This is a genomic window from Lactobacillus xujianguonis, assembly GCF_004009905.1.
Lineage (GTDB): Bacteria > Bacillota > Bacilli > Lactobacillales > Lactobacillaceae > Lactobacillus > Lactobacillus xujianguonis.
Genome location: NZ_ML136884.1, coordinates 1 through 56,210 on the forward strand (window position 1 = coordinate 1; position 56,210 = coordinate 56,210).

A 56,210-nucleotide genomic window follows, 5' to 3' on the forward strand; every position below is an offset into this window, starting at 1 on the left:
CAAGAACTTTTGCTCTAGCAGCTTTTCTTTAAGCAATTGATAAAGCGGCTCTAAGTAGTATTCTGTGGATTTAGTCTGCCAGTTAATAATATCTTGGCGCGTCACTGGCAGCCCCATTTTTTGCCAGTCGCTTTCTTGACGATAAGCTAGCAGTTTCAATTCATACTTTTGATAGAGAGTATGAGCAATGATTGAAGCTGAGCCGTAACTGTGAGCTAGCGGTGCTTTAGGTACCGGAGCCTTGACAATCTTGTCACTTTCATTGCTTAAGCTGCAGTGCTTACATTTATAAGCATGCTGGACATGATCCAGATGTTTGATTTGTGCTGGAATAAACAGCAGCTCTTGACGAACTGATCAAGAGCCAATTTCCTTCATTTCCTTTTGGCAGTCAGGACAAAGCAGATCTTTGCCAGTTAACTGGTGGTGAACTTTTTCGCTGGTAAAAGCTTCTAAGATATTAGCTCTCTTTGCTTTGTGTTTTCTTCTGTGATAAGTGATTTCTGCAGTTTCAACAGGGAAGATCCTCATCTTCGTCACTATTAGAATTCTCTTCATCAAATAAACTGATTTGTCCTGATAAAGGAGTTTGTTCTGATGATTTGCCGTAAAGCTTTTGTGTTAAATAGGCTACTTGTTCACGCAAAAGGGAGATCTCTTCATTTAAGTTATTAATTGTGGTCATTAAGCCTTGAATGATTTCATCTTTGGTTTCAGTCTTAGTCATTAGGATCTCCCTCTCGTTTTTGGATAATTTAAAGCATACCAGAAACGCACGCAAAATCAATAGAAATTGCGTGCGTGCGTTGTTTTTATTTTTGGCTCAATACAGAAGCCTTTCATTAGCCAGTCTACTTGTTCTGGTGATAAGGCTCTAACTTCGTCCTGATTGTTCGGCCAGCTCATCTTGCCATTTTCGAATCTCTTATATAAGAGCCAATAACCTTGACCATCCCAATATAAAGCTTTAAAGCGATCGCGACTGCCGCCACAGAAGATAAATACCTGACCGGCAAAGGGATCTAAATCAAATTTATCTTTAACTATGGCGGCCAAGCCATCGATTCCGCGCCTCATGTCAGTTCGACCACAAACAACATAGACCTGTCCTAGGTCATAGAGGTTAATCATGATAAAACCTTACTCAAAATCTTGTTCAGGATATCAGGATCAAGGGAACTATATAGAGTGAGCTCAAGATTATTCTTTTTTAAGCTGAGCATCAAGTTATTGCGTGGTGGACGTGTCTTTTTAGGCTTTTGTGGATGATCTAGAGCCACAATTGGCTGCTTCTTTTCAAGCATATTCTTTGCCTCCTTAAGTCTATGAGATAAGAATAGCCGAAAAATGGGAGCTAAGAAAGATACTTCAGTTTTTTACGCTTACTTTTCAAGTAAGTCCTTAGCATCTTCAATTGCTAATTTGTGAGTACCAAAACTTAATTTCATTTCATCTTTCAAAGCTTCTAACATTTTAATTACCTTCTTTTTTAATTCCTTATCATTTCTCTTTGCACTTATATAATAATACGATTTATTTGTTGTGTGAAGCTAAGAATCGTTGATATAACAGTGTTTTTAGATATCTATACGATTATATAAAATAACGCATTTTTCATTGCTATCATATTTATTTCTATCTTTATATACAATCAAAAGCTTCAAAGTATATAACATAAAGGTCAAAAAATCGATAAGATTTATACTTTGAATCGAACTTTGATCAAAAAAATGACAAAAAATTTTTTTAATTTTTTATTTTTCTATCTCTGTATAGAATATAAACGAAAAGGCAGTAAACAGCTTGTTATAGCTGTCTACTACCTTTTTACGTATTTCTAATTATATTTAATTAGTTGTTTTCTCTTGAGTATGACTTAACATCGACATCAATTTCGTTGATAAAGTCATCAAGACTCTTAGAAATTTCTTCATCAGTACCGTAACGACGTACGTTAACCTTGCCTGACTTCATTTCTTCATCACCTAATACCAAAGTGTAAGGTACCTTTTGAGTTTGTGATTCACGAATCTTGTAACCCATCTTTTCATTTCTGTCATCAACTTCTACTCTGAAGCCACGTTTAGCAAGTTCTACACGAACCTTTTCAGCGTATTCACCGTGAGCTTCATTGTTAACTGGAATAATTTCAGCTTGAACTGGAGCAAGCCAAGTTGGGAATGCACCCTTGTAAATTTCAGTTAAGTAAGCAATGAATCTTTCCATAGTACCAACAATACCACGGTGAATCATAACTGGACGGTGTTCTTCACCATCTTTACCGACATAAGTTAAGCCGAAACGATCTGGAAGCATGAAGTCAAGTTGGATAGTTGACATGGTTTCATCGTTACCCAAAGCAGTCTTAGTTTGAATATCAAGCTTTGGACCGTAGAAGGCAGCTTCACCTTCAGCTTCAACGTAGTCAAGGCCAAGGTCATCCATGGCACCCTTAAGCATCTTTTGTGACTTTTCCCACATTTCGTCATTTGCGAAGTACTTGTCAGTGTTCTTAGGGTCACGGTATGAAAGTCTGAAGTAGTAATCAGTAATATCGAAGTCCTTGTAAACGTCCATGATCAACTTCAAGATCTTGGCAAATTCAGTTTGAACTTGGTCAAGTGCTACGAAAGTGTGACCGTCGTTCAAGGTCATTTCACGTACACGTTGAAGACCTGACAAGGCACCTGATTTTTCATATCTGTGCATCATCCCAAGTTCAGCAACCCGAAGTGGAAGATCACGGTATGAACGAATGTGGTGCTTGTAAATTTGAATGTGTGAAGGACAGTTCATTGGACGAAGTTCAAGCATTTCGCCATCACCCATGTCCATTGGTGGGAACATGTCATCACGGTAGTGTGCCCAGTGACCTGAAGTCTTGTAAGCATCAAGGTTCATCAATACTGGAGTGTAAACGTGTTGGTAACCATCGGCAACTTCACGGTCGATGATGTAACGTTCTACAACCCGGCGAATAGTAGCACCCTTTGGCATCCAGTAAGGAAGACCAGCACCAACCTTAGGATCAACGAAGAAGAGGTCAAGGTCACGACCGATAGTTCTGTGGTCGCGTTCCTTAATTTCTTGACGACGCTTAAGGTCAGCTTTCAAATCACTTTCCTTAAAGAAGGCAGTACCAAAGATTCTTTGAAGCATTGGGTTTGATGACTTACCTAACCAGTAAGCACCGGCTACTGACAAAAGCTTGAAGTGCTTAATCTTACCAGTGTTTGGAAGAAGTGCATCAAAACCAAAGTCAACAAAGTCGCCAAGCTTGTAGGCATCAACAACATCGCCTTCTTCTTTAGCAAGAAGAGCGGTCTTGTATGGATCATCTTTGTATTCATCTTCAAGATCAGACTTAGAAACGCGAACGTGTTCAATCTTTTCACCGTTCTTGATGATCTTTTGCATTGCCTTTTCAAGTTTTGGTAATTCACCAACCTTGATTTGATCATCTTTATCAGTGTCAACATAGAAGCCGCCTTCGTCAGCAACATGTTCACCTAAACGAAGAGCTGAATATTCACTCTTAGCAACTGCTTCGAAGACAAAAGCAGCACTAGCACGTAAAACGTCCAAGCCTTCTTCATCCTTGTCAGTTAAGATAGCAACTTCGCTATCTTCGTCAAGTTCATAATCAAGTGGTTCAACTTGACCATTAACCTTACCAGCAACTGCAGCTTTTCCAAGAGAAGTTGCAATCTTGTGCGCTAATTCAGCAATCGTTAAGCTTTCTTCAAAATCTTTCTTTGAGCCATCAGGCAAAGTGATTGAAAAACTCATAGTTTCCTCCAGAAAAAATATAATAAAAAATCCCAGTGCAATACTGCACTGGGACGTTAATTAGCGTGGTTCCACCCAAAATTCAGACTAGCGTACGTCTAGCCTCTCTTAGGACTGATAATGGTGTCCAACCTAAATAATCTATTTTGGGGAAGAAAGAGTTGGGGTTCACTTCGCTGAAAAGCTTCCAGAACTAGGCCCTTCTCTCTGAATGAAGTAAATCATGTCTCTTTCATTAACTGATATTATACGCCGTCCTAAATGCGAATCAAGCCCTAATTTGAAAAATTTCGCCGATCGGGGCCAGAAACGATCACTTCTTTTGCCAAGAACTTTACTCGTTGCATAAGCCGTGCTGCTTTGACGGGGTCAATAGCATTGCGCGTTTCTTCAAAGTGCTTTTGTAAATCTTTCATATCCATATTTGAAGAAAAGAAAGTTGGCAAAACATTGTCCATTCTAGCCTGCAAAATTACACCTAAGACGTCGTCTCTTGACCATTGACTTAAGCTTTCGGCACCAATGTCATCTAAGATTAAAACATCACAAGTTGATACTTTTCTAATCTCATCTTGCAAACTGTTATCGTGAAAATGGCTTGTTAAACCAGCGATAAAAGTTGGAACATGCAAAAAGACAACTGTCTTCCCCAAAGCAGCAACTTGGTTAGCCAGACCAGCTAACATGTAAGTCTTACCTACGCCAAATCCACCTGAAAGATAGATTCCTTTTTGATGGGGATTTTTAGGATACTCTTTGAGAAATTTTTCAATTAAACCAAAGGCTTCTGAACGATTATCGTTAATATCAATTTCACTTAACTTCACATCGTGTAAAGCTTCTGGCAAATCAATTAACTGTAAATGTTGTTTAGCTGAGCGGTCACGATCTTGTTCAACTTTAGCTGCGGTAGGTGCATAACGCACATCAATCGCATTAGTATTGATAAATAATTCTGGCTGATAACCGGCCATGACTTTATCAGGATTGCGCTTTTGCAGGTAAAATTCATACAGGTTAGACATGCTTTTCTTTATCATTTCGTTATTAATTTGATTGTGATGTGCCTGTAAAAACTTTTGAATTTCAGGATCTTTTACTATTTCATCACTGAGTCTAGTTTCAGTACCTAAATTTCTTTTTTTGACGATTTTTTTAATAACGTCTCCAATTTGTTGCATGATTTTTCACCTACTTCATCCCGCTTTGGTCTTCCAAATTCTTGAAGAAGTTCTTTAAATCTTCAGAATTGACGCTTTTATCAACTGTGGCCTTCTTCTTGCTCCAATCAGTACCTTTCTCAACCCGCTTCTGTGGTTGATACCGTTGCTTAGTCCGGTTAAGAGCTCGCTTATCCCATTCATCAATATGATCGATCGCATCTTTAGAAGTCGTCACCTTATGCTGCAACCAATCATTAGCAATCCGGTCGGCTAAGCGATTAGTGAGCACTGGACTATATTTCAAACAGGCATAGATCAAAACATTAATTAGATCTGATGGCAAGCCCCGTTGATTGCGTAAATTATAAATAATCCGCTTTTCATCAGCACTGGCATAGCCACCTTTTTCCTTCTTAATTTCATATAAAAATTGGGCTGGTGACTTGCTATTTGCCGCTTGCAGTAATTGCTGCTTTTCTTGTGACAATCCGCGCGGCATTTGCACATTATGCGGCCGATTCTGCTCAATTTCTTGCTGCAGATCACGTCGAGCATGAATTGCACGGTAATTTTCTGCAATTAAGCGCGCAATAGCCTTCATGTCCAATTGGTTTGAGCCATGCAAGCTGGGCAAACTTTCATCAACAAATTCTTGTTCATTCAAGCCATAGGTCTTCATCAAATTGCGAATCTGACTCTTATGCTGCTCAACTTCATTAGGATTAACCTGATACATGGTAAACTGCTGCTTTAAAAAGCCCCAGTTAATATGATCATCTTGATTAAGCTGGGCCCGGCCAACATCAGCTACTTGGTTTTCATTAGCAGCTTCTAAAACATCAGTTGAAGGACTAATTGCTTCATCATCTGGCAAACTGAAAACTTCTAAGAACGAAGCAGAAATGTCGCGGGCATTCTTAACTTGCTTTTGCGTCATCTTAGCCTTTTTAGCAAAATAATGGCTCAAGCGATGAAAGTCACTTTCACCAACTTTTTCTTTTAAAAGGCTAGCTAATAAAGCAGTTGAAAAGAACTCTTGGGCTGTCTGGACTTTTAACAAGCGAAAAACTAAAACCTTGGTCACTTCATTATCCACTAAGAAAGTCTGCACTAAGCCGACACCTTCCAGTTTATGCAAAGCCTGGAAAAAATCCTTCAAACTGCAGTCGAGTTGCTCTTGCAAAGCATAAATTCCACGTGCATCTGACAAAATTTCATACGGATCATAATCCTGAATCAAAGTTTGATAAAAAGCCACAGCAATGGCTCCAACTAGCGGTTGATACAGCTTAATCAGAATCTCTTGATCTTGTGGAAAAAGTTCAATCTGATTGGCGACCAAAAAAGGCTGCTTGGGATTGGCTGTCTCAAACATTAATTATTTTCCTTCCCGCGTTTAGCCATCATGTCTTCCATTGTCTTCATGAAGCTGGACATATCCTTAAATTCACGGTAAATAGAAGCAAAGCGAATATAAGCAACGTCATCAATGTTAGCTAAATCTTCCATGACAAAATCACCGATTTTCTTGGAGGTGATTTCACTGACGCCTAGCTTTCTCACTTTGTTTTCCACATCGTCAACTAAGTGTTCAAATTGCTCACTGGTAATTGGACGCTTTTGACCTGCGGCCATCACTCCGTGCAAAATCTTCTTACGATTGAATGGTTCACGGGTACCATCATTTTTAATTACTAATAGTGGCGCGGTTTCCACTCTTTCAAAAGTGGTAAAACGAAAGCCACAGTTTTCACATTCACGCCGCCGTCTGATAGCCCGGTTTTCATCACTTGGACGAGAATCGATTACCCGAGAGGCATTTTGATGACAATTTGGGCATTCCATAATTAAACCTCAGCTTCTATCTTCAACAAAACTTCTTCTAATTTACTCTTTAATTCTTCTATTGTACCAGTATTAAACACAACATAGTTAGCTTGAGCAATTTTTTTCGTTAATGGCATTTGACTATTAATTCGCGCCAAAGCTTGGTCTTGACTCAAATTATTGCGGGCCATCAAGCGTTTCAGTTGTAATTCTGCTGGCAAGGCAATCACTAAGACTTGGTCACAATACTCTTGCCCGCCACTTTCATAAAGAGTCGGCGCATCCACTACTATTAGTGGAACTTGGGCTTTTTTGGCAGCAGCGATTCTTTCTTGAATTTTGCGGTAAATCCACTTATGCGTTAGCTGATTCAAGCGCGCTAATTCTTGAGGATTATTGAATACTAGCTGTCCTAGTTTTTTTCGATCAATACTGTGATCTGCCTTTAAATAGGCTGGGCCAAAGACATCTTTGATCTCCTGCCATAAGACCTCACCCGGCTCCATCAACTGATGCGCCAGGAGGTCACAATCAATAATCGGAATTTGCTTTTTTTGAAAAAATTTATCAGCGGTGCTCTTACCAGTGGCGATCCCACCTGTTAATCCTAACACTAGTGTCATTAGTAACGTACCTGACAATGCGGACAAAAAGTAGTGCCACGCCCATTAACTTTAATCTTTTCAAACTTCGTGCCGCAGACTGGACAAGGCTCGCCCACATGCCCATAAACCTGCAATTTATTTTGAAAACCGCCAACTTCACCGTTAGCATCCAAATAAGTATGGACAGTCGTCCCGCGCAAACGAATGGCTTCGGCAATAATTTGATTAATATTGTCGTGCAGTTCGCGCACCTTAGCGGCTGGGATCTTCTTGGCTACACTTAAGGGATGAATTTTAGTCCGCCATAAAACTTCATCCACATAGATATTGCCTAAACCGGCCACAACTGTCTGATCAAGCAGCGTATTTTTAATATTCTTCTGCTTGCGGCTTAAGCCTTGCACTAAATAAGCAGCCGTAAATTCAGGACTATTTGGTTCATAACCTAATTTTCCAATTCCTGTTGTTTCGCGTTCGGTCCCGGTTAAAATTAGCTGCATCCGGCCAAATTTACGTACGTCATTATAGCGCAGCGCTGTCCCATCCGTAAAAATAAATTCCACATGGTCGTGCTTGTCTTTAGGTGCATCCGGTGTTGTTAAATGATATTTACCTTCCATGCGCAAATGGGACACAATCGTTAAATCATCGCTTAATCTAATCAGTAAATATTTGGCATAGCGGTCAATGTCGAGCACCTTTTTACCTGGTAATTCATTGACAAATTCTTGATGATCGGTAGCTACAATCTTGGGATACCATAACACAACTTTAGCAATTGTTTTTCCCTCAATTAAAGGAATCAAGGTTCTACGAACTGTTTCAACTTCTGGCAGTTCTGGCATCTAATCACCTACTTTGCATCATACCAATTATGGCCCCAACCAGAGTCAGCAACTAATGGTACATCCAATTGAACAGCTGATTGCATAACTTCAGGGACGATTTTCTTGATGGTTTCTAATTCATCCTTTGGCACATCAAAAATTAACTCGTCGTGCACTTGTAAGACCATCTTGGTCTTTAAATGCACTTCTTCCAGTTCCTTTTGCATATTAATCATCGCAATCTTAATGATATCAGCGGCTGAACCCTGAATTGGTGAGTTGATGGCAGTTCTTTCCGCAAAGCTGCGAACATTAAAGTTCTTGGCATGAATATCTGGCAAGTACCGTCTTCTGTGCATAATTGTTTCGGCATAGCCTTTTTCACGTGCTTCTTGCACAGCCTTATCCATATAATCTTTAATCTGTGGATATTGTTCAAAGTAATTGTCGATAAACTCTTTAGCCTGTTTACGTGAAATGCCTAAGTTCTTTGATAAACCATAATCAGAAATCCCATAGACAATTCCGAAGTTAACCGCCTTTGCATGCCGCCGCTGCAGCGGTGTCACTTGATCGGGAGAATCCAAATGGAAAATCTTCATGGCCGTATGGGAGTGAATATCGTAACCGGTCTTAAAGGCTTCTTGCATATGTTCATCCCCAGAAACATGAGCTAAAACTCTCAATTCCACCTGTGAATAATCACAAGAGAAGATATAGCCATCTGCTTCAGTCGGCACAAAGGCCTTTCTGATCTGCTTACCCTTGTCAGTTCTGGTAGGAATATTCTGCAAGTTAGGATCAACTGAAGATAAACGTCCGGTGGCGGTTAAAGTTTGTAAGTAACGGGTGTGCACCCTGCCATCTGGCTGAATTACATCTAATAGGCCCTTAACATAGGTTGATTGAATTTTAGCAATTTGCCGGTAATCCAAAATTTCATTAATAATTGGACTCTTAGTCTTCAATTGATCAAGAACTTCGACTGAAGTGGAATAACCCGTCTTGGTCTTCTTAACAGGTGGTAGACCTAACTTTTCAAACAAAATATGACCCAATTGCTTAGGCGAATTCAAGTTGAATTCTTCTCCCGCTTGACTATAGATCTTATCCTGTAATTCTTTGAGCCGGGTGGCAAAGTCATTTTGCAGTTCCATTAAGGTAGTTGGTAAAACCTTCATCCCTGCGATTTCCATCTTAGCTAAAACAAAGGCAACCGGAATTTCAATATCATCGTACAAACCATCTTGTTCATGGTCCTTTAACCGCTTTATCAGTTCCGGCTTAAGCTTTTCAATCACATTAACTTTCGCTGCTAAGTGCTTGAAGAATTCTTCATCTTCTGGCACCGCCATCTTCTTACCCTTGCCGTAAACTTCCAGATCAGTTTTAACGCTATATTCACCATAAAGGTGCGCAATTTCACCTAAATCGTTAGAGTTATTTTCATTATTAACCAAGTAAGAAGCTAACAACATATCATAGTCCAAGCCGCCAGCGGTAATTCCTAACCGGTGCAAACCAACATAGGTCCGCTTTAAGTCAAAGACATTCTTCTTGATAGTCTTATTTTCCAAAATTCCCTTTAAAGGCATTTCTTGCAATAAAGCAATGTCTTTAGCAACATAAACTTTTCGATCAACTTTAAGGGCAAAACCGACAAATGGTGCTAAGTGATAGTTGTCTCCTAGCATCCCTAAATAGAAGGTAATTTCTTTAGCTTTTAAATCAGCTAGTTCTTGGCTATTATCTTGAGTTAATTCGACATATTGATATTCTTCAGCCCCAGTTGTTTCATCTTGGGCAGCCGAATCTTGATTAAGTTCAGCTAAAAACTTCTTAAAACCTAACTTTTCATAAAGGGTGCGCAATTTTTCATAGTCAACATCGCGCTTAACTGTATCTTCTAAAGTTACAGTAACTGGGGAATCATGATCAATGGTGGCTAATTTTTTAGCTAAAAAGGCCTTATCCTTATCATTGATCAAGTTTTCCTTGAGTTTGGACTTCTTCATTTCATCCACATGCTCGTATAAGTTTTCCACAGAGCCATATTTTTGAATTAATCTTGAAGCAGTCTTAGGACCAACTTTGGTAACGCCAGGATAATTATCAGAGTTATCGCCCATCAAAGCCTTCATATCAATAAATTCGGTTGGCGTCACCCCGTTAACTTCCTTCATGTGCTCTGGAGTATAGTCTTCGGTATCGCCGACACCATTTTTGGTAATCATGACCGTCACCTTATCAGAAGCTAATTGAGTTAAGTCGCGATCTCCAGTAACAACGGTTACCTTGTAACCTGCATCTTCACCCATCTTAGCTAAAGTTCCGATAATATCATCGGCTTCGTAGTTCTTTAATTCATAACTAGTGATGCCAAGATCAGCCAATAATTCGCGAATCACTGGCAATTGTTCTAATAATTCGCTAGGCGTCTTTTGCCGGCCACCCTTATAATCTTGATACATCTTAGTTCTAAAGGTAACTTTACCAGCGTCAAAGGCAACCAAGACATTAGTTGGTTGCACCTTTTTCATAATGGCATCAAGCATATTTTTAAAAGTATAAATTGCATTCGTATGTAAGCCATCTGGACTAGTAAAACGATCGAGTTGACGATATAAAGCGTAAAAGGCACGAAAGGCCACTGAGTTACCGTCAATTAAAAGTAATTTCTTTTGTGCCATCTTTTTCCTCTTCTAAATAAAAAACTGTTAAATAAGTACGTCCCTATTTTAACAGTTTTTCGATTATTCTTTTATTAATTCAAACCTTAATTAATGAATTTTTACTGATCAAGTGGTGCCAAACCTAAATATTGAAACGGTGTCCGAGTTAAATAAGCAGCAATATAGCGTCGCATTTCAGCTGGAGAAAGCTCATCGTTATAGCGAATTAATTGCAAGGCAACACTAAGAATATTAGTGTCAAAAATTCCTAAAACCATTTCTGGTGGCAAACTTTGCTCTCGAGCTAAAATTTCACGATAATGAGGATTCAGTTCCTCCATTCTAATCGTAAACTCTTCATTAGCAGCAGCTACTAATTGATTGAAAAAATGGATATCACCGTTATCAGAAGTCAAGATCTCTAATTGTTTCTTGTATTTTAATAAAAACTTGATTGTATTAACAGAAATATTTTCTGCCACTTTTACCAATTCCGGCTGTGTCAAAATGTGGTCAATCCCACCAACTGCTTGTCGATCCTTTAAAAGAGCTGCTTTAAAAGCGGCCAAAACTTCATTTTCAACCGTTAATAAGAGGTCCCGGGTATCTTTATAATATTGATAAAAAGTTCGTGAACTAATCCCTGAAGTAATAATGACATCTTTAACTTTAACTTCGATAAATGGTGTTTTCTCCATACAGGCCAGGAGTGCCTTTTTTAAGTTATCTTGAGTAGTTTGTGTTCTAATATCCAAATAGGTAATCCTTTCATACTTGTATTCTGTAAAAAGTAAAAAAATATTTTACCTAGTATAAACGATATTTTGTTTTTTATCAAATTGTGCAAGTTCATATATTTTTGTACGTAAACTTTTTACAATAATCAATGTAGATGATAAATGATACAGATACAAAGGAGGAAGGATAATATGATGCTGACCGCAAATGAAGATTACCCTTCTAAAAATCTACACACGACTTTCTCACTTTTTAACCTCAAGGATGAAAAAGAACGTGAAGTGTATGGCTTTCTGCAAGAATTTCAAAAAATGACTTTAAACGAAAAAATTCTCCATCCCTTCAATGCTCTTGCTCATCTAGATCAATTGTATCTTAGCTTTATTTCAAGGCGCGGGAGACAGCTTGCAAAAGATTTGATCTTCAATCAGCAACTTAGTAAGAAAATCTTTGACTACCTTTTGCAGCTTACCCGCTCCTATTTAAAGCAAAATGGGGCCATAATTAACGAAGAAAAGATCTACCGCAATTGGCACTTGTTAACGAGTTTAAGCTTGCCAGTTATCAGCAAAGCAATCCCGTTTAAAGAAGAAATTGTGGAAAAACAGATTAATAATTTTCTCGAAAGCCCATTTTAAACACAAAAAAGATCTCTTCAGCTGACTACTGAAGGGATCTTTTTTTGCTTGATTTAGCTTTTAATTAGAGCAACTTTTCAAAAGCGTCTTCATATTTAGGAATGTCACCGGCACCCATGAAGACAATTACTGAATTACGATTCTTAGTTAAGTCAGCGATATTATCTAAATCAATGACTTCTGAACCAGGAATATTCTTGACTAAGTCTTCACTTGAAATATCACCATTAGCTTCACGAGCTGAAGCATAGATTGGCGTGATATAAGCCTTGTCAACATCACGCAAAATTTCTTCGAAGTCCTTTTGGTACTTCTTAGTTCTGGAGAAAGTATGTGGTTGGAAAACAACGACTAACTTTTTATCTGGGAACTTTTGCCGAGCAGCTTGAATGGTAGCCCGCATTTCGGTTGGGTGGTGAGCGTAATCATCAATAACTGCAATGTCGTCAAAATCTTTTTCACTAAAGCGACGCTTAGCACCTTTGAACGTTAATAAGCCATCTTTAATATCAGCCATTGGTACCTTTTCAGTATAAGCAACAGCAATAACAGCAGTGGAGTTTAAAATACTGTGATCACCGAATAAGTGAATTTCAAACTCACCTAAATCTTCACCATGAGCCAAAACATGGAATTTAGAACCAGTAGTTGATTTTTCAATTTGGGTAGCTTGGAAGTCGTCAGTATCATTAAAGCCGTAAGTGTACTTAGGAATATCTGTCTTAAGGCTTTGAAGACGCTTGTCATCTCCCCAAACAAAGAGGGCCTTCTTAGTTTGATCAGCAGCAGATTGAAAGGCGCTGGTGTAGTCAGCTTGATCCTTAAAGTAGTCTGGGTGGTCAAAGTCGATGTTAGTCATAATTTGGTAATCTGGGTGATATGCCAAGAAGTGACGACGATATTCATCAGCTTCATAAACAAAGAAGCGTGAACCTTCAACCCCTTTACCACGACCATCACCAATTAAGTATGAAGTTGGCGCAACTTCACCTAAAACGTGAGACAAAAGACTGGTAGTTGAAGTCTTACCGTGAGTCCCAGAAATGCCAATTGAAGTGTGCATTTGTACGATTTCTTCAACAGTATCTGGGTAAGACTGCCACTTAACGTCTTTATCAAGGCAGGCTTTAACTTCTGGGTTATCTTCTTTGAAGGCGTTACCCTTAACGATTACTTGTTCATCGTTACTCTTGATGTTAGCGGGATCGAAGTTTTTAACTTCAATGCCTGCCTTTTCAAGTGGAACTTGTGTGAAAGTGTACTTTTCAATATCACTACCGGCAACATTGTAGCCCAAGTCATGTAAAAGAAGAGCTAGGGATGCCATACCAGTACCTTTGATACCAATGAACCAAATTTGTTTATTCTTGTCTAACATTTATCTTCCCTCGAAACTTTAACGTTTTAATTCGTTAACTATTTTACCATTGTTTGTTATAAAAGAATTTTAAAAATAGAACTTGATGCCATCATTCACACTATATTGTATAAAATGTCCCATTGTTTTATAGTGAAAGCGTAGTCAATAGATATAGGAGGACCACTTTATGAAGAAAGTGAAATATATAAGTATAGTATCTGCTGCTCTTTTAGCAGTATCACCGGTCGTAGCTTCATCATTTAATTCAGCTGAAAGTCATGTCGAAGCTAAAACTGTTAGAAAGGCGAAAAAGACTAAGAAAAGAAAGTCTTCTAAACGTATTAAGAATCATTTCACCTATGCGAAAGCATTTGGCAAGCACAGTAAAGACCCAATGATTGAAAAATATCAAAAGTTCTTGCTGAAAAAGATGAATCAGCAATATCATAAAAATAAACAAGATAATTTAATGTACATTGCTAAAAAGAACACTAAACAGTATTATCTCGACGAAGTGGAAGAAAATGAAGATGCATTTGATGCTATCTCAGCAGATAAAATCAAAAAAGGAGATGAGGATACTTTAGGGCCTGAATTGTATGAGTTTAAAAAAGGTGATCTTTATGTTACTAAGGGTAGTAGCATTTTCAAGCCTGAAGGAACACGGATATATAGAGCTCCTAAAAATATGGATAATGATTATTTCTACGTAGATCGTAGCGGTGATTATGTCTATTATCTAAATGTTAAAGATGTCAAAGTAGCATTATACAAAGATTAGTTTGATTAAAAATCCTGCTAGTAATTTTACCCTGATATTTACTAACAGGATTTTATTGTGCCCAATACTTAGCTTTTTCTGGTTCTACTTGTTGTAATCTACAGTTTTCTAAATAATCATCAATTCCAGCTCTAAAATCTTTTTCAAGTTCTTTAAGGTTCCTACCTTCATAAGAAATAATTGTATTTTGTAAACCTAAAACATGGCCAAAAAAGAAATCCTGCTTCTCTTCAATATTTCCCTGATATCCTTTATACGTTAATGATTTCATTAAATGTCCCCCTACTCTTCATTATTATTCAAATTTTACTATATATTTAAGCTAACAAAAAACTCCCTAGTTTTTACAACTAAGGAGTTTCTTTATTTACTTTTATTTTTCTGTAGCAAAATCAGAGAACTTTAACAGAATCTTTTTGCCACCATGAGCAGGAATGAGGTAATATCTGGTCTTTTGATTACTCTTCCATCCCTCAGCAGGATAATATCCTGCTTTATGCGCCCATTTTTGATAGACAGCGACACCTAAATAATTCTTATCGTTATCATAAGCCTGGCGTGCTAAATTCAAGACTTGTTCCGCCTCGATTGGCGTTAAATTATTGACATCTTTTACTTTAACTTTTGCACCCTTTAAATTTTTCTTAGCAAAATCAACTTGCCACAAGGCTTCTTTTACAGCAGCTTTAGTTGCTGTTTTATCACTAGCAATCGTTTTTGCATTTTCTACTGCCTGATCATACAAACTACGATTTACCCAACTATCTAGACGATACTTGACCGAAGCCTTCACACTATCTACATCAGAAATTGCTGTAGTGAGGCCCTGCTTCTCGCTACTTGTTGCTAAGGCACTATCTGCCTGAGCTTCCGCCTTTGTATTGCTGGTCTTGAGCTTTTGGCCGCTAATATCTACATCACTTGCTTTGACATAAAGATTACTAATAGCTGTATTCTGCCGTTCATCTTCAGCTCCTGCTTGATAGACTAAAGAGTTTTGCACATGATAATACAATTCGGCTTGATTATCTTTTGCGTTCCAAAGATAAAGCTTCTGGTTAACCGCTAATTCATCTCCAGCAAATTTGTTTTCAACTTTTTCGCCATTTACATTATAAAAAACAGCTTGATTTGTTTTAAAGTACACAACACTATAGCGCAAATCATAGTAATCTTGACTTTCAAGATACTGCTTAGCTAAAGTTGGGCCGTTATCAATACACCAAACATAAGGAACATCTGGATTCGTCTCTTCATAAAGTCCGGTATCAATGTAGATCGGATTCTTACCAGCTTTGACACGATAATAGGAAGAAGTATAATCACCCATTCCAATTCTAACCATTTGGTCAGCTGTTACAATTTTACCTTTAATCGGACCTTTGGTATACAGAGTATTACCGTTAATGGCATTCACATTATTAGCTCTTAGATATTTGTTTTTGCCAATCTTAAAGTAATAATTACCCTTAATGCGATAATTTTTAATTGAACGAATATCATTATTATTTCCACTAGTTACGTAGAAATAGCGACTTGACTTCTTCTCAACTTTACCAACATATGGAACTAGTTGACCTGCTTTAATAACTTGGCGTTGACGTTGGCCGCGAGAATTATAAACTGCACTATTTTGAGAGATGAATAAGACGCCTTTGCCATTTACTTTAGCAATTTGATCACTTTGAACATAGGTATTCTTCCCGATCCTGTAATAAGTAAAAGGCTTGCGATAATACTCATCACGAACTCCTGACTTAATCTTAGTATTAGCAATTAAATAAGCCCGTTTGCCTCGAAAAGTCTTCAAACGCTTACCATTTTTATCATAGATATAAGAATTATGGGTAAGGACATAGGTGTTACCGTTCATCATATAAGCATTATCTTGCTTTAGATAGCCACCATGACCTAAATAGTAATAATTATCTTGATTAATTAAATATGGTGTTGCTGCACTTGCGTAGACTACCTTATCTCCCTTGGTTAAAATCGGTTGCCCATTGAATTTATATTTCTTAATTTTGATTCTTTTATTGGCGCTAATAAACTTACCCTTTTGTCTGACATAAGGCATTGTAGTTTTATCATAACCTTTGTGCAGGGTAATACTTTGGGCCTGAACCGTTTGGCTAGTTACTAAGCCCATTGAGATTGCCGCAAAAACGGCTGCTGCACCAGATAAAATTTGATGATTGAGCTTCATTTTTTGCTCTCCTTAGTTTTTACTTAATTAATTCTTGCTGGTTTCATTACACCTTTGATTAGTCAGTAGCAGCCTTCAAGCTAACAAAAAACTCCCTAGTTTCAACAACTAAGGAGTTTCTTTATTTGCTTAAATTATAAAGTGATTTCACCACTAGCGATTAATTCGTCGCACTTGGTTGGTTCAAATTCTGCCCCAACTTCAAAGCTATCAGGAACCACCATAATTCCACGCTTTTGTGGTGCGTGTGGCAAACCAAGTTCACGTGCTGAGCAAATCATACCGTATGAATCAACGCCGCGAAGGTCACCAGGCCAAATTTGGGCTCCGTTTGGCATCAAAGTACCTGGAAGAGCAACAACAACTTTTTGACCTTGAGCAATGTTAGGAGCACCACAAACGATTTGGTGTTCTTCACCGTTACCTACTTCAACAGTAGTTACGTGAAGGTGATCTGAATCTGGGTGCTTTTCACAGGTCTTAACGTAGCCATAAACAAGCGTTGGCTTGCCGTATGCTAACTTGTCATCAAAGCCAACTTCTGCCAGCTTCTTGTTAAGTGCAGCAAGTTCATCATCGCTCAAAGTAACCTTACCATTTGGCAATTTGTCATAATCAATTAACTTATCAACATTGAAAAAGTTGAATCCAATTAAGTTACCTTCTTTATCAGTAACTCGAGTTACATCATCTTTTTCTTCAAATTCACTTCTGCCGTTGTCTTGACCCAAGATAACGATCAAAGTATTTGGATAAGCTTCTTTGTTAATACTAGTGATCATTTCGTAAAATCTCCTTATTTAGTCAAGTGACCGCAAGAAATCCTCAACTTCTTGTTTAGTTTTGCGATCCTTATTTACTAGTCTACCAATTTCTTTGCCATCTTGGTAGACAACAAATGAAGGAATTCCCATAATCATTAATTTTTTTGCGACGTCCATTGAGCCATCACGGTCGATTTGGTAGAATTTTGCTTCTGAAAAATCTTTTTCAATTTCAGGCAAAAATGGATCTAAGAAACGGCAATCTGGGCACCAAGTTGCTGAAAATTCTAAGACAACGCGGCCTGATTTAGTAATTTCATTTAATTGGTCTTCTGTTAATTCTTTAATCTTTTCCATAATTTTATCCCTCATTTTCAACTTACTATTTACAAGTATTTTAATGATTAAAAATATATTTTACAAGTGCTATGCTTCAAAACTTGCATGCAATGCATAAATCGGATTACCCTTAGCTGCAAACTTATGCTCATACTCAGTTTCAATATTCTTTTCGATAATTTCTGGCTTTTCATGGTGTAAATCAACTGAAACAAAGTCAAAATGCATCCCGAAATTATTTAAGCTTTGCACAGAATATGCAAACAGACCTGCATTATCAGTCTTAAATTCAATATGACCTTCAGGCGTTAAAACTTGTTGATACTTAGCTAAGAAGCTCTTGTAAGTCAATCTGCGCTTTTCATGACGAGTCTTTGGCCAAGGGTCACTGAAGTTCAAGTAAATGACGTCAGTGCTGTTTTCTGGGAAAAAGCAGTTGATGTCAGCGGCATCCCCACGCAAGATTTGCAAATTATCTAAGCCCTTTTCCAGCTTTGTCCGCAAAATAATACCAGCAGCTGTAGTTTGCAATTCCAAAGCAACATAGTTTTTATCAGGATTATTTTCTGCCAAAGTGGTAATGAAATGTCCCTTACCAGAACCAACTTCAATTTCAATCGGATGATCATTACCAAAACGTGCTTGCCAATCAATCTGCTTTTCTGGATCAGGATTTTGCAAGACACTTTCTGGATGTTCGTTAACAAGCTTCACAGCCCAAGGTTTATTTCTTAATCTCATTCGTTTAATTCCTATCTTCTAATTTTTTGTTTCTTAACTCTTACTGGCAAATAGCCGTAATTGATAATCATGGTAAAAATAAACAAAACAGCAATACTTAGCCATAGATGGGCATCAATTGGCAAAACAATTAACCAAAAAATGCTGATTAAGAGCCATTGAATTATTAAACCCAAGTTTAGAACTTTAACTAAGTCTTTGCTCCGGTTATCACGAATAATGGGATAAACGCGGTACATAATGTTACTGTCAAATTCGGTGGCCATTGGCAATAATTGGTAAACCGTCAAAAAGATTACCAAGCAGGACAAGCCTAAAGCCCAGCGCCAATCTTGCACTAACCAAGAAATTAAGATGGCGAAAACCGTCATTCTTACCAGCAAGTTCAAGTATTCCGGATTTCTTAACAGTGATCTGCGGTATAAGAACAAGTTGGGGTTTTCCTTAGCAATTGATTTTGGCAACAGAAAATCAAGATACTTTCTGCGCTTGATCGTGACTTGCTTTTCAGCTACATCAGTAAACATACTGAAGATGCTGTAAACCCGGTCTTTTCTTGCCTTTTCACTTTCAACTGCATAGCGCCAGTCAAAGACACCCTTATCCTTTTTAGCGCCTAAATGCGTAATAACCATTAAAATAATGACTTCAATGGGATAAATATATGATCCTAAACTACCAATTAATAAGGCGGCCAAAGTAATCACTAAACTTAACCAATTAGGAGAATTGTAGTAAAAATACAAATTCTCTTTTTCAATTAAGATCATGACTGCTTTTAACAGGATTGTTCCAATCAAAATTAAAGCATATGACCAGCCCGGAATTCCTGCCTTAATCGTCGCAAACGGAAATAGAATCCCCCCTAACAGCACAATCAAGATCGTTGGCAAAACTAGACTGTACTTGATCATTGGTTTGAGGTATTCATCCATTTTTTCATCTTGGGTGAATAAAAATTGCATATCGGCAGCTTTTAACAAAGTTACTAAATGACCTGTCAATAGCGGCAGCCATAATAAAAAGCCCACTAATGGTTTGTAAAACCATAAATTATTGGGGATCACTTTCATGGCTTGCGCATACCAGAACATCAAAGCCCCGAATAAAAAGATCAAAGCTAAAATAAAAAAGTCATTGAAAACCAGCGTTAAATATTTAACTGATTGTTTGAGATTTTCGTTCAGTCGTTTTTTCGCTAACTCACGCATTGCCATTATCCTCTCTATTCAAAGCTAAATAGAGCTGGTCAAATGGATCATCTGGCTTTAAGCCATAATGCTGGCGAATTTCTTGCAAGCTGCCAATGACTTCGATTGTACCGCGGTTTAAAACAGCATAGTTTGAAATAGCCTGTTGAGCATCTGCTAAAACGTGTGTCGTCATTAGCACCATCTTGTCGTTAGCAATTGCTTGCTTAATTAAATCAATTAAGTTGGCCACCGCCAAAGGATCAAGACCAGTAAACGGTTCATCAATTACGAGCAAACTCGTATCGGCTAAAAAGGCGGACACGATCATCACCTTTTGCCGCATCCCTTTTGAGAAGTGAATTGGCAACCAATCCAGCTTGTCATCTAACCGAAACATCTTTAACAATTCATGCGCCCTGTCCCATGACTTATTGGCATCAAGTCCATAACTGAGCATGGTTAATTCCAAATGTTCCTTTAACGTTAGTTCTGGATATAAAACCGGTGTTTCTGGAATATAGGCTACTTGTCGTTTAAATTTAGTTGGCTGCATGGTTAAATTGACATCATTAAGCAAAATCTTGCCTTTTTGTGGTCGCAATAAACCCAAAATATGCTTAATGGTCGTTGACTTACCGGCACCATTTAAACCGATTAAGCCTAAGGCTTCACCTGGCTTAATTTCTAAATTTATGTCTTTGATCACTGGAACACCAGTATAGCCTCCAGTTAAATGTTCAATTTTTAATGTCATTTTTCGTTTCTTTCCTTAGTAAACTATCATGTTTTATAATATCATGGATGTAAGTAGAAACTAAAGTCTTACAAGTAAGAGGTAGATTATATGGAAAATTTAGAAAAAGATTGTTTATTCTGCAAAATTATCCGCGGTGAAGTTCCAAGCTACACTGTCTTTGAAAATGACGATGTTAAAGCCTTTTTAGACATTTCTCAAGTTAACCCTGGTCACACCTTGATGGTTCCTAAGAAGCACATCGTTAACTTATTCGACTACACCAAGGAAGATGCACAACGATACTTGCAATATATCCCAGAAATTGCCAATGCCATTAAGAAGGCCTTCCCTAACGTTACTGGTATGAACATCACCACCAACAATGGTAAATCAGCTAACCAAGTGGTAATGCACTCCCACATTCACTTCATTCCTCGTTTTGAAGGCGACGGCTTGAAGTTAATGACCCGCAATAATGCCGACAAATATGACGAAGAAAAATACCAAGAAGTCGCTGACAAGATCAAGGCACAATTTTAAGGAGAAAAAATGAAAAATTTCGGTTTAGGATTATTCCTTGGCGCTGCGGCTGGAGTTGCTCTTTCTTTAATTAAAGATGAACATGGTGTGCGACTTGGTCAACCTTTGAAGGAAAATATCGCAGGGATGCAAGACGCTGGTGAAAGCTTAGCTGATGGTATTGCTAAAGCTAAAAAAGCTAGCCAAGAATTAAGCGCCAACTTACCTGCTGCTGAAAGAGCAGTTAGTGATATTAGTGATGATGTTAAACATTATCAAAATCACATCGCTCCTAATCTTAAGGAAATTAACTATCGCAGCAAAAAAATTCAAAGAGAAGTCGAATCAACTGATCAAGAGCAAAAAAATAGTTAAGAAAGTTTGATTTTTTTATGAATAATCGAATTTTGAAAAAACTTATGCCCTAAATTATGTTATATTAGTTGACAGTTACTTAATTACTAAGGATGTGGAGAATTTATTTTTATGAAAAGTTATATTAAAAAAGCAGCTGCAGTAATCGCTGTAGCTGGTATTGCATTATCCGCAACCGCTTGTTCTAAGAGCGGCGATAAGACTGTTGCTTCTTACAAGGGTGGTAAGATCACCCAACAACAATACTATGATGAAATGAAGAAGTCACAAGCAGGTCAATCTACTTTGGCTAACATGATCATCAACCGTACTTTGGAAGAACAATACGGCAGTAAAGTTTCTCAAAAGAAGATCGACAAGCAATACAACAACTACAAGAAGCAATACGGTTCTCAATTTAGCGCTGTTTTGCAACAAAATGGGATGACCCCATCAACTTTCAAGCAAAACTTGAAGACTAACCTGCTTTCTGAAGCTGCTTTGAAGAGCGTTAAGAAGATTTCTAAGAAGCAAGAACAAAAGGTATGGAAGACCTACCAGCCTAAGGTTAAGGTACAACATATTTTAGTTGCTAAGAAATCTGATGCGCAAAAGATTATCAAGCAATTGAAGGCTGGCAAGAGCTTTGCAAGCTTAGCTAAGAAGTACTCACTTGATACTGCTACTAAGAACAAGGCTGGTAAGTTGCCATCATTTGACTCAACTGACACCACTTTAGATTCAGCATTCAAGACTGCTGCCTTCAAGCTTAAGACTGGTGAAGTTACTGAAACTCCAGTTAAGTCACAATCTGGTTACCACGTAATTAAGATGATTGATCACCCAGCTAAGGGTACTTTTGCTTCACACAAGAAGGCAATTGATGAGCAAATCTACGCTTCTATGGCTCAAAACCAAGAAACTATGAGAGACGTTATTGCTACTGTTTTGAAGAAGTCTGACGTTTCAATCAAGGATAAGGACTTGAAGAATGTCTTATCTGCATACGTTTCAACTAACAGCTTAAGTAAATAATTCCTGATTAAGGAAGAGAAATAGCTTGGAAATAATTTCCAAGCTATTTTTTTGTACACAAAAAACCACGTGCCCATTTTAAACACGCGATTCTTCTAAAAGATAAACCTAATTTTTGATGGATTTGTTGGAATGATAACTAAATCAAATCCTTCCTCCAAAAATAAGATGTTGCCACTGATCTATGGCTGCTTAGATCGCACGCCGTTATGTTTATCTGTATTTTCAACCTCAGTGGCAACGCTAAAATACTTGTCTCACTTACAATCTCACTTTTTATTTCGTAGAAATAAATACTAGCTTATAATATTAATACTTTTTCCTACTCCACTTCCATCGTAACATGGACTAGGAAATAAACAAGTGTGTCTTTATATAGGTCTTATCGATAAATAAGCACTTTATGTAAATGGAGGACCAAAAATGACCTTATTTCACCAAAATTGGCAAAATAAGGTCATTTTATTTATCTTTTATTCCAAATGCCGTGAATTATCTAAAGCCTGATCATCTTTTGGCCGGTAAAATCTCCGTCCATCTTGACTCATTATTGGCTCAGTAAATGTCCCCTTCTCAGTATGTTGCAGAGCATTAGTAATCGCATAAACTGCCGCATCCAAATCATCAATTCGGTGCAATAATTCGGCTTCCAATAATTGTGGCAATTTCGGTGAACCATATTCAAACTTACCATGGTGAGACAACACCATATGTCTCAGCAAAAGCAAATCTTCAGAATCAAGATCTAACTTCAATTCTTGCGCTGCTAGCATGATTTGCTCATCAATTAAAACCAAGTGCCCCACCATATTACCGGCTGGTGTATATTGGGTTGCTGCTGGCCCTGTTAATTCTAAGACCTTGCCCATATCATGCAAAATGCAACCTGCATACAGCAATGACCGATTAACTTGGGTGTAATTATCAGCTAATCCTTTCGCATCCCTCAGCATTGATAAAGTGTGAAAAGCTAACCCGCCGCGAACTGCATGGTGGTTACTCTTTCCTGCCGGATAATCAAAGAAACACTTGTCCCATTTCTTCAACAAGTATCTGACAATGCGGGTCCAAGTCGGATTCAAAATCTCAAAGACATACTTGTTGATCTCTTCTTTCATATCCGGAATCTTCTCTGGTGCCGATTTAACAAATTGGCTCAAATCATAGCCTTCATCAGGCCCCACTACTCTCATGGAGTAGATCTTAATCTGCGGGCGACCTTGATATTCTTCACGTTTGCCATTAACTTCCACAATTGAACCAGTACTGAAAGTGGCCGCATCTTGATTAGTTGCATCCCAGAAATTACCGCGAATCTCTCCAGAACTATCCGAAAACTGCAATACTAAGAACAATTTATCATTCTTCGTATGCCGCAATTGTGAATTCTTAATCATCAAGACTAAATCGAACTCTTCGCCATCGTTATAATCTAATAAGCGTTTAAGCATTTGGCGTTCCTTTCTCAAAAAACATCGGCTCAATCCCAATCTCATCAACTAAATTGCGTTGCGCCGTAAAAATCAACACTTGATTGTTGGCACTAATCTTTTGCAACAATTGCTTAATATAACCCACTCGTTGATCGTCAAAGTTAACAAAGGAATCATCGATCAAAATCGGTAAATTGATTTGATCTTTAATTTGTTCAACAAAAGCTAATTTCAAAGCAAAATATAATTGTTCTGCCGTTCCCCGTGACAGATACTTAACTTCCCGCTTCTTACCATCAAAGCGAGTCACCGTTAACTTCTTATCTAATTCTAAATCAACATAGCGCCCACCGGTTAATAATTGCAAATATTCTTTGGCCGCCTTTAGCATCTTTGGAAAACGTTCGTTAGAAGCTAAATCAAGGGCACGACCAATCCACTTGGAAGCTAATAAGTTAGCCAAATATTCTTGGCTGGCCTGCATTAAGCGTGTTTGCGTATTAGCTAAATCTTGCTTAGCGGCGAACACGTTACTTGAATCAGCTAAGTTAGTCAATTTGACTTGCACCTGGGCAGCTTCTTGCTGTAATTGATTGACTTTTTCTTGCTCAGTCGCAATCTTACTTGCCACTTGGGCTAATTTTTCCTTTAAACTAGCTGGATCAACTTGCTTTAACTGCGCCAAGTCATCATGCAAGTTATATTGCAAACTCGCAACTTGCGCTTGAAGTTTAGCTTGCGCTAAAGACCCTTGATAGCGTTGATCATATTCCGTCATGTCTTTAACTTGGTCTTTAGCCAAAACGGCTTTTAGTTTCAAGCCTAGTTCTTTTAATTCCTGCTGCCCTTGCTTTAAGTTAAAGGCTAAACTTGCCTTTCTTTCAGCAACTTGTTGACTCCGACTAATTCTGTCATCTAATTCGGTCATTGCTGCTAATAAGCTGTTAAAATCTGCTTTTAAGGGCTCATTCAGCGCTTCTTCTAATTTGGCGGCTAATTGACCACATTTAGTTTCAATTTGCGTCAGCTGCTCATTATTGGCTTCTAGAGCCTGCTGCTTCATTCGGTATTGACTAACTTGATTAATTAAATTATCAACTGACAAAGAAGCAGGATCCAAACCATACTTTTTCTGGAAACTTTGGTATTGTTGCTCTACTTGCTTTTGGGCTTTTTGCGCCTCTTGGACTACTTGGGCTTGATTCTTATTTTGGTAAAAACCATAACCAGCTACTGCAACACCAGCAATTAATAAAATTAGGCCTGTGATGCCGCTAGTGAACAATAAAATCAAGCCTACGACTGCAATGACGGCACCAATTAGTAAGAATAAATTATTATTGCTCTTAGTAGGAGCTGTAACTCCTGCTTTTTCAGGTAAAGCGCGATAGTCACTAGCTAAAGTTTGCAAATCAGCCTGACTAAGCTTTAGACCAGCAGCCAAATCCGGATTAAGAGTAAGCAGTTGTTGTTCTTCGTTTTTGAGCTGCTTTTCTTTTTGCAGGTCAGCTTGATATTCGCTCTGCCATTGTAAGAGTTCTGGCCGTTTTTGCAGTAATTGCTTTTCAGCTGTTAAATCTTCAGCACTTGCTAAACTGGCAGCTTGTTTTTCTAAATTAGCCAAATTAGCTTGCAAGTTCTTGCCTTGTGCCTGCAAGCTTTGCGCCTCTTGATAATTACTGCTAGTGAACTTCAACGGCTTAACTTCAGCCTCTAATTCTTGCAACTTGTGGTAACTTTGAAAACTCTTCTGTAAGTTTGCTAATTGGCTTTGTTCTTTTTGCTCAGCTGCTAACTGCTCTTGCACTTGTTTAAGGCTAGTTTGCTTGGCTGTTAACTCAGCTTCTAAACTTTCATAATCCTGATACTCATCTTCAGCTTCAGCAACCGCTTCACGTTTAGCACTGACTTTTTTTAACAGCTGATTAACCTGCGGCTTTTTCCCTGTCTTTTTAAACAGTTGTCCTGCTTCTTTAGCAAAATCATCCCGCAAAGCTAAAAGTTTGCCACTGTCAGCGGCACCCAAATAATAAATCCGCTCGAGTAAATCCGCTTGACTTAAGCTAGCAACCTGCCCCAACATTTCTTGGTTAAAAATAAAACTATCAGCATAAAAATTACCATCAATCTTTTGCAGTTGGTCATAAAACAAACTTTCTGGCACAACTTGGCCATCTTTTTTGACAGTTAAAATTCCCCGCTTAGTTTTATCGCCTTTGGCCCATAAACGTTCTAATTCAAATTCACTGCCATGTTCATCTTCAAAAAACAGCGAACCACCCATCGGTGAAACATGAGCCAAAGGTTTGTAATCTTCAAAAAAAGGTGACGAATTTGACCGCAGATAAAAGCCAAACATGACTTGTTTAATAAAAGCAACCGTTGTACTCTTACCCGCCTCATTTTCACCAAAGAAGACATTTAATTCCGGACTAGGCAGATTAAAAGTCAAATTCGAAAGCTGACCAAAATTGATAAACTTAATTTTCTTGAGTCTCATCGTCAATTCCTTTCAACTTAGCGGCTAATTTTACTTGGGCTAATTCCTTTACTGCCTGCAAAAATTCTGGTTGATCAGCGGCTTGCGCAGTCAATTCATCCTTTTTAGCCCAATCTTTGATAATCTGCTTAAACTCTTCTGGGGCAAAAATTTCATCAGCAGCTTGATTAAAGGCGGCTTGGTCATGATCATTTAATTGCAATTGTTCTTGCTCTTTAAAGCGCACATCAACTAATTGCGAATCAGCCGCTAACTGCAGAGAAAGATTTTGCCAAAAGTCGCTATCAGTAATTAAATCAGTTTCTTCTTCGGTTAAAAAGCGCGCCCCAAGTAATTGCAAACTAAAGTAAGTAGTCTGCTCTGCCGTCAAACTAGCTAAAATTTTGGCTTGTAAATCAGCTTTACTTAAACCTGCCGTCAATTCTAGTTGCACACTTTGCCAAATAATGGGACTAGTGGCATAAAAATCAATTTTTGTCTCACGACTAGCTTCGTTAACTTCACCTAAATAGCAACCTTTAGGGCCTAATTCATTAATATGGCGACCTTGAATATTACCGGGATAAACAATTAACGGCTCAGTACTTAAAGTTCGGCGAGCATGAATATGACCTAAAGCAAAGTAGTCATAATTTAACTCCTGCATTTCTTGCACGGTAAACGGTGCATAGACGTTTTGACTATTCGTACTAGTCTTTTCCTGGGCATGCATCATACCAAAGGTATAGTTAGCGCCCTTTTCAGGAAATTCTGGCAATTTATCACTGGTAATGTGATTGTTTAAGTATGAAAAGCCGACCACATCATAAGTAAAACCAGTTTTGGTCGTAAAAGTTACTTGCTCAACCTTTTCATCTGGTCCTAAGAGCTTAAAGTAAGGACTCGGGGTAACTAACAATTCTGAGCGCTTCATATGATCGTGATTACCAAAAATCATGACCACTTGAATCTGCGCATCGGTCAGGCGCTTGATTTCTTGGGCAAACAATAGCTGACTGTGGGGACTGGGATGATTGGAATCAAAAGTATCCCCAGCAATTAGCACGAGGTCAACTTGCTCACTTAAAGCTAAATCAACAATTCGCTTTAAAGATTGGTTAGCAGCATTATATATTTGGTTAAAGGCTTTAGATGGCAAAAAAGATAGCCCACGGAATGGACTATCTAAATGCGCATCAGCAAAATGAATAAATTTCATCTGACTAATTATTTTCTGAGATTCTTGTAAACATCGTTAATTGGAGCAGTAAAGGTCTTTTGTAAGTCATCAATTAACTTGTAAACACCTTGTTCTGCAGTCAATAACTTCACAATATTAGTGTCCTTTTGAACTTTGGCATTTAATGAAGTGTAGTCATTTTCAAGTTCATCAGTAATTGGAGCACCTGTTTGTTGAGCATTTATGATTCTGTTTTGGATATCGTCCATTTGTGCAAACAAATCACGACTAGTTGCATCCCCTTCAACACTCTTAACTGCTTCTTCCAAAGCAGCGTATTCAGGGGTCTTCTTCAAGTCTTCTGCTAATTGATTAGCTGAGTCATAAACGTTTACCATAAAAAATATTCTCCTCTATTTTAGTTGCCAAAAAGGCCTTTTAAGCTATTATACCATTCATTCAACTTTTCTCCGGCAGAACCGAGACCTTTTTCTAATTTATCGCCTAGACCATTAGTCCAGTCATTGCCAGAGCCATTTTGGTTGATAATTTGCGTTGGCGCTTTCTCTTTAAATTGCGTTTGCGCCGTGTAAGGTAAGATGCCTTCCATCTGTGCCTTATATAGCCGCGTTACCTGCGTTTCTGAAACTCCATGCATGAAGTGGTCCTGATTGGTCCGGTCAAAGCCCACCCAAGTTGCTAAGACAACATCAGGGGTATAACCAACAATCCACTGGTCTTTGGTACCAAAGCCATAGGAATTAGGAACTTCCGTTGAACCAGTCTTACCAGCCACGCGGTAACCATTAGGTTGAGCTGAACGCGCCGTCCCGTTAGTAAAGACACCTAACATCATCGTTGTCATTTCTTTTGCGGTACTTGAAGAAATGATCCGGTGCGTACCAGTATTATTATTTTGGGCTAAAACATTACCACTGGCATCAGTAATCTTCGTAATGAAGTAAGAGCTGTTAGGTAAATTGCCATCATTAGCAAAAGCACAGTAAGCTCTAGCCATCTGCCGAGGTGACACCCCGGTGGAAACCCCACCCAAAGCTAAAGCCAGGTTTTGATCTTTCTTTGGCACATTGATACCAAAGTTTTCCACCGATTGGACACCCTTGTTTACGCCAATTTTATCCAGTAACCAAACCGCTGGCACATTTTTACTTTCTGCCAAAGCTTGATACATCGGAATCGTGTTGGAGTATTCATTATCAACATTATGTGGTTCATAATGATTCTTACCGAATTTTTGTAATTTGTTAGAAAGCGGTGAATCATAGTGATAACCATTCTGCAAAGCTGGTGCATAAACAGCTAGTGGCTTCATGGAAGAACCTGGCTGACGCTTCATTTGCGTTGCCCGGTTATAACCACGAAAGACATGTTTACCACGCCCACCAACCACGCCGCGCACCGCACCAGTTTGAGGATCCATAGCAATACTTGCCCCTTGGACTTGCGTGCCATCAGCGGCATTATTAGGAAAGAGCCAACTGTATTCAAAATTAGTTTGTAAAGATTGTTGATAATTCTGATTCAGAGTGGTGTAGATCTTCAAGCCCTTGTTCATCACGTCTTCCTCTTTTAAGCCATAACGATTAATTGCTTCATCAACTACGGCATCAAAGAAGTAAGGATAACGATAGCCATCTTTGCTCTTGAAAGTATTTTGCAAAGTTAAGCCCTGCCTTGAAGCAGCTTTAGCCTCACTATTGGTTAATTTACCATTGTCTACCATCAACTTTAAGACCATATTTCTTCTTGCTAAAGCATTGGACATATGATCAATTGGGTTATAGAAACTAGGATTGCGCAGCATCCCTGCCAAGGTGGCAGCTTCACCTACCGTCACGTCACTGGCATTTTTACCAAAGTAGCGACGACTGGCGTCTTGCACGCCCCAGACCCCATTACCAAAATAGGCATTATTGAGGTACATCGTCAGGATGTCTTTTTTGGAATAGACGTGGTTAATTTCAATCGCAAAGAACAGCTCCTGCAATTTTCTTGAAAAAGTCTGTTGTTGCGTCAGCATTGAATTTTTAGCTAACTGCTGCGTTAAAGTTGAGCCCCCACCAGTAATCTGACCGCGGTGAATAATCAAGCTTAACCCAGCTCTAGCCATGCCCTTGATACTGAAGCCGGGATTTTTCCAAAAAGTTCGGTCTTCGGTTGAAATCACGGCATTCTTAATATTAGGGGAAATCTTATCATATTCAACAAAGCTCCCCTTTTGCGAATAAAGTGAGCCTGCCTTTTTCCCTTTATAATCATAAATCGTAGTGGTCGTCGAAAGGGCTGCTTTTAAATTCGAAATATTCGAAGTTTTAACTTTAATTGTATAATAAGTACATGTTAGCAACGTAATTGTCAACAAAATCAAAATAATCCAACGACCGATAAAAAAGCGGCGATCAATGCGGCGCCACCAACTAAGTTTAGGTGCGTCGCTCAGTGGATTATTTGAATGTGGTTGTCGAAAGTTTGGCATACACATAACTCCTTTTAAAACATCTAATATTTTATCACATGCCAAACGTATGATTTAGAATTTACTCAGATTTAAGAAAATATCAAGAATATGGATTACAACTTTAAGCTCATTTATTCCCAAGATTTGCCAGCAATGGCAATTAGTGATCTCTTAAGAAAATTACTAATTCCGCGCAAATGGCGGCATTATTTAAGAATTGAAAAAAATATCAAAATTAATGGTGAGTACCGCTATTTCAATGAAGCAGTACTTCCAGGAGATCAAATTGAAATCACGCTTGACCAAGTCGAAAGCCAGCAACAAGATTATCCGGCTAGTGCAAAATCACCAGATATTATCTATGAAGATGACAATTTATTAATTATCAATAAAAAGAAGGGCCAAAAAACTCACCCCAACTTAAAAGAAACTGATACGGCCTTAAACGACTGTGCCACTTACCTTGGTCAAGCACCTTACATTGTGCACCGTCTCGACATGTTAACTGGTGGCTTATTATTAATAGCTAAAAATCCCGCAGTCGTGCCAATTTTAAATCGTGAATTAACCAGTAAAATTTTTCATCGCGATTATTTAGCTAAAGTTGATCATGCCGATAACTTAAAAGACGCAGGAACGATTGATGGAGCAATTGGACAAGATCCTGCTGATCAAAGAAAGAGAATGATCACATCAAACGGATTACATGCCGTAACGCACTATCAAGTCTTACAGAGAAATGAAGATGGGACCGCGATTGTTAAATTGACCCTAGAAACTGGTCGAACGCATCAAATCCGGGTCCACTTAGCCTCTTTGGGCACCCCCATTGTAGGAGATCCTCTTTATAATCCAGAATTTGCCGGTGAAGAGCTAGCACTTGAGGCTTACGAAATCTCGTTAATTAAGCCCTTTTCTTTTGAAAAATTACGAGTTAAATTACCAGAAGACAAAATTGCTTTATAAAAAGCAAAAAATCGTTGATTGAATCCTAATAATTTCAATCAACGATTTTTTCGATCTTATTCTTTTTTCTGCGGCACAAAGAACAAAGCCAAGAATAAATTAATAATAATCAAAATGAGTAGCACCATAAAGGTCCATTTCGAGCCAATAGCCGTGCTATTACCAGCTGCTTGCTTTTGTGTGCTAAAGCAATTAAAGTTCCTGCTAAAGCTGTTCCCAAAGCACCAGAAAACTGCTGTAAAGTGTTAAAAATGGCATTACCCTCAGCATGGTTAGCTTTACCGATAGTTAACAAACCACTAGTCATCAAGCTACCAAAGCACATGCCGTAGCCACCATAGTAAAGGACATAAAGTAAGACGATTGCTAAGTTACTAAGCGGCGCTAACACATTCATTAAAATTAAACTTGCTAAACTAGCAATCACTCCAACAATAATTGGCAGCCGCGCTCCTCTTTTATCTAACAGCTTGCCAGCTACTGCCGCCATCACGGCATTAACGATCGCGCCAGGGAAGGTAATCCAACCAGCTAAAGAAACTGAGCCGTGATTCACCATTTGCACATAGATTGGGAAAATGAAGCCGAGTGCTAAGGTTGCAATTTTGGCAAAACAATAGGCAATTAGTTGCATGCTAAAGCGAAGATTTTTAAATAGTTGTGGCTTAATCAATGCCTGTTGATCAGACCAGAACATTTTCAACCAAATTAATAAACTAATAATTCCTAAGGCTAAAAAGCCTAGGACTGGCAGTGAGAAAAACTGATCTTTAGCAATTCTGGTAAACCCAATCATTAAGCAGACTAAACTAATTGCTAAGGTTAACCATTGGCCATATTTAAGGCGGACTTTTTTCAGTGGGTTGATCTGCTTGATCGAGTAACTACCTGTGAACAAACTGACTAGCATTAGTACTAGTGAAATAATAAAGATCCAGCGCCAATTCAGTGCGTCGGTAATTAAACCGCCAAAGACTGGTCCGAAGGCAACAGCGCAGGCCGTAATCATCGTTCCGATCCCCATCATGAAGCCTAATTTTTCCTTAGGAACTTCAGCTAAGATGATGTTGTACATTAACGGTAAACCAATCCCGGTACCAACGCCTTGCAGAGCTCTTCCGAGCAATAATAGGTCAAAGCGTGGTGAAAAGATATCGATAATTAAACCCAAAGTAAACAAAGAAACGCCCAGGATGAAGATCTTTTTGGTCGGAATTCTTAACCTGATCTGCGAGCTAATCGGCACAATGGTCGCAATGACTAACAAAACTAAGGTATTCACCCATTGTACTTGATCAGTTGTAATGGCAAATTCTCTGGTTAAGATGGGAAAAGTTACCGTTGTAGCAGTTTCATCCAAGATCCCAAGAAAGGACAGCATCCCTGCCGATAAAATCGCCAATACTAAGCGTGGCGTAATTTTTTTAGTCATGTTCTAACTTCTTTTCTATTTTTCCTTTACAGGCAAGCGGATGATGGTTTTTAAGTTTTCTCGCTTAGTCCGTTGTGGATTCGATAAGTAGATTTCGTGGTGTCGCCGCTTTTCTGAGAAGTCTAAAGCTAAATTGTTGGCCTTGATAAAGTCATGCATTTTAGCAATTGTGGCTGGTTCAGCGTCATAATCACCAAGATGCATAATTTGGACGCATTTACCTTCTGTCATTGTCAGTAACTTAACTGGAGCAAAATTTAACCCCTTCTTAGCTGCAGCTTCCTCTTTAGCCCAAACCAAAACTTCAAGAGTAACAAAATCGGGCATCCGAATACAAGAAATAAAATTAAACTTCTCCTTATGGGCATAATCGACTCCGGAAACACCAGCTTGCCACCAAAAGCCTTCCAGCGGCGGCACTACAAAGTCAAAATAATTTTGAATTCTGTGTGAGCCTATCTTACTCATCTTAATCGTGTAAGCCAGACTATACAACAATTGTAACTTCTGCTGGTAATCGCTATCGACCTGATTGGGATCCCCATGCCCTTGAACTGCCAAGAAAGTCATCGTTGGTACTTCAACAATCTCGGGCTTTTTGCCGGGACGGTAAAATTGCTTTTCTTCTTTTTTAAAATCGTAAGCCATGCTTGCCTCTATAATTGATGAAACTTAACTGTTTGATTTTTGAGGGAAATTTTTTTCACTTCAAAGCCGTACTCAGGTAATTCCTTCTTGTAACGTAAGAAAGAGTGAGCGAGGGGCACGTTGCCAAATTTTGCGATTTCATCAAAAGAGAGTTCAAAATCGCCACTCTTGTTGTTCTTAAGATATTGCCATAATTGATTGTATTTGCTCATGATCTATATCCTTTCTAATAAGCACTTTTATTCTGGCCAAAATAAATCATCCAGAGTCTTACCTAGTGCTTTACAAATTTTGATACACAAATTAACCGAAGGATTATAATTTCCTTTTTCAATTGCTGAAATAGTCTGTCTTGAAACATCTACTTTCTTAGCTAATTGTTCCTGTGACCAATCTTTACCAGCACGCGCAGCTTTCATTCTAAGGTTCTTCATTCTTGCTTCCTGCTTTCGCGCCACATCATTAACAAGCTTAAAGCACCAATAATCACTAAATAAGATCCCATCATTATCGTTGGAAAGATTCTATCATTCCAACCGCTAATGCCTAATAATATGCCAGCTATTAAAGCTAACCAACTAGATGATTTTTTGCTTTTTTCATTAAAAGCAAAATAGGCACCATGCAAGATATCATATACACTAACTACTAAAACACTCAAAAAAATAGTGGCAAGGTAAATAGTTGATTTATTAGCGGCATAAAAGCTAGTTTCTTGTAGGCAAAAAGCTACTAATGAAGTAATTAACAAAGTAAAATAGCCGTACTTATAGCCACGATTGCGAATTACATCTTGCCGTTCATCATATTTTTTAGTGTGAGAACTAATACCGGTAATGCCAATTATTACAACCAGTGCTATGCCAAATATAATTCCTAATGCCGTGAAATTCATTTCTTCTCACTCTTTTCTATTTCTTTATTTCATCCACATTGTAAAACTCAGCTCAGTCAATGTAAAGTTTACTTTACATTATTCTTGCATAAATATCATAACGTAAAAAAAGCATCCCATGCAAGGGATGCTATCTTACTTATTCACTTTGACTTACATAAACCTGATGACTACGAGGAAATTCACGTTTAAAAGCGGCATTTAGTGCATGTTTAGCCACATTGTCAGCAAGTGGGAAAACAGTTTCCGCATTCTAATAGCCTTGCTCGGTTAACTTCATTTGCTGGCCATTGACTTCAATAGTTAATGATCGATCTTTCTTTTTGGTTAATAGGACGACTTTTCTTTGCTCTTTACTTTTCAATAGTTGCTTCATTAATGATTTTGCTTGTTTAATTGGAATTTCACGCATGATTACTGTCCAACAATTCTTTGGCTCTTCTTAAAATTGGCAATTCTCTTGCCGTAATCAATTTTCCTAGTTTATCCTGAGTAGCTCTTTCATATGCTTTTTCGGCTTCTTGATAACTCAATTTGACAGTTGATAAATGAAACTTTTCTTGTTCGTCCTTAGTTAAATGCTTCTCGCCAAAAGACAAAGCTTGAACAAGATAATAGTTATTGAGGTTATGCCGATGAATGACATTATAATAGTCACTTACCACACCAATTTTGGTGATAATTTTTACTTGTGCACCTAATTCGTCTTTTAATTCACGTTTAAGGGCAGATTCTAAATCTTCTCCAGCTTCAACGCCACCACCAGAAATTTCGATCAAAGTAACTTTACCAAACTCATCATCACGCTGAGATGTAACAAAATAGAAATTCTTCTCCTTATCAAAGACAATGGCTCGTACAATCTTTCGATCATGATCAATGTAAGTTAATGGCCATACATGATCGGTTAATTCAAGTTTAAGTTCTTGCATCTTTGCATCCCTCAATTAAAGTGATTTTCTAATTTATATTCTTTAGCTCATCATACAAAAAATCATGCTACCACAAAGTAACATGATTTCCCACTTATTTCGTTTAGAGGTCTAGTATTCTTAATATTAATGAACCGTATTCCAAGATACCGGTACCGAAGTTAAACCACTCAAAATACTTCGTTTACTGCCATGAATAAAATCACTAACTGGTTTTGGAGCTTTAAAATGGTGAGTTTGAATATACTCAGTAATTTGGTAACTTAATCTACCGTAAATTGTTTGAACAGCCTCACCTTTTTCTGCTTTGTCAATTGCTTCATCAAAAATTTCAATCAACTCAGCATCATGTTCAACCTCAGGTGTAAATCTAACTTCTTCAAGCGCATTTTTAAATGCCATGATATCTGGTGAAAGTTCTTGGTTTTGTTTTTTGTTAAACATTGTTATCCTCATTGTACAAAGCAATAATAATTAATTTAGCGATTAATATTAACAACGTCTTTATTGTCTAACTCACACAGCTTTTTCAAATTATCTGACTGTGGACTATATTCGTAAAGCTCGCTGGGATCCAAAATCCATTGATTTATCTGCGTAAAGATATAATAATGACCATCTATTTTAAATAAAGTCAGCTCAGTAACATTCGTGTGAACTTTTCTTGTAAAACACTTAAGCATTTTCCAATAGTTATTATCATTAACTCTACGCTTATTTTGATCATACAATGGAACTTTTTTTACTAATTTAAAATGAACAGTTTGGTTTTTAATATACGTATCAAAAACGCGCTCAACTTTGCGAGCATCGAACTTGATCTTTTCAGCTTCTTTAAATTTATGTTTACCATGAATCTTTTTAATATTTCTATTGGCAAGCACATCATAATTCGAAATCTTTTTAGTCTTAGCTGCATTCTCCTCATCATGTTTTACGGTTTGAATCCGAGCAACAACACTGGTGTCACAGTGAGTTTTGATAAACCATGTAATGCCAATTCCTGCTTTTATAAGTACTAAAAGAGTACAAGCAATAATAAGTAATCGTTTTTTATTCATAATAAGAAACTATTCCCTAAGTATTTTCACGTATTCATATTCTAAAATCAAACTTATTAAATTTACCCCATTTTGCCAGCATATTTACCAAATTTTAGACAAAAAAATAAAGCCTAGCAAAATCGCTAGACTTTATCTTAATTAATAATCAAATGATTACTCTTCGTTTAATGATGAACGGTCGAATGAAGCATCTTTGATTTCTTCATCGATAGTCTTAGTACCTAACCAACCGATCATTTCCTTCATAGCTGCAGTGATTGCTTCAGTACCTGGCAATAACAACTTACGTGGGTCGTAACCCTTGTTAGCCTTGTCAAGGTCCTTGTTAGCTTCGATGTATTCACGAGTAGCTTTTTGGAATGCTAATTGGAATTCAGTGTTAATGTTAACCTTAGCGATACCAAGTGAAATAGCCTTCTTAACTTGGTCTTCAGGAATACCTGAACCACCGTGAAGTACAAGTGGAGTGTTAGGAACAGCTTCAGCAATTTCCTTCAAACGGTCGAAGTTCAAGCCTTTCCAGCCTTCTGGGTAAACACCGTGGATGTTACCAATACCACAAGCAAGCTTGTCAACACCAGCAGCAACGAACTTCTTAGCGTCTTCAACAGAAGCTAATTCACCGCCATCGGCACCTTGGTTTTCACCAATCTTACCGATTTCAGCTTCAACAGAAATACCACGTTCGTGAGCTAACTTAATGATTTCCTTAGTCTTAGCCAAGTTTTCTTCAGTTGAAAGCTTGTGACCATCAAACATAACTGATGAGTAACCAAGAGCAATACATTCCTTAGCTGATTCAAAGTCACCGTGGTCCAAGTTCAAGATAACTGGAACTGAGATGTTCATTGAATCCATTTGGTCAGCTACCATGTCCTTAACGAACTTGTAACCACCCATGTACTTAGCAGCACCAGTAGAAACTTGGATAAGTAATGGAGTTCTAGTTTCTTCGGCAGCACGTAATTCTGCACGAGTCCATTCCAAGTTGTTAGTGTTGTAGGCACCTACAGCGTAGTGGTGCTTACGAGCTTCTTTAAAGATTTCGTTACCGTTATCAAAATAAGCCATTAAAAATACCTCCTAAATATCTTACATGCATATTGTACCCTAATTATGGGATTATGAACAATCTTTCACAAAATGTAAGCGTTATTTTTTAATTTTCATTATTTTTCAACTACATTTCCTTAGGAGCATTGACACCCAAGAGTCTAAGTGCTTCAGTCAGAACAATTGAAGTTGCTTGAACTAAGGCCAGACGAGCGCCGATCTGATCATCCTTAGTTAAGATCTTCACGTTTGCATAGTATTTATTAAATTTCTTGGCTAAATCAAGCGCAAACTTAGCAATGACCGATGGTTCAAACTTGTCAGCACTTCTGGCAATAATTCTTGGGAAGTCTGCTAAGTCTTTAGCTACAGCAAAAGCCCATTCATCATCTAAGGCAAAGTCACTATCACTTGGCTTTTCCCCCATGGCAGCAGCTTTACGTAAGACACTTTGAGCACGAGCATTAGTGTATTGAACGTAAGGACCAGTATCCCCTTCAAAGCGCACAACTTCTTCGAGGTCAAAGTCAAAGTTGTCTAAACGGTCATTCTTTAAGTCATGGAAAATAACTGCACCAACACCAACATCATGAGCAACTTGATCTTGGTTTTCAAGCTCAGGGTTCTTTTCTTCGATTTGCTTCTTAGCAAGAGAAACGGCATCCTTCAATACTTGATCAAGGAAGACCACATTACCCTTTCTAGTGGATAACTTCTTTCCGCCTTGAGTAATTAAACCAAATGGTACGTGGTGAATTTCATCAGACCAATCATAACCCATCTTCTTGAGCACAGTCTTAAGTTCAACAAAGTGTTGTGCTTGTTCGTTACCGACAACGTAAAGCATCTTAACGAAGTTGTATTCCTTCATCCGCCATTCAGCAGCTGCCAAGTCACGGGTCAAGTAAATTGAAGTCCCATCGGATTTAACAATAATAGCTGGATTTTCATCAGGTCCCATGTCAACAACTTGGGCACCACGTGATTCATGAAGCAAACCTTTTTCCTTCAATTCGTCAATCACTGGTTGCATCTTGTCATTGAAGAAGGCTTCACCATTGTAAGAGTCAAAGCTGACGCCTAATTCCTTGTAGATGCGTTTGAAGTCTTCAAGTGAAACTTCACGGAACCATTTCCACAATTTAACTGCTTCTGGATCTCCATCTTCAAGCTTCTTGAACCATTCACGACCTTCATCATCAAGTTCAGGGTTTGTTTCAGCTTCCTTGTGGAAACGAACATAGTAATGGAAAAGATTCATGATTGGATCTTTCTTAACGTCTTCTTCATTACCCCAGTGCTTGTAAGCAGCAATCAACTTACCAAATTGGGTACCATAGTCACCAAGATAATTAATCTTAATTGGAGTATAACCTACTTTTTCCATCGTCTTAGCAATGGAATTACCAATTACAGTTGAACGAAGGTGGCCCATTGACATTGGCTTAGCAATGTTAGGAGAAGACATATCGATTGGAACATTTCCTTCACCCAATTTTTGATCACCGTAATGGTTCTTTTGGCTCAAAACATCCTTCAAAGTCAAAGAAACTAACTTTTCATGATCAATGGCAAAATTAACGTAAGGGCCAACTGCCTTAATACTTGCAAAGTCATCACTACTTAACTTTTCAGCAATGCCACTTGCATTTTCAGCTGGGTTCTTGTGCAAAGTTTTAGCCAAAATAAAACATGGAAAAGCATAGTCACCCATCTTGGCATTCTTAGGACGTTCAACTAAGGCAGCGATTTTTTCTTTTGGTAAATCAACTTGACTAGCAATTAAGTCAACTACTTCTTTTTTAAAGTCCATGGTATTTCCTTTCATAAAAAAAGTCTCTTCCTACATTACCTGTAGAAAGAGACGAGTTCTTACCCGCGGTACCACTCTAATTGATACAAAGTATCCGCTTATTTAATGATCGATTTTTAAAGATTAAACACGCCTTCATTATTCCCTGTTATCTATCTCACACCAACATAGACTCGCTAAGAACAGCAAATAATTACTACTTTTAATCTGTTGACGCAATTGATTATAGCAGGAAAAACACTTAATGGCTACTATTCATCTTCAATTATTACTTTAGTGCCGACAGGAACATTTTCCATCAGCCATCTAGAATCAGGCACACTTAAACGAATGCAGCCATGGGAGCCTTGGGTTTTGCCAAGCTTTTTAGCTTCTTTCATGTTGTAAGTGCCATCGGCCTTAGTTGGAACGGAGTGGAATAAATAAACATTAGCATCATCTGGATCCCAACTAACCCAATTATTGGCCCCTTCATTTAAACCTTGGTTAAAGAAACTATCGCCGCGACCTTCTTTAATTTCAAAAGTACCAGTTGGCGTATCAGATTTACCGTTCTTGTAAACTCCACCACTAGCAAGCATCGTATAAACTACGTGTCCGCGCTTAATCACATAAACGCGATTGCCTTTTAAAGAGACGCGTAAAACCAAGTCCTTGGCCTTGCCTAACTTAGGATATTTTTTCTTCTCACTCGTTTTATTCCAGCTGCCTGCCGGACGCAGGTCTTTTGGATCTGGATAGGGCCGGGCTGCTTCGGCAACACTAAGGTGTTTTTTCTTGGGCTTAACTTTGGTTTCTTGGGCTTGATCTTGATGAGAAGTGGTTGGATTACACATTTTTGCCAAACCAACTAATATTAAAATAAAAGCTATTACAGTTAAAATTACTGGAATTTTTTTCTTCATGCACTATCTCACCTATCGGTTTTCCACTAACTGTCAACCAATTGTGGATAACTAAAAATATCTTTTTTATCTGTTAAAATTTTAACATTTTTCAAGTGAAGTCGCATACTTTTTCATGATTTTAGGCAAACTTTGAGAAAGCGCAGTTGGCTTAACGACATAATTGTCCTCATACAACTGATCACCAGCATAAGAATGTAAATAGACAGCTGCAAGGATGGTCTTTAAATCCGGTCCAAATTGGGCAATCATCCCACCGACAATTCCAGCCAAAGTATCACCCATTCCACCAGTAGCCATTCCTGGATTACCAATTGGATTGATAAAGACACTTCCATCTTCACCATAAACGTGAGTATGATTCGATTTCAAAATTAAGGTGACATTGCCTTGAGGCACTAATTGCTTAAGCGCAGTTAAATTGGCTTGATCGGTTTGAAACGGAATTCGTAATTGACTGACTCTTTGCCATTCCATTTGATGTGGGGTTAAAACCAGATGACCGGCATTACTTGGTAAGAAATTTTTATCTTGGGCAACTAAATCAAGGGCACTGGCATCAAGAACCACGGTTTGTTTAGCTGTGACATTTTCTTTCAGGATCTTGAGTAGTTGCTGAGCCATCGTGCTCATCCCTAAACCTGGTCCGCAAACAATAACATCCATCTTTTTAATCAAAGCTGGTAAACCCTTATCATGCCAATCAATAAACATTGCTTCGGGATCCCGCGCATGTAACGCTGTCAGATTAACTGAATGCGTCGCCACTGCGGTTAAGCCGGCGCCCACATTAATGGCACCCTCAGTTGCCATAATAATTGCTCCACCATAATTATCACTACCACCGATTAATAAGATTCGGCCATAGTTACCCTTATGTGTGGCACTTTTTCTCGTTTTGATGACTTCACTTAAAATCTTTTCACTAATTTCTGTTGGCATTCTACTTTACCCCAGTGAGCCAGCGCCAAATTTTGACAAAAATGTTGATTTGTTCATTGCCACTTAAGGCTTTGGCTTGAGCTTGCATCCCTTTAGGCTGAGTTAATGAAACTAATTTTTCATTGCCAGACTTAAATTTGAATTCACTAACAGTTTGCCCCTTCTTAATTGGGGCATTAATTGTTTTCTTAGTCAAACTAGCGCTAACTGCTTGACCATCAACCGGATTCCAAATTGTCGTTGCTTGTTTTAAGCCAACGTTGGTTTCAAGATTTTTACCATCAGTTACGTGAATTGTACGGGCATGCTTGAAGGTTAAACCTTTTTGCAAGATTACTGGTTGATATTTGCTAAAGAGCCAGTGCATTAACTTTTTGGTTTGTTCAAAACGAGCTGGATCGGTACCATCACGGTGGCGTGCTCCCATTACCACAGTAATAATGCGGCCGCCGCGGTGATTAATCGTTCCGATAAAACAAGCCCCAGCTGCGTCGGTAGTTCCAGTCTTCAAACCGTCAACTTGTAAGCTAGGATCATATTGTGATAAGCCCTTAAGCATCCAATTGAAGTTAGCCATTTTAGTCTTAGAGTTGCCATCTTTAAAAGTTAAATGAGCAATCTTAGTGGTGTTTAAAACAAATGGGAAATCATCAAGTAATTTTTGACCAACGATCGCCATATCTTTAGCAGACATAGTATTTTCTGCATCTTTACTTACGCCTGGATAAGCATCTTTACCTAGACTACCATTAGGTAAGCCACAAGCAGTGTAAAGCTGAGCATCATTAATGCCCCACTTCTTTACCTGTTCGCGCATCAAATTGACAAAGTTTTTCTGTGAACCAGCAATGGTTTGACCAAGTAACATCGCTGCCCCATTTGCTGATTCAATTAAAGTTGCTTGATAAAGTTGCTTAATGGTATAAGAATGCCCCATCTTTAACGGCACATTGGAATAATCAGGATTATTAGCTACTTTAACGATCGCCTTAGTTGGTTGAACTTTTTGATCCCATGTTAACTTATGGTTTTTAATCGCGTTTAAAGTTAAATAAACTGTTACAAGCTTGGTCATTGAGGCAATTGGTAAAGTCTTTTCTGCGTCTTTGGCATATAAGACTTGACCAGTTTGACTATCAATAGCAATGGCTGACTTAACATTTAACTGTAATTGATCTTGCTTATAGGTGTTTAATGAACTGGCTTGAACTGGTGCGCTAAAACCAGTAGCAGCGGCAAGAGACACTGCAGCCAAAAGAACTGTTAATTTTCGTTTGAAATGAAATTGTTTTTTCATTGATAAAATACTTCCTTAAATGAATTATCGTTTAATTCTAAAGTTTTATGATTACATTTTACCAAATATTTGGTATGATTATTAGTGAGTTCCAGATAACTCTGCCCCGATGGCGGAATTGGCAGACGCGCAGCGTTCAGGTCGCTGTTCAGGTGACTGAGTGAAAGTTCGAATCTTTTTCGGGGCATTAGTTAAGGCTAGTCGGAAGACTAGTCTTTTTGTTGTCTCATCATATCTTTAGCAGTATAATTAAAATACGATATGAGGTGATTGATATGAAAAAGAGATTGACTAAATCACAAAATAAAATTGTTAGTGGCGTGTTAGGCGGAATTGCCAACTACTTTGACTGGGATCCAGCCATTGTGAGAATTGTTGGGGCAGCAATTATTATTTTCTCTGGTTTCTTCCCGGGATTAATACTTTACATTGTTGCCGCAATTGTGATGCCCGACGCTGATAGTCGCGACAACACAATGGATGGCAGTTTTAGAAAAGAATAATTATAAGAAAAAGGCTCAGCAATTTTGCTGAGTCCTTTTTAATGCGACAAAATATGTTTAATTATTATCCTTAATGCCTAAGTCCTTGTAAGCTTCTTTCTTAGTGCTTTCAAGTTGCTTACTTAAGTTTGAGTATTCATCTTGAGTTAAGACTTTAGCATTTGAATCGTCTAATGATACTTGGCTTGCAGCAACTACGACACGCTTATCATCCTTAGTAATTGCAAAATAACCGTCTGCCTTATTGCCACCATTAGAGAAAATACCTGGGATCTTGTAAATAACAGTTAATTCTGTACCAATAGGCATCTTTTGAATATCTTGTGAAGTCTTACCGTCGCTATTAACTTCAACGTAAGAAGCACCATCATTAGTCTTTGCTGAGTAGCTCTTCATTTGGTCAGTAATAGCATCAAGCTTTGATTGCCATTCATTTGCCTTAGCCTTCTTAGCTGCATTTTCAGCTTCGATCTTTCTAGCGTTCTTGTAAACAACTGACTTCTTGAATGAAGGTGCCTTTCTAGTTAACTTAGCATCCTTAGCCTTAACAGTTAAAGCTGAACCCTTAAGGCAGTAGTACTTAGTGCCCTTATAGTTGAAGTAGAAAGCAATACTGAAAGTCTTAGCTCTCATGTAAGCTTTCTTACCGTTAGTCTTATATCTAACAACCTTAGTTACCTTGGTTACATTCTTGTCGAATTTTGCAGTATAAGCTGGAGCATTAGCTCTTACAACTGCACGACCATATTTATAGGTCTTCTTGGCTTTCTTAGTGGCAGCTTGAACTGGTTGGTTATTAGCGTTAACTAATGCTGCACCGGTTCCGCCTAATAAACTTACTGCTAATAAAGCTGTAAATAATTTATTTTTCTTCATTTGCCCATCCTTCTTTTTTCAATTACATATTTGCCATTACCTAAATGATAACCCATTATAAGTTTTTGTACAAAAAATACATATTCACAGCTAGTGAAACATAATTACTATTTATACTTTTACGCCTCAATCGCTTTCATCTTTTGCTTTTCAGCAATTATAAATCTGTATTTTGTGTAACTACTATTCTTATGCTATGATAAGCTATTTTACACAGAAACTATAGTCCAAAAACATTAATCACATCATTAGTAAAAATTACTGAATTTTAACTTTTCTCTTTTATTTACGTTTTTCTGTATTTAGTGTACAATATGGGTGGTGGAAGAGATCACACCGTGATTAGCTTATTAGTAGCCAATCCTACTAATTATTATATTTGTATCTGTATTTTCACAAAGGCTGCTTAAGTTTGTATTGCTGAAAGCTTAAGCAGTTTTTTTGTTTGAACAGAATCTAATAAAAAAGTCCGAGAAAAAATATTTTTTCTCGGACTTTTTCGTTTATATATTACTTTCTAACGCGACGAACACCAATTGTAAAGATCTGTGTCATAAGCTTATTATTATCACAGCGTTGAATTACTCCGCGCTTATCAAAGGTATCAAAGACAACTTCATAACCAGCTTGTTTAATGACCTTCAATGGAATTTCAGTACTGTATAAGTCATTAATACTGTCACCTGGATCCCCAATTAATGGGCCAGATGAAGTTTATTGCATCCCATCATTATCTAAGTCGATAAAGTTAACAAAGGCAATTTGGTGCTTACCCACATTACTTTCGTATTCAGACACTGCAGTTTCTTGGTTAGCTTGACCAGCTGCTACTTGTTCTGGAGCTGGAGTTACAGCTGGAGCAGCCGGAGTTGTTTGCTGCGGTTCGGTTGGAACAGCATTATTATGCCGGCCAGTCTTCACTACCCAAACATTGTTGTCATCTTTTGCCTTGTAAACAACTCTTAAATCGGCACCTGGATCAGCTGGGGTAACTGTCATTTCATCATGAGTGTAGCCTTTAAGATCAGGCACAATTGCTTCAGTTACCACCTTAGTTGGATCATTCTTATCTGTCTTAAATTGTGGTTGAGGTGCTTCTGGAATCAGATTACCATTTTCATCAATTGGTACAATCCGGCCATTAGCTTGGTAAGTGACATTTTCTACTTGATCAACTTGGCGAACTGCCTCTGGCTTAACTTCACTAACATTAGTATGATACCCAGCAACCACTGGTACTTTAACTGCTTGATAATTATCTAAATCAGTTGTCCAAGGAGTATCATATTCACCTTCTGGAACAATTTGCCCCGTGCCTTTGAAGTTAACCACAAAAGCAGCCGTCTTTTCATACTTGTCAGCTGGCACACCGTCAAGTGGATGTTCACTATTGACTGCAACTTTTGTATTCTTCAAAGTAATGACAAAAACTGGCACATAACCATCCAAGTTACTGAAGAACTTAATATCACTCTTACTAAATGGATTATCAACTAACACATAACCTATTTTAGTTAATTCAGCAATTTTCTTACTTGGATCATAATCAACTGGAGCATTTGGCTCACCAGTTAACTCTACTTGGTCAACAACTGCATTTTGATCAGCAACATCAACAAACATTACTTTAGCAGTCTGTTTCTTAATTGATGGCTTGCGGTTAACTTCATAGTTAATTGTAAAAGTTTGATCTTCTGAATCAGCAGTAACTGCTTGACCCCCAACTACGGTTTGATCTGGAACAAAACCAGGCAAAGTTGGGGCAGCAATCAACATAAAGCTTTGACTAGCTGGTTGCCAATCTGAAGCATGAACTACTTTTTTGGTTACTTCATCAACTTCAAATGTCCGAGTAAAAGTAATTTCTTTTACATCATCAGCTACACTAGCAGCAGAACCACCTTCAAAGTGAACTGTTTGCTTAACTTTTTTAGACATGTCTTCCTTAGTAAAGCCAAATTCTGGATGCTCTGCATCTACAGTCTTAATCCGATGCTTAAAGCTAATGTCATAAGTCGCATCCCCTTCACCATAAACTGGTGTCTTGCCATTAACCCTGAAGCCGTTTTTCACTAAACTATATCCTTGCTTTTCTAGTTCCGCAATTTACTTTTGTGGATCATAAGCAATTACATCTTGGTATTTACCCTCTAAATCACCGGAACTAGCAATAATTTTATTTTTTTCATCTAAATCGATAAAGGCGACAACCGCCTTGCGTTTTTTAAACATCTCTGTAAATTTTCCCATTAATCTTCAAGTCCTTAAACTTTCTATCTTATCTAAATTCCCAGCATTCATATATTATAAGCAATTATTTTCACTTTCTTCAACTTAAAATAACCGCTCCATCAGGATATAGCGTAGTGTTTTTTAATATTTTCACTAAACTTCTTAAAATATTAGTGCTTACTCGTCAGTATTCAATAATAAAAGTTAATAAATTACTAGCTCTATTTCATCCTGTTATGTTTGAGTCTTAGCTAATATTCTTGGTGATCCTGATATTAACCTATAAAGTTATTCTAGTCCTTTTAATACTATATGTTAACACTTATACCTTGCTACTCATTATTAGTTAATCTTACCTTTAGAAAATAAAAATGCCCAGAGAATTATTCCTCTGGACACGATCTTTAACTTATCCTAATTTGTTATATTCTTCATCACTAACCGGATCATACCAAGTAGTCTTACCCTTGCCTACCATAATGGCTAAATGAGCAAACCAAGAATCCTTGCTAGCACCATGCCAATGCTTGGTGTGCGGATTAACGATTACTACATCACCGGGCACCATTTTTTGTGCTGGCTTGCCTTCTTCTTGGTACCATCCTTCACCAGCAACTGCAATTAAGATTTGGACATCTTCGTGTTCATGCCAATTATTGCGGCAGCCTGGTTCAAAGGTCACGTTAGCTACATTAGCTGCTGCCAGATCACTATTGGCTAATCCGTTCAAATAGCTTTTACCCACAAAGTATTTAGCATAGGCATCGTTTGCAGCCCCAAAGCCAAACACACTATTTTTTACTTCTGCTTCATTTTTTGTCATCGCTTTAACCTCTTTCGTTTTTCTTATTCTAATTTTAGCTAGTTTACGGTTACTTGAAAAATATCGATTAATACTGACCAGCCATAACTTTTACTTATGTATTTTGGTATAATGAACTTCCTTGGCAGGGGCGTGAAGAGCTTGGGAAAAGTTTCCTAAGCTCTTTTCCATCTTTTTAAATGTAAGCGCTTTATTTTTGGGTAAAGTTATGCTATATTAAAGGCGTAAGGGGTCACGATTTAATAGAAAAGAAGATGGTCTTTATGATGACAACATGGGCAATTGGCGGTACATTTCTCGCCTTAGAATTAATTGGTGTGTTCATCTTAAGTTTGCCAAACTTTAGATAACTATTTGAAAAATTGAATATGACAAAAACGCCTGAGAAAATTTTCTCAGACGTTTTTTCTGCTCTAATTCAAATGTAATTTATGCAAGAGCTGGGTTGCCTTATTTCCTAAAATCTTTTGCAATAACTGCGTCTTCAAGGTCAAAGCACCATAGACAAGTACCCCAGCAACTACTGCCACGATAACTAAAGCTAAAGCACTAAAGCGCCGTTCTGGTGATAAAATCTTACCACCAAACTTAACGACTAACTCAACCACGGCAAACATCGCAATTGAAAAGGCGGTAATCCCAATAAAGCGCCGGCCGGTCCGTCCTAAATTAAAGGCATAAGTAACTTCCAAATGCTTGATCGCAAGGAAAATAATCCCTAACATCCCTACATTAGTTGCTACTAGTGGCCCGTAAACCTTAAAGAGATAAATCATCGGATATTGCAAAACAATCTTAATAATAAGTCCCAAGACCAAGTATTTAATTGCTAGACTATTTTCTGACAAACCTTGCAAGATCGCCATTAAAACCGTAAATAGTCCTAAACTAATCGCCGTAAAGGCTGATAAATATAGTACTTGGGAGCCCAAAGGATCGTAACTGTAAAAGACAGTGTAAATTGGCGTCGCAATCCCAGCCATCCCAAAGGAAGCAGGAATCATGACAAACAAGAACAAGTCTAAAGTATTACCAATTTGCTTAGAAATACTGCGATAGTCCTTTTGGGTATGAGCTGCTGAAAGCAGCGGAATAGCTGTTACCGCCATCGCACTTGCTAAAGAAACGATAATCATAATCAGCTTGTTGGCATTCAATGAGAACAAAGCATACCAACCTTCAATGGTGTCTGAAGTTACATTGACCAAGCTAGCAATCATTGGGTGGAACGTGTATTGGTCAACTAAGTAGAAAAGTTGGATTCCGGCATCAATAATGATAAACGGAATTGCTTGCTCAATGATTTCCACAAACAAATCACTAGTTGAAACTTGCACCTGATTATTCGAATTACGAATTAAGTAATCTAAATGCTTTCTCCTACTTAATAAGAACCAGACTAAAATTGCAATCCCAAAGATCGCTCCCACTGCCGCAGCCAAATTTGATTGAATTACCGCATGCACATACGAGCCATGTTGCATTTGCATAATTACAAACGCTGTTAACAACATCCACACAACGCGGGCAAACTGTTCAACAAACTGCGACATCGCACTCGGCATCATATCGGCATAACCTTGGAAATACCCGCGCATGATACTCAGTATTGGAATAATCAAAATCGCATAAGACAAACTCCGCATGACTGCAACTTGTCTTGGATCGCTTTGACTCCCATTTGACGCGAGCAGCGGCGCGGCAAAATACATGATCATCGCTGAAATCACGCCCAAGATCGTCATCAACAAGAGCCCTTTTCTAAACAATTTGCGCCCAATGCCATATTCATTCATGGCATTATACTTGGCCACTTGTTTAGCAATCGCTCCAGGTATTCCGGCAGTTGAGATTAAGATAAAAATACTATAAATATTATAACTTCTGGCGGTTAAGGCATTGGCAATATTGCCATAGCTCCCCATCCAGGCATACCAAGGAATAATATATAGCGCACCTAAAATTCGGGAAGCAATCGAACCAAAAGTCATCCAAGCCGAACCCTTAATAAAGGTTTCTTGTGTGTTATTACTTTCTAAATTGCTTTCATTTTTTTCCATTTAATTTCCCTAAAACTCAAACGTCAACTAGTCTATTTTGAAACATTCATCCCTCTAAAAGGCAAAATTATGAATATTTTTAGGAAAAATTAAACTTATTTAGCAACGATATTAACGATCTTGTTAGGAATCACAATAACTTTCTTCACGTCTTTACCTTCCAAGAACTTTTGAACGTGTGGTAAAGCCATTGCTTCTTTTTGAACGGCATCCCGGTCAGCATCCTTAGCTGCCTGGAATTTACCACGAAGCTTACCGTTAACTTGAACCATAATTACAAACGTTGATTCAACTAACTTAGCTGGATCGTATTCTGGCCACTTAGCGTAAGTAATTGATTCATCATGACCAAAGACTTGCCAGATTTCTTCCATCATGTGTGGAGCAACTGGGGCTAACAACTTAACAAAACCTTCTGCGTATTCACGTGGAATTGATTTTGCCTTTTGCGCTGCGTTAATAAAGACCATCATTTGACTAATAGCCGTGTTAAAGTGCAAAGCATCAAAGTCTTCGGTAACCTTCTTAACTGTTTCGGCGTAAACCTTATCAAGTTCCCCATCGTTTTTATCCACAATTTTTTCTTGAGGAATTGCTTTAAGATCAAGATCATTGACAAATAAGCGCCATACCCGGTCTAAGAACTTCTTAGTTGAAGCTGGACCGTTGTCATCCCAGTCAATTGAAGCATCCAATGGACCCATGAACATTTCGTACATTCTGAGTGAGTCTGCACCGTATTCATCAATCACTTCGTCTGGGTTAACCACGTTACCTTTAGACTTAGACATCTTTTCGTGGTTCTTTAAGATCAATCCTTGGTTGTACAAACGTTGGAATGGTTCCTTGGTTGGAACAACACCCAAGTCGTAAAGGACCTTATGCCAGAATCTAGCATAAAGCAGGTGACGAACTGCGTGTTCTGCCCCACCAATGTAAAGGTCAACTGGCAACCACTTTTTAAGTAAGTCATAGTCAGCTAATTCTTGATCATTGTGTGGATCAACATAACGTAAGTAGTACCAACTTGACCCAGCCCAGTTAGGCATCGTGTTGGTTTCACGTTTACCCTTGCGGCCATTTTCATCAACGACGTTAACCCAATCAGTTAAGTTAGCAAGTGGTGATTCTGGCGTACCAGATGGCTTGATATTAGTTGCATGAGGTAAACGCAATGGTAATTGATCTTCTGGTACTAAAGAAGTAGTGCCATCTTCCCAGTGAATAACTGGAATTGGTTCACCCCAGTAACGTTGACGACTGAAGTCCCAGTCACGAAGCTTGTAGTTAACCTTCTTCTTACCACAATTATGATCTTCTAACCATTCAATCATGCGCTTCTTAGCTTCTTCATTGTTTAAACCGTCTAAAAAGTCTGAATTAATATGCTTACCGTCACCAGTGAAGGCTTCTTTTTCAAGATCTCCGCCTTCAATTACACGGTTAATTGGCAAATCAAACTTTTTAGCAAAAGCATAGTCACGATCATCATGAGCAGGAACAGCCATGACGGCACCAGTACCATAGCTTGCTAAAACATAATCAGAAATCCAAATTGGCACTTTTTTGCCATTAACCGGATTGATCGCATAAGCACCAGTGAAGACACCAGTCTTATCCTTGTTTAAGTCAGTTCTTTCTAGATCTGACTTAGATTCAATCTTCTTGATGTATGCTTGTACAGCTTCCTTTTGTTCAGGAGTGGTAATTTCTTGAACTAATTTACTTTCTGGAGCTAAGACTGTGTAGCTCACACCAAATAAAGTATCTGAACGAGTAGTAAAGACGTCAAAAGTCTGATCACTATCAACGACTTTAAAAGTAACTTGTGCACCTTCTGAGCGGCCAATCCAGTTACGTTGCATTTCTTTAACTGGTTCTGGCCAATCTAAGTCATCTAAGTCTTCAAGCAAACGATCAGCATAAGCGGTCATCTTAAGCATCCATTGCTTCATATTCCGGCGGTAAACTGGGTAACCACCACGTTCAGTCTTACCATCAATTACTTCTTCGTTTGCAACAACTGTACCAAGATCTGGTGACCAGTTAACTGGAACTTCAGCTTCATAAGCCAAGCCCTTTTTGTACATTTGCTCAAAAACCCATTGGGTCCACTTGTAATAGTTAGGATCACTAGTTGTGATTTCACGGTCCCAATCATAAGAAAAGCCTAACTTATTCAATTGTTTCTTAAAGTTAGCAATATTTTCCTTAGTAACTTTAGCTGGATCTTCACCAGTCTTCAAAGCATATTGTTCTGTTGGCAAGCCAAATGCATCCCAACCCATTGGGTGTAACACATTATAACCTTGTGCCCGCTTCATGCGTGACACAATATCAGTTGCAGTATAGCCTTCTGGGTGACCTACGTGCAGACCTTTGCCAGATGGAAATGGGAACATGTCTAAGGCATAGTAATTTTTCTTCTTGGGATCCGTACCCGTCTTAAAAGTATCATGCTTTGCCCAATACTCTTGCCATTTCTTTTCGACAACTTTGTGATTGTACATATTTTTTCCTTCCTAACAAAAAAGTCCTATGATTCTAATAATCATAGGACGAAATAATCGCGGTACCACCTAAGTTCCACATCAAAGTGTGACCCTTATTGCTCCTTAACGCGGATGGCAAAACGATAGGTTTGTCAATGCAGGACAAGTTCACAAATAAATTTTAAGACCTCACAGCGCCCGGTCTCTCTCTGGAAAAATCTCTTTGTTACTACTTCCTGACCTTTATTTTCTAATGGATAATGATTATAATTTACCACAAATGCTAAAAAATACAAGAAGGGAGTTTCTTTTGATTAATACAAAACGACCACCACGAGATACGCTTTGGGCGGGAGCAATCTTTACGTTAATTTACGCCGCCTGGGCCGTCTTAGTATCAAGTAACGCGGAGTTCATCCAAAATTTTGATAAAACAATTATCAACTTGGTATGTAATAATGATCCGGCAAATGTTGCTTTTGCTAAGACCTTTACCAATCTGGGTAATACCAGCACAATTCTAATTGAAACGATTATTCTATTTATTATTTTGATTGTGTTTAAGCAATATCCATACGCCTGGTTCACAGCGGGGACCATGATTGCGGCTAATGGATATAACTGGGTTATCAAACATGCAGTTGAGCGGGCTCGCCCAGCAGTACATCATTTAGTATATGCGGACGGCTTTAGTTTTCCATCAGGTCACTCAGTTGGGAGTGCTGCTTTATTTGGAATTTTGATTGTGTTAACCATTTTGTTAATCAAAAATAAATTCTGGAAAACTTTATTAATTATCATTTGGGCCTTGTTCCCATTGCTAATCGGTTATACAAGAATCTTCGTCCATGTCCATTACCCATCCGATGTTTTTGGCGGCTGGCTCGAAGGAATCACCTTTGTATTATTAGGTTATTCCTTCCTCTACCACTATTACATTGAAGTTAAATTAATGGAACAAAGGGCATAAAAAACATCTTCAAGTTTTGACGACTTGAAGATATTTTTTTATGCTTTATTTTTTAATTTTTTATCCTGATAAAATTGGTTAAAGACAATTGACAAGATAATAACGATTAAAGACACGACGTAAACACCTTTTAGCCCGCTAAGCAATACTTGCCGCAATTGAGGAACTAAATGGGCCGGTAAATATTTAACATTGGCCGCTGAAACGATCTTATTCATCATTCCTTGCGTCAAAGCTGGATGGCTACTTAATTTGTGGGCAATAATGGTGTTAAAAGTAATACCATAAACTGAAACCATCATCGTCTGCCCTAGATATTTCATCAAAGTATTAAAACTAGTAGCGACCCCAATCTCATCTCGACTTACCAAGACTTGGGAACGAACTTGTGAGGCAGTAACAATTGCCCCAAACGCGGTCCCATTAAAGGCAGCGACCACACAGAATACCCAGAATGAAGTATAAATTGGCACAAAGATTAACACTAAATCAGCTAAGACCAAGACAACTAACATGTAGTCATAAGTCCGTTTAATGCCCCATCTACCTAACATCCAACCGATAAGGAAAGAACCAACGATCCACATTAATGAACTAGGTGTTACCGCAAATCCTGCTAAAGACGCATTAGTTCCATTAATCCCCTGCATCCAGGTTGGAATATAGAATTCAAAACCAATAACTACCCCAGAAATTAACAAGGTAATCAGGTTAATAATTGAGAACTCACGATTTTTTTGCATCTTTAACGGCATAATTGGATCCTGAACCCGTTTTTCTACTTTGAAGAAGAGAACTAATGCCAAGAGCATTAAAACGGCTAAGCCAACCATTATTAGCGGATTAACACTACTGCCTAATTCTTGTAAGAAGATCATTAATGAAAGCAAAAAAATAATTAACCAGACGGTTCCTTGCAAATCAAGTTTTGAATTTGATTGATGATGCGGTTCTCTTAAGAAAAAGACTACCAGCAAAAAGGCAATAATTCCAATCGGCACATTGATGTAAAAGACCCAGTGCCAAGACAAATGTTGCACAATAAATCCTCCCAAAAGAGGCGCAATTACTGAAGCAACACCCCAAAAGCCGGAATTTAAACCCAGCATTTTAGCCCTTTTTTCTAATTGATATAAGTCTGCAATAATTGTGATCGCTACTGGTTGTACCGCTCCTGAGCCTAAACCCTGAATTACTCTAAAAATAATTAACTCATACATATTTTGGGATATTCCGCAAAGCGAAGATCCCACTACAAATAAAGCAATTCCAAACAAAAAAACCGGCTTTCGCCCAATGCTATCTGCCAGTTTTCCATATAAAGGAGTGGAAACTGCGGTCATCAGCAGGAAAATTGAAACAACCCAGTTCATAATTTCCAACCCGTTTAAATCAGAAACAATCGTTGGCATCGCTGTGGAAACGATTGTCCCTTCAATCGCAGTCATAAAAGTGGTCATAAAAATTGCAAGCGTGACAAGTGACACGTTTGTTTTTTTCATCGCATACTCCTACTTTTAATTTCTATTGATGCTTTTTAACATAGCTAAGCAAATCATCTGTTTTATCGGTTCTTTCCCATGGTAAATCAATATCAGTTCTACCAAAGTGACCATAAGCGGCTGTTTGTTCATAGATTGGCCGCCGCAAATCTAGCATTTTAATAATGCCGGCTGGACGAAGATCAAAAACATGCCGTACGGCATCAGTTAAGACTTCATCATCAACTTTACCGGTACTAGCCGTATCAATCATAATTGATACTGGGTGGGCAACCCCAATCGCATAAGCTAATTGAACTTCACAGCGGTAAGCTAAGCCAGCAGCTACAATGTTTTTAGCAACATAACGAGCTGCATATGAAGCAGAGCGGTCGACCTTTGTTGGATCCTTACCGGAGAAGGCACCACCACCGTGACGAGCATAGCCACCATACGTATCAACAATAATCTTCCGGCCAGTTAACCCTGAATCACCCTTTGGTCCACCAATAACAAAGCGACCAGATGGGTTGATTAAGTACTTAGTCTGATCATCCAGATAACGAGCTGGAATGACTTCTTTAATTACTAAGTCAATCATTGCTCGGTGAATTTCTTCATTAGATACTTCAGCATCTGTTTGAGTTGAAATAACAACTGTGTCCACACATAATGGATTATTGTTTTCATCATATTCAACTGTTACTTGGGCCTTAGCATCCGGACGAAGCCAGTCTAAAGTATGATCTTTTCTCAGACTTGCAACCCGCCGCATTAAGCGGTGGGCAAGTGAAATTGGCAATGGCATTAATTCTGGTGTTTCTTTAATGGCAAAACCAAACATCAAACCTTGATCCCCAGCACCAATTTGATCTAATTCATCTTGATCAGACTTGTTTTCTCTTGTTTCAAGTGAATGATCAACACCACCGGCAATATCAGGTGATTGTTCATCAATATCAACCATGACCGCACAATTGTTACCATCAAAACCTAACTCTGGGCGATCATAACCAATTCGTAAGATGGTCTTCCGTACTACATCTTGAATATCAACATATGCGCTAGTTGAGATTTCACCAAAAACAAAAACCATACCTGTTGTGACAATCGTCTCACAAGCAACGTGTGAATTAGGATCTTTTTCAAGCATCGCATCGAGAATGGCATCTGAAATCTGATCAGCAACCTTATCTGGGTGTCCTTCAGAAACTGATTCTGAAGTAAACAAACGTCTTTCCATAATAGTCCCCCTATATAGACAATAGCTATTCGGTTACAAGGCATCTTCACTCGAAAGTGAATCCTATCAGGACTTGAACCGATAAAATAAAAAACTTTCGTTCTTGCACATTGGCATAAAAAAAGACTACCGAGAACCGGTAGTCTTAGAACGATGGAGGATACAGGGCTCGAACCTGTGACCTCCTGCTTGTAAGGCAGATGCTCTCCCAGCTGAGCTAATCCTCCATGTGTGACCCGTACGGGATTTGAACCCATGTTACGGCCGTGAAAGGGCCGTGTCTTAACCACTTGACCAACGGGTCATATGTCTCATAACCAAGAACAATAACTAGTATACAGGAAATGAAACAAAATGCAAGCTTATTTCTGAAAAAGTTTGAATATTTTTTGGTAATTCGCTTTCATCCACTGATAATAGCTAACGCCATTTGGCATTGTTTCTCTGACATTGACAATCGGAATGTCATTTTTTTGTGCTAACATAACAAAACCATTAACAGTTGAGCTAGAGGCTTGCGTATTATTAACAAAGAAAGAAATCTGTTTCTTTTTGATCATTTGTTGCATCCGATAAACACTTTGTGCGCTAGGATCAGTTTCATTTTCAACTGCTTCTTCAAATTCATGATCACCAATTCTAAAATGATAAGCTTTTAAGGCATAATCAAAAACCGGTTCACTCACAAAGACTGGCTTTTCCTTATGACCATCAATCTTCTTAGTCATTTTTTGCAACTTGTTTATTTTTGCAATATATTCTTGGGCACGCTCCTGATAATAGATTCGATGTTTCGGGGCAATCTTACCTGCTCGGTAGGCAATGTAATTTACATATCTTTTTGGCATTGTAAGATCATACCAGATATGAGGATTATTGCCTTTCTTTAAATGTAACAGCTTTTCGCCTACCTCAGTCACTTGCATATCATTGGCACGCGCTAAATTATTCATCCATGAATCATAAACTAAACCATTGGCAATTACAACATTGGCAGCTGCTACCGCTTTGGCTGAAGCCGCTGTTGGTTCGAAGTCGTGCGGATCAAGATCGCCATTTGCAATAATTGCTGTAACCTTACCGTATTTTCCCACAACTTACTTTGCTAAATTCGCATAAATATTTGTCGAGGTTACGATGTTGGGTTGATGATGTCGAGTATTTTCTTCAAATTTTGTAGAACAACTAGACAAACTAATTCCACACATAGCAATCAAACTAAATAATAAAAGGGGTCTGATTATATTTCTTTTCATTTCTCGCTCTATTTTCACTAAAACAAAAAAAAGAGGATCACATAGATCCTCTCTGATTATGGAGGATACAGGGTTCGAACCTGTGACCTCCTGCTTGTAAGGCAGATGCTCTCCCAGCTGAGCTAATCCTCCAACTTCTGAACTGGGTTATTCAGTTCAACGGAGTCTGAGGGATTTGAACCCTCGATACAGATTTAAACCAGTATACATGATTTCCAATCATGCTCCTTAAGCCACTCGGACAAGACTCCATTTAGCTCCGGCTGTCAGACTCGAACTGACGACATCTTGATTAACAGTCAAGCGCTCTACCAACTGAGCTAAGCCGGAATATTAAAAAAAGAGCACGGCAGCTACCTACCCTCGCAGGCAGTCTCCCACCAACTACTCTCGGCGTTAAGAAGCTTAACTTCCGTGTTCGGCATGGGAACGGGTGTATCCTTCTTGCTATCGCCACCGCACTCTTTTC

The 56,210-nt window shown here is 38.3% G+C and carries 57 protein-coding genes, 6 tRNA genes, 1 rRNA gene, 1 pseudogene, 1 riboswitch and 1 other annotated feature; of the genes and pseudogenes, 9 read left to right on the forward strand and 56 right to left on the reverse strand.

Annotated features, from left to right (window positions below):
* From EJK17_RS12020 to EJK17_RS06670, 13 genes are all read right to left on the reverse strand, one after another.
* Window positions 1-342: IS66 family transposase (locus EJK17_RS12020; RefSeq protein WP_342769173.1), on the reverse strand; the 342-nt coding region annotated here is incomplete at its 3' end.
* 15 nt (window positions 343-357) lie between these two features.
* Entirely contained in the window at window positions 358-540 is a 183-nt protein-coding gene (locus tag EJK17_RS12025) for a hypothetical protein (protein WP_281273593.1), read from the reverse strand.
* Entirely contained in the window at window positions 512-727 is a 216-nt protein-coding gene (locus EJK17_RS06625) for an IS66 family transposase (RefSeq protein ID WP_103661603.1), read from the reverse strand. Before EJK17_RS06625 ends, EJK17_RS12025 begins: the two co-directional genes overlap by 29 nt.
* 56 nt (window positions 728-783) lie before the next feature.
* The gene (tnpB, locus tag EJK17_RS06630) at window positions 784-1,131 is read right to left on the reverse strand and encodes an IS66 family insertion sequence element accessory protein TnpB (RefSeq protein WP_103661602.1); all 348 of its coding nucleotides are present in this window, start codon (window positions 1,129-1,131) and stop codon (window positions 784-786) included.
* Complete coding sequence (locus EJK17_RS11430) at window positions 1,128-1,304, reverse strand: hypothetical protein (protein ID WP_168180750.1); 177 nt, start codon at window positions 1,302-1,304, stop codon at window positions 1,128-1,130. The genes tnpB and EJK17_RS11430 overlap by 4 nt, the downstream gene beginning before the upstream one ends.
* A gap of 547 nt (window positions 1,305-1,851) precedes the next feature.
* Window positions 1,852-3,789 (reverse strand): threonine--tRNA ligase, encoded by a 1,938-nt coding sequence (gene thrS, locus EJK17_RS06635; protein WP_103661669.1) that lies wholly within the window; start codon window positions 3,787-3,789, stop codon window positions 1,852-1,854.
* A 275-nt stretch (window positions 3,790-4,064) separates the two neighbouring features.
* Entirely contained in the window at window positions 4,065-4,970 is a 906-nt protein-coding gene (dnaI, locus tag EJK17_RS06640; protein ID WP_103661668.1) for a primosomal protein DnaI, read from the reverse strand.
* Window positions 4,971-4,980: 10 nt separating this feature from the next.
* A complete protein-coding gene (locus tag EJK17_RS06645; protein WP_103661667.1) occupies window positions 4,981-6,327 on the reverse strand; it encodes a DnaD domain protein in 1,347 nt (448 codons plus the stop codon).
* The gene (nrdR, locus tag EJK17_RS06650) at window positions 6,327-6,797 is read right to left on the reverse strand and encodes a transcriptional regulator NrdR (protein ID WP_103661666.1); all 471 of its coding nucleotides are present in this window, start codon (window positions 6,795-6,797) and stop codon (window positions 6,327-6,329) included. Before nrdR ends, EJK17_RS06645 begins: the two co-directional genes overlap by 1 nt.
* Before the next feature lie 2 nt (window positions 6,798-6,799).
* Window positions 6,800-7,402 (reverse strand): dephospho-CoA kinase, encoded by a 603-nt coding sequence (gene coaE / locus EJK17_RS06655; RefSeq protein ID WP_103661665.1) that lies wholly within the window; start codon window positions 7,400-7,402, stop codon window positions 6,800-6,802.
* Window positions 7,402-8,229, reverse strand: a complete 828-nt coding sequence (gene mutM, locus EJK17_RS06660) for a bifunctional DNA-formamidopyrimidine glycosylase/DNA-(apurinic or apyrimidinic site) lyase (RefSeq protein WP_103661664.1) — start codon at window positions 8,227-8,229, stop codon at window positions 7,402-7,404. The genes coaE and mutM overlap by 1 nt, the downstream gene beginning before the upstream one ends.
* A gap of 8 nt (window positions 8,230-8,237) precedes the next feature.
* Window positions 8,238-10,901 (reverse strand): DNA polymerase I, encoded by a 2,664-nt coding sequence (gene polA / locus EJK17_RS06665; protein WP_127796294.1) that lies wholly within the window; start codon window positions 10,899-10,901, stop codon window positions 8,238-8,240.
* A gap of 101 nt (window positions 10,902-11,002) precedes the next feature.
* Window positions 11,003-11,638, reverse strand: a complete 636-nt coding sequence (locus tag EJK17_RS06670; protein ID WP_236629344.1) for a TetR/AcrR family transcriptional regulator — start codon at window positions 11,636-11,638, stop codon at window positions 11,003-11,005.
* Between the two features lie 174 nt (window positions 11,639-11,812).
* Between EJK17_RS06670 and EJK17_RS06675 the strand changes: the two genes are divergently transcribed.
* Window positions 11,813-12,259, forward strand: a complete 447-nt coding sequence (locus EJK17_RS06675) for a hypothetical protein (RefSeq protein WP_103661662.1) — start codon at window positions 11,813-11,815, stop codon at window positions 12,257-12,259.
* A 64-nt stretch (window positions 12,260-12,323) separates the two neighbouring features.
* Here the strand turns inward: EJK17_RS06675 and murC are convergent, their stop codons facing one another.
* Window positions 12,324-13,637 (reverse strand): UDP-N-acetylmuramate--L-alanine ligase, encoded by a 1,314-nt coding sequence (gene murC / locus EJK17_RS06680; protein WP_103661661.1) that lies wholly within the window; start codon window positions 13,635-13,637, stop codon window positions 12,324-12,326.
* Window positions 13,638-13,806: 169 nt separating this feature from the next.
* On the opposite strand from murC, the gene EJK17_RS06685 reads away from it, so the two are divergent.
* Window positions 13,807-14,400: a hypothetical protein gene (locus tag EJK17_RS06685; protein ID WP_103661660.1), complete on the forward strand. Its 594-nt coding sequence runs from the start codon at window positions 13,807-13,809 to the stop codon at window positions 14,398-14,400.
* A 52-nt stretch (window positions 14,401-14,452) separates the two neighbouring features.
* Here EJK17_RS06685 and EJK17_RS06690 read toward each other — a convergent pair whose 3' ends face one another.
* The 7 genes from EJK17_RS06690 to EJK17_RS06720 form a co-directional block, all read right to left on the reverse strand.
* The gene (locus EJK17_RS06690; protein ID WP_103661659.1) at window positions 14,453-14,671 is read right to left on the reverse strand and encodes a hypothetical protein; all 219 of its coding nucleotides are present in this window, start codon (window positions 14,669-14,671) and stop codon (window positions 14,453-14,455) included.
* Window positions 14,672-14,773: 102 nt separating this feature from the next.
* A complete protein-coding gene (locus EJK17_RS06695; RefSeq protein WP_103661658.1) occupies window positions 14,774-16,606 on the reverse strand; it encodes an SLAP domain-containing protein in 1,833 nt (610 codons plus the stop codon).
* A 134-nt stretch (window positions 16,607-16,740) separates the two neighbouring features.
* Window positions 16,741-17,388: a YtpR family tRNA-binding protein gene (gene ytpR, locus EJK17_RS06700; protein WP_103661657.1), complete on the reverse strand. Its 648-nt coding sequence runs from the start codon at window positions 17,386-17,388 to the stop codon at window positions 16,741-16,743.
* Between the two features lie 18 nt (window positions 17,389-17,406).
* On the reverse strand, window positions 17,407-17,727 hold the full coding sequence (locus EJK17_RS06705) for a thioredoxin family protein (protein ID WP_103661656.1): 321 nt from the start codon (window positions 17,725-17,727) through the stop codon (window positions 17,407-17,409).
* 69 nt (window positions 17,728-17,796) lie between these two features.
* A complete protein-coding gene (trmB, locus tag EJK17_RS06710; RefSeq protein ID WP_103661655.1) occupies window positions 17,797-18,450 on the reverse strand; it encodes a tRNA (guanosine(46)-N7)-methyltransferase TrmB in 654 nt (217 codons plus the stop codon).
* An 11-nt stretch (window positions 18,451-18,461) separates the two neighbouring features.
* The gene (locus EJK17_RS06715) at window positions 18,462-19,661 is read right to left on the reverse strand and encodes an ABC transporter permease (protein ID WP_168180752.1); all 1,200 of its coding nucleotides are present in this window, start codon (window positions 19,659-19,661) and stop codon (window positions 18,462-18,464) included.
* Window positions 19,654-20,397 carry an ABC transporter ATP-binding protein gene (locus EJK17_RS06720; protein WP_103661653.1) on the reverse strand — a complete coding sequence of 248 codons (744 nt, stop codon included), beginning with the start codon at window positions 20,395-20,397 and terminating at the stop codon, window positions 19,654-19,656. Before EJK17_RS06720 ends, EJK17_RS06715 begins: the two co-directional genes overlap by 8 nt.
* Window positions 20,398-20,487: 90 nt before the next feature.
* Here EJK17_RS06720 and EJK17_RS06725 point away from each other — a divergent pair, with 90 nt between their 5' ends.
* From EJK17_RS06725 to EJK17_RS06735, 3 genes are all read left to right on the forward strand, one after another.
* A complete protein-coding gene (locus tag EJK17_RS06725; protein WP_103661652.1) occupies window positions 20,488-20,919 on the forward strand; it encodes an HIT family protein in 432 nt (143 codons plus the stop codon).
* 9 nt (window positions 20,920-20,928) lie between these two features.
* Window positions 20,929-21,273 carry a hypothetical protein gene (locus tag EJK17_RS06730; protein ID WP_103661651.1) on the forward strand — a complete coding sequence of 115 codons (345 nt, stop codon included), beginning with the start codon at window positions 20,929-20,931 and terminating at the stop codon, window positions 21,271-21,273.
* 111 nt (window positions 21,274-21,384) lie between these two features.
* Window positions 21,385-22,287 carry a peptidylprolyl isomerase PrsA gene (locus tag EJK17_RS06735; protein ID WP_103661650.1) on the forward strand — a complete coding sequence of 301 codons (903 nt, stop codon included), beginning with the start codon at window positions 21,385-21,387 and terminating at the stop codon, window positions 22,285-22,287.
* 473 nt (window positions 22,288-22,760) lie between these two features.
* Here the strand turns inward: EJK17_RS06735 and EJK17_RS06740 are convergent, their stop codons facing one another.
* The 5 genes from EJK17_RS06740 to EJK17_RS06760 are packed head-to-tail and all read right to left on the reverse strand — an operon-like array spanning window position 22,761 to window position 29,876.
* On the reverse strand, window positions 22,761-23,738 hold the full coding sequence (locus EJK17_RS06740; RefSeq protein WP_103661649.1) for a 3'-5' exoribonuclease YhaM family protein: 978 nt from the start codon (window positions 23,736-23,738) through the stop codon (window positions 22,761-22,763).
* Window positions 23,731-26,220, reverse strand: a complete 2,490-nt coding sequence (locus tag EJK17_RS06745) for an ATP-binding protein (protein WP_103661648.1) — start codon at window positions 26,218-26,220, stop codon at window positions 23,731-23,733. The genes EJK17_RS06740 and EJK17_RS06745 overlap by 8 nt, the downstream gene beginning before the upstream one ends.
* Window positions 26,201-27,418 (reverse strand): metallophosphoesterase family protein, encoded by a 1,218-nt coding sequence (locus EJK17_RS06750; protein WP_103661647.1) that lies wholly within the window; start codon window positions 27,416-27,418, stop codon window positions 26,201-26,203. The genes EJK17_RS06745 and EJK17_RS06750 overlap by 20 nt, the downstream gene beginning before the upstream one ends.
* Before the next feature lie 8 nt (window positions 27,419-27,426).
* Window positions 27,427-27,777, reverse strand: coding sequence for a YlbF/YmcA family competence regulator (locus tag EJK17_RS06755; protein ID WP_103661646.1), 351 nt, complete (start codon window positions 27,775-27,777; stop codon window positions 27,427-27,429).
* Between the two features lie 20 nt (window positions 27,778-27,797).
* Window positions 27,798-29,876 carry a PBP1A family penicillin-binding protein gene (locus EJK17_RS06760; RefSeq protein ID WP_103661645.1) on the reverse strand — a complete coding sequence of 693 codons (2,079 nt, stop codon included), beginning with the start codon at window positions 29,874-29,876 and terminating at the stop codon, window positions 27,798-27,800.
* Between the two features lie 90 nt (window positions 29,877-29,966).
* Here EJK17_RS06760 and EJK17_RS06765 point away from each other — a divergent pair, with 90 nt between their 5' ends.
* Window positions 29,967-30,824: an RluA family pseudouridine synthase gene (locus tag EJK17_RS06765; protein WP_103661644.1), complete on the forward strand. Its 858-nt coding sequence runs from the start codon at window positions 29,967-29,969 to the stop codon at window positions 30,822-30,824.
* Between the two features lie 109 nt (window positions 30,825-30,933).
* On the opposite strand, the gene EJK17_RS06770 is transcribed toward EJK17_RS06765, so the two are convergent.
* The 14 genes from EJK17_RS06770 to EJK17_RS06835 all read right to left on the reverse strand — a co-directional run bounded on the left by EJK17_RS06770 (window position 30,934) and on the right by EJK17_RS06835 (window position 41,805).
* Window positions 30,934-32,256: an MFS transporter gene (locus EJK17_RS06770; RefSeq protein WP_236629343.1), complete on the reverse strand. Its 1,323-nt coding sequence runs from the start codon at window positions 32,254-32,256 to the stop codon at window positions 30,934-30,936.
* 15 nt (window positions 32,257-32,271) lie between these two features.
* On the reverse strand, window positions 32,272-32,904 hold the full coding sequence (locus EJK17_RS06775) for a GyrI-like domain-containing protein (RefSeq protein WP_103661643.1): 633 nt from the start codon (window positions 32,902-32,904) through the stop codon (window positions 32,272-32,274).
* Window positions 32,905-32,912: 8 nt separating this feature from the next.
* Entirely contained in the window at window positions 32,913-33,116 is a 204-nt protein-coding gene (locus EJK17_RS06780; RefSeq protein ID WP_103661642.1) for a hypothetical protein, read from the reverse strand.
* 27 nt (window positions 33,117-33,143) lie between these two features.
* Window positions 33,144-33,338 (reverse strand): helix-turn-helix transcriptional regulator, encoded by a 195-nt coding sequence (locus EJK17_RS06785; RefSeq protein ID WP_103661641.1) that lies wholly within the window; start codon window positions 33,336-33,338, stop codon window positions 33,144-33,146.
* Window positions 33,335-33,799, reverse strand: coding sequence for a hypothetical protein (locus tag EJK17_RS06790; protein WP_103661640.1), 465 nt, complete (start codon window positions 33,797-33,799; stop codon window positions 33,335-33,337). Before EJK17_RS06790 ends, EJK17_RS06785 begins: the two co-directional genes overlap by 4 nt.
* Before the next feature lie 253 nt (window positions 33,800-34,052).
* On the reverse strand, window positions 34,053-34,211 hold the full coding sequence (locus EJK17_RS11795; protein WP_168180754.1) for a hypothetical protein: 159 nt from the start codon (window positions 34,209-34,211) through the stop codon (window positions 34,053-34,055).
* The gene (locus EJK17_RS06800; RefSeq protein WP_103661639.1) at window positions 34,204-34,731 is read right to left on the reverse strand and encodes an NUDIX domain-containing protein; all 528 of its coding nucleotides are present in this window, start codon (window positions 34,729-34,731) and stop codon (window positions 34,204-34,206) included. Before EJK17_RS06800 ends, EJK17_RS11795 begins: the two co-directional genes overlap by 8 nt.
* 126 nt (window positions 34,732-34,857) lie before the next feature.
* Complete coding sequence (locus EJK17_RS06805) at window positions 34,858-35,175, reverse strand: bacteriocin immunity protein (protein ID WP_103661638.1); 318 nt, start codon at window positions 35,173-35,175, stop codon at window positions 34,858-34,860.
* A gap of 35 nt (window positions 35,176-35,210) precedes the next feature.
* Complete coding sequence (locus EJK17_RS06810) at window positions 35,211-35,792, reverse strand: hypothetical protein (RefSeq protein WP_201738259.1); 582 nt, start codon at window positions 35,790-35,792, stop codon at window positions 35,211-35,213.
* Window positions 35,793-35,948: 156 nt separating this feature from the next.
* Complete coding sequence (locus EJK17_RS06815) at window positions 35,949-36,866, reverse strand: class II fructose-bisphosphate aldolase (protein ID WP_103661637.1); 918 nt, start codon at window positions 36,864-36,866, stop codon at window positions 35,949-35,951.
* Window positions 36,867-36,975: 109 nt separating this feature from the next.
* Window positions 36,976-38,661: an arginine--tRNA ligase gene (argS, locus tag EJK17_RS06820; RefSeq protein ID WP_103661636.1), complete on the reverse strand. Its 1,686-nt coding sequence runs from the start codon at window positions 38,659-38,661 to the stop codon at window positions 36,976-36,978.
* 251 nt (window positions 38,662-38,912) lie between these two features.
* Window positions 38,913-39,566 carry a L,D-transpeptidase gene (locus tag EJK17_RS06825; RefSeq protein ID WP_103661635.1) on the reverse strand — a complete coding sequence of 218 codons (654 nt, stop codon included), beginning with the start codon at window positions 39,564-39,566 and terminating at the stop codon, window positions 38,913-38,915.
* Between the two features lie 81 nt (window positions 39,567-39,647).
* A complete protein-coding gene (locus EJK17_RS06830) occupies window positions 39,648-40,508 on the reverse strand; it encodes an NAD(P)H-hydrate dehydratase (protein WP_103661634.1) in 861 nt (286 codons plus the stop codon).
* A gap of 1 nt (window position 40,509) precedes the next feature.
* On the reverse strand, window positions 40,510-41,805 hold the full coding sequence (locus EJK17_RS06835; protein WP_103661633.1) for a serine hydrolase: 1,296 nt from the start codon (window positions 41,803-41,805) through the stop codon (window positions 40,510-40,512).
* A 103-nt stretch (window positions 41,806-41,908) separates the two neighbouring features.
* Between EJK17_RS06835 and EJK17_RS06840 the strand changes: the two genes are divergently transcribed.
* Window positions 41,909-41,992: transfer RNA gene (locus EJK17_RS06840), tRNA-Leu, on the forward strand.
* Window positions 41,993-42,080: 88 nt separating this feature from the next.
* Window positions 42,081-42,308 (forward strand): PspC domain-containing protein, encoded by a 228-nt coding sequence (locus tag EJK17_RS06845; RefSeq protein WP_103662372.1) that lies wholly within the window; start codon window positions 42,081-42,083, stop codon window positions 42,306-42,308.
* 57 nt (window positions 42,309-42,365) lie between these two features.
* Here the strand turns inward: EJK17_RS06845 and EJK17_RS06850 are convergent, their stop codons facing one another.
* From EJK17_RS06850 to leuS, 7 genes are all read right to left on the reverse strand, one after another.
* The gene (locus EJK17_RS06850) at window positions 42,366-43,184 is read right to left on the reverse strand and encodes a hypothetical protein (RefSeq protein WP_127796295.1); all 819 of its coding nucleotides are present in this window, start codon (window positions 43,182-43,184) and stop codon (window positions 42,366-42,368) included.
* Between the two features lie 510 nt (window positions 43,185-43,694).
* Window positions 43,695-43,829 carry a mucus-binding protein gene (locus EJK17_RS11800; protein WP_236629378.1) on the reverse strand — a complete coding sequence of 45 codons (135 nt, stop codon included), beginning with the start codon at window positions 43,827-43,829 and terminating at the stop codon, window positions 43,695-43,697.
* Between the two features lie 69 nt (window positions 43,830-43,898).
* A complete protein-coding gene (locus EJK17_RS11805; RefSeq protein ID WP_236629379.1) occupies window positions 43,899-45,257 on the reverse strand; it encodes a mucin-binding protein in 1,359 nt (452 codons plus the stop codon).
* A gap of 33 nt (window positions 45,258-45,290) precedes the next feature.
* Window positions 45,291-45,416 carry a hypothetical protein gene (locus tag EJK17_RS12030; RefSeq protein ID WP_255409198.1) on the reverse strand — a complete coding sequence of 42 codons (126 nt, stop codon included), beginning with the start codon at window positions 45,414-45,416 and terminating at the stop codon, window positions 45,291-45,293.
* Window positions 45,417-45,825: 409 nt separating this feature from the next.
* Window positions 45,826-46,239, reverse strand: coding sequence for a cupin domain-containing protein (locus tag EJK17_RS06860; protein WP_103662374.1), 414 nt, complete (start codon window positions 46,237-46,239; stop codon window positions 45,826-45,828).
* 413 nt (window positions 46,240-46,652) lie between these two features.
* Window positions 46,653-48,299 (reverse strand): putative polysaccharide biosynthesis protein, encoded by a 1,647-nt coding sequence (locus EJK17_RS06865; protein ID WP_103662375.1) that lies wholly within the window; start codon window positions 48,297-48,299, stop codon window positions 46,653-46,655.
* A 95-nt stretch (window positions 48,300-48,394) separates the two neighbouring features.
* Window positions 48,395-50,809 carry a leucine--tRNA ligase gene (gene leuS, locus EJK17_RS06870; protein ID WP_127796296.1) on the reverse strand — a complete coding sequence of 805 codons (2,415 nt, stop codon included), beginning with the start codon at window positions 50,807-50,809 and terminating at the stop codon, window positions 48,395-48,397.
* Between the two features lie 41 nt (window positions 50,810-50,850).
* Window positions 50,851-51,038 (reverse strand) — a binding site (T-box leader).
* Window positions 51,039-51,101: 63 nt separating this feature from the next.
* Here leuS and EJK17_RS06875 point away from each other — a divergent pair.
* The gene (locus EJK17_RS06875; RefSeq protein ID WP_127796297.1) at window positions 51,102-51,761 is read left to right on the forward strand and encodes a phosphatase PAP2 family protein; all 660 of its coding nucleotides are present in this window, start codon (window positions 51,102-51,104) and stop codon (window positions 51,759-51,761) included.
* Window positions 51,762-51,799: 38 nt separating this feature from the next.
* Here the strand turns inward: EJK17_RS06875 and EJK17_RS06880 are convergent, their stop codons facing one another.
* From EJK17_RS06880 to rrf, 9 genes and pseudogenes are all read right to left on the reverse strand, one after another.
* A complete protein-coding gene (locus EJK17_RS06880) occupies window positions 51,800-53,263 on the reverse strand; it encodes an MDR family MFS transporter (RefSeq protein ID WP_127796298.1) in 1,464 nt (487 codons plus the stop codon).
* 22 nt (window positions 53,264-53,285) lie between these two features.
* The gene (metK, locus tag EJK17_RS06885; protein ID WP_127796299.1) at window positions 53,286-54,485 is read right to left on the reverse strand and encodes a methionine adenosyltransferase; all 1,200 of its coding nucleotides are present in this window, start codon (window positions 54,483-54,485) and stop codon (window positions 53,286-53,288) included.
* A riboswitch (SMK box riboswitch) is annotated at window positions 54,483-54,569 on the reverse strand. Its footprint overlaps the gene before it by 3 nt.
* A 70-nt stretch (window positions 54,570-54,639) precedes the next feature.
* Window positions 54,640-54,712, reverse strand: a tRNA-Val gene (locus tag EJK17_RS06890).
* 5 nt (window positions 54,713-54,717) lie between these two features.
* Window positions 54,718-54,789 (reverse strand) — tRNA-Glu (locus EJK17_RS06895).
* Window positions 54,790-54,847: 58 nt separating this feature from the next.
* Window positions 54,848-55,741: pseudogene (locus EJK17_RS06900) on the reverse strand (metal ABC transporter solute-binding protein, Zn/Mn family).
* A gap of 59 nt (window positions 55,742-55,800) precedes the next feature.
* Window positions 55,801-55,873, reverse strand: a tRNA-Val gene (locus tag EJK17_RS06905).
* A gap of 28 nt (window positions 55,874-55,901) precedes the next feature.
* Window positions 55,902-55,992 (reverse strand) — tRNA-Ser (locus EJK17_RS06910).
* A gap of 6 nt (window positions 55,993-55,998) precedes the next feature.
* A tRNA-Asn gene (locus EJK17_RS06915) sits at window positions 55,999-56,071 on the reverse strand.
* A gap of 14 nt (window positions 56,072-56,085) precedes the next feature.
* Window positions 56,086-56,202, reverse strand: a 5S ribosomal RNA gene (gene rrf, locus EJK17_RS06920).
* Between the last annotated feature and the right edge of the window lie 8 nt (window positions 56,203-56,210).

What these genes read in the sequence shown, in the direction of transcription:
- EJK17_RS06695 (WP_103661658.1), bottom strand. Translation starts at nt 16,606, where the DNA reads ATGAAGCTCAATCATCAAATTTTATCTGGTGCAGCAGCCGTTTTTGCG.
- EJK17_RS06790 (WP_103661640.1), bottom strand. Translation starts at nt 33,799, where the DNA reads ATGAATTTCACGGCATTAGGAATTATATTTGGCATAGCACTGGTTGTA.
- leuS (WP_127796296.1), bottom strand. Translation starts at nt 50,809, where the DNA reads ATGTACAATCACAAAGTTGTCGAAAAGAAATGGCAAGAGTATTGGGCA.
- EJK17_RS06830 (WP_103661634.1), bottom strand. Translation starts at nt 40,508, where the DNA reads ATGCCAACAGAAATTAGTGAAAAGATTTTAAGTGAAGTCATCAAAACG.
- EJK17_RS06860 (WP_103662374.1), bottom strand. Translation starts at nt 46,239, where the DNA reads ATGACAAAAAATGAAGCAGAAGTAAAAAATAGTGTGTTTGGCTTTGGG.
- EJK17_RS11430 (WP_168180750.1), bottom strand. Translation starts at nt 1,304, where the DNA reads ATGCTTGAAAAGAAGCAGCCAATTGTGGCTCTAGATCATCCACAAAAG.
- EJK17_RS06770 (WP_236629343.1), bottom strand. Translation starts at nt 32,256, where the DNA reads ATGACTAAAAAAATTACGCCACGCTTAGTATTGGCGATTTTATCGGCA.
- tnpB (WP_103661602.1), bottom strand. Translation starts at nt 1,131, where the DNA reads ATGATTAACCTCTATGACCTAGGACAGGTCTATGTTGTTTGTGGTCGA.
- EJK17_RS06780 (WP_103661642.1), bottom strand. Translation starts at nt 33,116, where the DNA reads ATGAGCAAATACAATCAATTATGGCAATATCTTAAGAACAACAAGAGT.
- EJK17_RS12030 (WP_255409198.1), bottom strand. Translation starts at nt 45,416, where the DNA reads ATGTTTAAAAAACGCAAGGCGGTTGTCGCCTTTATCGATTTAGATGAA.
- EJK17_RS06745 (WP_103661648.1), bottom strand. Translation starts at nt 26,220, where the DNA reads ATGAGACTCAAGAAAATTAAGTTTATCAATTTTGGTCAGCTTTCGAAT.
- EJK17_RS06815 (WP_103661637.1), bottom strand. Translation starts at nt 36,866, where the DNA reads ATGGCTTATTTTGATAACGGTAACGAAATCTTTAAAGAAGCTCGTAAG.
- EJK17_RS06705 (WP_103661656.1), bottom strand. Translation starts at nt 17,727, where the DNA reads ATGGAAAAGATTAAAGAATTAACAGAAGACCAATTAAATGAAATTACT.
- nrdR (WP_103661666.1), bottom strand. Translation starts at nt 6,797, where the DNA reads ATGGAATGCCCAAATTGTCATCAAAATGCCTCTCGGGTAATCGATTCT.
- murC (WP_103661661.1), bottom strand. Translation starts at nt 13,637, where the DNA reads ATGTTAGACAAGAATAAACAAATTTGGTTCATTGGTATCAAAGGTACT.
- EJK17_RS06850 (WP_127796295.1), bottom strand. Translation starts at nt 43,184, where the DNA reads ATGAAGAAAAATAAATTATTTACAGCTTTATTAGCAGTAAGTTTATTA.
- EJK17_RS06865 (WP_103662375.1), bottom strand. Translation starts at nt 48,299, where the DNA reads ATGGAAAAAAATGAAAGCAATTTAGAAAGTAATAACACACAAGAAACC.
- EJK17_RS06690 (WP_103661659.1), bottom strand. Translation starts at nt 14,671, where the DNA reads ATGAAATCATTAACGTATAAAGGATATCAGGGAAATATTGAAGAGAAG.
- EJK17_RS06675 (WP_103661662.1), top strand. Translation starts at nt 11,813, where the DNA reads ATGATGCTGACCGCAAATGAAGATTACCCTTCTAAAAATCTACACACG.
- EJK17_RS06645 (WP_103661667.1), bottom strand. Translation starts at nt 6,327, where the DNA reads ATGTTTGAGACAGCCAATCCCAAGCAGCCTTTTTTGGTCGCCAATCAG.
- EJK17_RS11795 (WP_168180754.1), bottom strand. Translation starts at nt 34,211, where the DNA reads ATGCGTGAAATTCCAATTAAACAAGCAAAATCATTAATGAAGCAACTA.
- EJK17_RS06740 (WP_103661649.1), bottom strand. Translation starts at nt 23,738, where the DNA reads ATGCTTAAACGCTTATTAGATTATAACGATGGCGAAGAGTTCGATTTA.
- EJK17_RS06810 (WP_201738259.1), bottom strand. Translation starts at nt 35,792, where the DNA reads ATGAATAAAAAACGATTACTTATTATTGCTTGTACTCTTTTAGTACTT.
- coaE (WP_103661665.1), bottom strand. Translation starts at nt 7,402, where the DNA reads ATGACACTAGTGTTAGGATTAACAGGTGGGATCGCCACTGGTAAGAGC.
- dnaI (WP_103661668.1), bottom strand. Translation starts at nt 4,970, where the DNA reads ATGCAACAAATTGGAGACGTTATTAAAAAAATCGTCAAAAAAAGAAAT.
- EJK17_RS06880 (WP_127796298.1), bottom strand. Translation starts at nt 53,263, where the DNA reads ATGAAAAAAACAAACGTGTCACTTGTCACGCTTGCAATTTTTATGACC.
- EJK17_RS06720 (WP_103661653.1), bottom strand. Translation starts at nt 20,397, where the DNA reads ATGACATTAAAAATTGAACATTTAACTGGAGGCTATACTGGTGTTCCA.
- EJK17_RS06805 (WP_103661638.1), bottom strand. Translation starts at nt 35,175, where the DNA reads ATGTTTAACAAAAAACAAAACCAAGAACTTTCACCAGATATCATGGCA.
- EJK17_RS06835 (WP_103661633.1), bottom strand. Translation starts at nt 41,805, where the DNA reads ATGAAAAAACAATTTCATTTCAAACGAAAATTAACAGTTCTTTTGGCT.
- metK (WP_127796299.1), bottom strand. Translation starts at nt 54,485, where the DNA reads ATGGAAAGACGTTTGTTTACTTCAGAATCAGTTTCTGAAGGACACCCA.
- EJK17_RS06730 (WP_103661651.1), top strand. Translation starts at nt 20,929, where the DNA reads ATGAAAAATTTCGGTTTAGGATTATTCCTTGGCGCTGCGGCTGGAGTT.
- mutM (WP_103661664.1), bottom strand. Translation starts at nt 8,229, where the DNA reads ATGCCAGAACTGCCAGAAGTTGAAACAGTTCGTAGAACCTTGATTCCT.
- trmB (WP_103661655.1), bottom strand. Translation starts at nt 18,450, where the DNA reads ATGAGATTAAGAAATAAACCTTGGGCTGTGAAGCTTGTTAACGAACAT.
- argS (WP_103661636.1), bottom strand. Translation starts at nt 38,661, where the DNA reads ATGGACTTTAAAAAAGAAGTAGTTGACTTAATTGCTAGTCAAGTTGAT.
- EJK17_RS06715 (WP_168180752.1), bottom strand. Translation starts at nt 19,661, where the DNA reads ATGCGTGAGTTAGCGAAAAAACGACTGAACGAAAATCTCAAACAATCA.
- thrS (WP_103661669.1), bottom strand. Translation starts at nt 3,789, where the DNA reads ATGAGTTTTTCAATCACTTTGCCTGATGGCTCAAAGAAAGATTTTGAA.
- EJK17_RS06775 (WP_103661643.1), bottom strand. Translation starts at nt 32,904, where the DNA reads ATGGCTTACGATTTTAAAAAAGAAGAAAAGCAATTTTACCGTCCCGGC.
- EJK17_RS06625 (WP_103661603.1), bottom strand. Translation starts at nt 727, where the DNA reads ATGACTAAGACTGAAACCAAAGATGAAATCATTCAAGGCTTAATGACC.
- EJK17_RS06750 (WP_103661647.1), bottom strand. Translation starts at nt 27,418, where the DNA reads ATGAAATTTATTCATTTTGCTGATGCGCATTTAGATAGTCCATTCCGT.
- EJK17_RS06765 (WP_103661644.1), top strand. Translation starts at nt 29,967, where the DNA reads ATGGATTACAACTTTAAGCTCATTTATTCCCAAGATTTGCCAGCAATG.
- EJK17_RS06800 (WP_103661639.1), bottom strand. Translation starts at nt 34,731, where the DNA reads ATGCAAGAACTTAAACTTGAATTAACCGATCATGTATGGCCATTAACT.
- ytpR (WP_103661657.1), bottom strand. Translation starts at nt 17,388, where the DNA reads ATGATCACTAGTATTAACAAAGAAGCTTATCCAAATACTTTGATCGTT.
- polA (WP_127796294.1), bottom strand. Translation starts at nt 10,901, where the DNA reads ATGGCACAAAAGAAATTACTTTTAATTGACGGTAACTCAGTGGCCTTT.
- EJK17_RS06845 (WP_103662372.1), top strand. Translation starts at nt 42,081, where the DNA reads ATGAAAAAGAGATTGACTAAATCACAAAATAAAATTGTTAGTGGCGTG.
- EJK17_RS06725 (WP_103661652.1), top strand. Translation starts at nt 20,488, where the DNA reads ATGGAAAATTTAGAAAAAGATTGTTTATTCTGCAAAATTATCCGCGGT.
- EJK17_RS06785 (WP_103661641.1), bottom strand. Translation starts at nt 33,338, where the DNA reads ATGAAGAACCTTAGAATGAAAGCTGCGCGTGCTGGTAAAGATTGGTCA.
- EJK17_RS06685 (WP_103661660.1), top strand. Translation starts at nt 13,807, where the DNA reads ATGAAGAAAGTGAAATATATAAGTATAGTATCTGCTGCTCTTTTAGCA.
- EJK17_RS06735 (WP_103661650.1), top strand. Translation starts at nt 21,385, where the DNA reads ATGAAAAGTTATATTAAAAAAGCAGCTGCAGTAATCGCTGTAGCTGGT.
- EJK17_RS06755 (WP_103661646.1), bottom strand. Translation starts at nt 27,777, where the DNA reads ATGGTAAACGTTTATGACTCAGCTAATCAATTAGCAGAAGACTTGAAG.
- EJK17_RS06825 (WP_103661635.1), bottom strand. Translation starts at nt 39,566, where the DNA reads ATGAAGAAAAAAATTCCAGTAATTTTAACTGTAATAGCTTTTATTTTA.
- EJK17_RS06760 (WP_103661645.1), bottom strand. Translation starts at nt 29,876, where the DNA reads ATGCCAAACTTTCGACAACCACATTCAAATAATCCACTGAGCGACGCA.